We start from the raw sequence: 57,357 nt of genomic DNA on the forward strand, positions 1-57,357 counted from the left end.
GAGCAGCCCGACCTGACCGGCATCTACGACCTGGGGCCGCTGAACAAGGTCCTGGCGGCGGCCGGGAAGCCCCCGGTCCCCGACGCCGGTCTCGGCGCCGAGTAACCCCCCGCACGTTCCGTACGTCCCCAGGAGGTGACGATCATGGCCACGACGCTTGCCAAGGCTGCCGAGGGCACCACCGCGGTGGCGGCGGAGCCCGCCGCCCGTATCGAGCACGTCTCGAAGTCCTTCACCGGCCCGGCCGGTACGCAGCTCGTCCTGGACGACATCAGCCTCGATGTCGCGCCCGGCGAGTTCGTCACCCTCCTGGGCGCGTCGGGGTGCGGCAAGTCCACCCTGCTCAACCTGGTCGCGGGCCTCGACGCGCCGTCCGCGGGCTCGATCCGGACCCCGGGCGGCCGCCCGGCCCTGATGTTCCAGGAGCACGCGCTCTTCCCGTGGCTGACCGCGGGCAAGAACATCGAGCTCGCGCTGCGGCTGCGCGGCGTGCCCAAGGCCGAGCGCCGGCCGGAGGCGGAGCGTCTGCTGGAGCTGGTCCGGCTCGGCGGCGCCTACGGCAAGCGGGTGCACGAGCTGTCGGGCGGCATGCGCCAGCGCGTGGCGCTGGCCCGGGCCCTGGCCCAGGCCAGTGACCTGCTGCTGATGGACGAGCCGTTCGCGGCCCTGGACGCCATCACGCGTGACGTCCTGCACGGCGAGCTGACCCGCATCTGGGAGGAGACGAACCTCTCGGTCCTCTTCGTCACCCACAACGTGCGCGAGGCCGTGCGCCTGGCCCAGCGCGTGGTCCTGCTCTCCTCCCGGCCCGGCCGGGTGGCCGAGGAATGGACCGTCGACATCCCGCAGCCGCGCCGGATCGAGGACGCGGCGGTCGCGGAGTTGTCGTTGGAGATCACTGAACATCTGCGTGGGGAGATCCGCCGCCATGGCCAGCACTGACACCGCCCCCCAGGCCAAGGCGGACGACCTCGCCGGTCTGGAGGCCGGCCTCGACGCCCTGGACGCCGTCGAGATCCGCCGTACGCCGGTCCGCGAGGTCCTCGTCAAGAAGGTCCTGCCCCCGGCGCTGGCGGTCACACTGGTCCTCGCCGTGTGGCAGGTCCTGGTCTCGGCAAACATCACCGACCCGACCAAGCTGCCCGCGCCCTCCGCGGTGTGGGACGGCCTGGCCGACCTGTGGCTCAAGGGCACGCTGTTCGACATCATCTGGACCTCGGTCTCGCGCGGCCTGTTCGGCTTCCTGCTGGCGCTGGCCATCGGCACGCCGCTGGGCCTGCTGGTGGCCCGGGTGAAGTTCGTGCGGGCCGCGATCGGCCCGGTCCTGTCGGGGCTCCAGTCGCTGCCGTCGGTGGCGTGGGTGCCGCCGGCCGTGCTCTGGTTCGGCCTGAACGACGCCATGATGTACACGGTGATCCTGCTGGGCGCCGTGCCGTCCATCGCCAACGGCCTGGTGTCGGGCGTGGACCAGGTGCCGCCGCTGTTCCTGCGGGCCGGCCGCACCCTGGGCGCCACCGGTCTGAAGGGCACCTGGTACGTGGTCATGCCGGCCGCGCTGCCCGGCTACCTGGCGGGGCTCAAGCAGGGCTGGGCCTTCTCGTGGCGTTCCCTGATGGCCGCGGAGATCATCGCCTCCTCGCCCGACCTGGGCCTGGGCCTGGGGCAGCTGCTGGAGAACGGCCGCAACAACATCGACCTGCCCGGGGTGTTCCTGGCGATCATCCTGATCCTGGTCGTGGGCATCGCGATCGACCTGCTGGTCTTCAGCCCGGTCGAGCGGTGGGTGCTGCGCAACCGCGGCCTGCTGGCGCAGAGCTGACGGCCGCCGTGCGTGCCCCGTACGTCCACCAGCCCCGGCCCCCGCGGCACACCGGCGCGATCGGGCCGGCCGGCGCGGCCCGGTCCGGCGACGCCGGCGGGCCGGCCCTGCTCGTCATCGCCCACGGCAGCCGCGACCCGCGGCACGCGGCGACCGTGCACGCCCTGACCGGGCGGGTGCGGGCGCTGCGGCCGGGACTCCGGGTGGAGACCGCGTTCCTGGACTTCGACACCCCGTCGGTGTCCCAGGCGCTCGCCTCGCTGTACCTGTCCGGGGTCCGCGAGGTCGTGGCCCTGCCCCTGCTGCTCACCCGCGCCTTCCACGCGAAGGCCGACATACCGGCGGCGCTGGCGGAGGCCACCGCCCGCCTGCCGGAACTCACCGTCCGGATCGCGGACGTACTCGGCCCGTCCCCCCTGCTGACGGCGGCGCTGGAGCGCCGCCTCGCGGAAGCGGGCCTCACCCCGGCGGACCGCGCCACCACCGGTGTGGTGCTCGCGTCCGCCGGGTCCACCGACCCGGAGGCGATCGCAGTGATCGCTGAAATCGCGCGGGAGTGGCGGCACACCGGTTGGTGCGCCGTGCGGCCTGCGTTCGCCTCCGCGGCCCTGCCCCGTACGGAGGACGCCGTACGGGCGCTGCGCGCCGAAGGGGTCCGCCGCGTGGCCGTGGCCCCGTACGTCATCGCACCCGGCCGCCTCCCCGACCGCATCGCCGCGGGCGCGACGGCGGCCGGCGCGGACGTGGTCGCCCCGGTCCTGGGTCCGGCCCCGGAACTGGCGACGCTGCTGCTGGAGCGCTACAGCTGCGCCCTGGCGGCGCCGCGCCCGACGCACCTGCGCCCCCCGGTCCTCTCGGCCTGAAGCCCTCGACGGGCGCGCCGCGGATGCCGTCCGGCTAGTGCGACGCGCTGCGGGCCTCGGCCTCGTCCGCCAGGGCCGTGAGGTCCGCGACGGACATCGAGCCCGGGGGCAGGCCCTCGCGGGCGAAGATGTTCGCGGCGTGCCGCAGGACCTCGTTCACCGGGGTCGGCACCCCGTGCAGCCGGCCCAGCAGGGAGATCTCGCCGTTGAGGTAGTCGGCCTCGATCGAGCCGGTCCCGCGCTGCAGGCTCTGCCACGACGAGCCGCCCCGCACACCCGGCGGCGGCACGGCCTTGCCGTCGCGGGCCTGCGCCTCCTCCTCGGTCGAGGCGTACGCGATGCCGGCCGCCGCGTACGCCGCCTTGGCCTCGCGGATCGCCCGCAGCAGCAGCGCCGCCTTGGCCGGGGCGGGCTCCGGTCCGGTGGTGGCCTGGATGGCGTTGCCGAGGTTGCCCAGCAGCTTGGCGTACTTCCAGCGCATCACGTCCTCGACGACCGGCGCCTCGAACCCGGCCTTCTCCAGGTCCTCGGCGAAGCGCCGCGCGGTCGCGTCGGCGCCGCCCGCGGCCCGGCCGACGTGCAGGATCCCGGTGCGCGGAGCGCACAGCGCCGAGACGCGTCCCGGCTCCAGGAAGTCCGACGGCAGCCACACGCACATCCCGTACACGCGGGCGAAGCGGCGCAGCGCCATGCGCTCGCCCTCGACCCCGTTCTGCGCGCAGAACACCGGCAGCCGCTGCGCGGCCGTGCCGCCGCCGGCGACCTCCGCCCCGCCCCACGCGTCGAGCGCGGCGACGGCGTCCTGGGTCTTGACGCCCAGGAGGAGGACGTCGTCGGGGCGCAGTGCGCCGAGCTCCGACGGGCCGGTGACGACAGGGAGCCGGTGCACCCGGGTGCCCTCGGCCGTGGTGAGGGTCAGGCCCCGTTCGCGGAGGGCCTGCGCGTGGGCGCCCCGCGCGACGAGGACGACGTCCGAACCGGCCTCGGCGAGCCGGCCTCCGATGGTGGCGCCGACCGCGCCCGCGCCGATGATCAGATAACGCATGCCCGCAGCCTACGGCGCCCGGCCCGGCACGGGACGTGACGGGGCCCGGGACGTGACGGCGCCCAGGAGGTGACGGGGCCCAGGACGTGACAGGGCCCAGGACGTGACGGGGCCCGGGAGCAGACCCAGCTCCCGGGCTCCTGAGTGCCACCCAATTGCGCACACCGGCGGCGTTGAAGAGTCGCGGATCACTTTGAGATCGACGTGTTCTACCTTTGAACTACCGCGCCACGGCAGAGGCGCAGAGGGGACTTGAACCCCCATCCGTCGATGACTGTCCACGCTCGGTCGATCCGGTGTTCGGCGGCGAATGCTGAGACTGGAGCGAGAATCTGAGTGTGAGGGCGGGCGGCGGCTCGCCGCCTGCCGGTCAGCTTCAACATCAGTGTCAGCTTGCGCTCTTCGCGCACCCTCCGCTCGCACGGAGGGCGATCATGAGGCTACCGGAACAGGTAGCCGAACACCGCGTCCCCGATCCGCTGGTCGGTGACCTCGACGCCGTTGGCCTCCTCGCGGGCGAACTTGACGGCCTGCTGGAGCTTCTCGACCCGGTCGAGCAGCTCGTTCACGCGGCGGGCGGGCAGCGCGCCGGAGAACTTCACGGTCGTCCAGTACCCGACGGGGACGTCCTCGTAGTACACCTCGACCTGGGCCGGGTGCTTCTCCGTGGCCTCGGCCTTCACATGGTTGCGGGGGACCTTCTTGGTGCGGACGGTGCGCACCGGGTCCGTCTTCCAGCAGTCGGTCGACGGGTCCTGGCTCCAGGACTCCGACGCGTCGAGGACGGGCAGCTTGCGGACGAACGTGTGCAGGTCCGTGAGCTGCTTCTCCAGGAACAGCAGGTACGGCACCGGCACCTGCGGCAGCAGCACGGTGCCGTCCACGACGACGTCGGCGGCGGCGGTCCGGTTGGCCCAGTCCTTGGTCGCGGTCACGTCGAACAGCCGGGTCAGCGTCCCCGCCATGGAGCGCAACACGTCCTCGGCCTTGACCTGGACCCGCGTGGACTCGGGCGGCAGCTGCTCGCCCTCCTCGTCCTTGGGCTGGTACGTCCGGGAGATACCGGCGAGCAGCGCGGTCTTCTGGACGTCGTGGTGGGCCTGGGACAGTTCCTGGAGCGACTTGGACTTGACGCCCTTCTCCACGGCGATGATCTGATTCAACTTCGGCACGCGCCGAACCTAACAACATCGGACAGGTCCGCACATCCGAATTTCGCGGGCGGTGACCGCCGGTCAGGAGGCGGTGAGCTCCACCAGTTTGACCACCGTGTTCCAGTTGCGGGTGGTGGCGTCGAGGCCCTTGAGGAGGGCCGGGCGGGACAGGACCTCGCCGAGCTTGGACCGGCCCAGGCCCTCGGGGGCGTAGAGGTAGATCACCTTGTCGCCGAGGCGGAACTCCTCCGGGAGGAAGGCCGCGCCGTCGATGCCCGCGAAGCGCTCCGGGTCCGGCTGCTGCGACAGGAACGTGGCGTGCAGCTGCTTGCCCTCCAGCTCGGCGGCGGGGAACGGGCAGGCGTCGGCGACGGCGCGCAGGTAGCCGCCGTCGACGACCAGGCACGGCACCCGGAAGCCGAAGTGGGCCTCGACGGCCGCCTCCAGCCGCCGGGCGAGCACCTCGGGGTCCGGGTCGGCGCTGCGGAACACCGCGTTACCGCTCTGCAGGTACGTGCGGACGTCGCCGAGGCCGAGCCCCTCCATGACGGTCCGCAGCTCGGCCATGGGGACCTTCTTGCTGCCGCCGACGTTGATCCCGCGCAGCAGTGCCGCGTACGTCGTCGCGCCGGCCGACCGGGGCCCCGGGGTCGGTCCGGGCGTCGGGGCGGAGGTCGGCTTCGGTGCCCGGTTCGGCTTCGTGTGCGTCATGGGGGCACCGTAGGGCACGGCTACGACAGTTCCGCCTCCACGAGATCGGCGGCCCGCGCCGTGCCCCCCTCGGCCGCCATCTCCTTGCGGATCGCCTCGGCCCGGGCGGCGACCTCCGGGTCGGCGGTCAGCTCCAGGACCGCCGTGCGCAAGGTGGCGGCGTCGGCCTCGGCCATCGGGACGTGGCGGGCCACGCCGAGGGCGGCCAGCACGTCGGCGTTGCCGAACTGGTCGACGGCCTGCGGGACCGCCACCATCGGGGTGGCGGTGGCCAGGCCCTCCTGGCAGCCGCCGGCGCCGGCGTGGGTGATGAAGGCGTCGGCCTGGCGCAGGATGTCCAGCTGCGGCACCCAGCGGTGGACCTCGACGTTGGCGGGCAGGTCCCCGAGCTCGGCCTCGTCGGTGAACCGGCCGATCTGCAGGACCACGTGCCAGTCGGGCAGGTCCCGGAAGGCGTCGGCGCAGGCGCGGTAGAAGGCCGGCTGCTTGGTGAAGGTCGAGCCCAGGGACACCAGCACGACCTTCTTGCCGTGCGCGGCGGCCGGCCGCTCCCAGTGCCCCTGGGCGCTGCGGTCGCCCTGGCAGGCGCCGACGAAGGTGTGCACGGCCGGATCGACCCGGTCGGCGTGGGGCTGGAGGGCGCGCGGGATGAGGACCAGGCTGCGGCGCGGGCGGCCCACGAACCGGTCGGGGTCCTCGTCGATGCCGTTCTCGGCGAGCCAGCCGCGGAAGCGGGCGTAGTACGCCCGGCCGCGCTCGGACGCCCGGAGCGGGGCAAACAGGGGCTCCGCCACCTCCTCCTCGTATCCCTCCCAGGCGACGAGGTTCGGCGAGAGGGAGATCGCCGGCACGCCCCAGCGGCGGGCCAGGACGATCGCCGGGTACGAGGTGATGTCGTGCAGGACGAGGTCCGGCTCGTCCCCGGCGAAGGCGTCGGCGAGCTGCGGCAGCGCCTGGATCGCGTCGTCGAGGAACGGGGAGATCTGGTCGATGAGTTCGGTCCCCCACGCGTCGGGGTCGTCGTCGGTGGGGAGGGTCGAGGTGTACGGGACCGGCGTGGCGCCGGTCTGCGCGACCTTGTCGGCGAAGGCGGGCGGAATGGCGTAGCTGACCCGGTGGCCGCGGGCCACGAGTTCACGGATCACTTCAAGGCTCGGGTTCACGTGGCCGTGGGCGGCGATGGAGAACATGGCGATGTGGGCGGGGCGGCGCGAGGTCGTCGTCATACCGAGAAACTTAGACGAGACGAGACGTCTCGTGCAACTGATATTCGGCGGGAACGGGTGGGAGCAGGGCGGTGCCGGGGGTGCCGGCGGCAAGGTGACACGATGTGAGACTTGGGACGGACGACGGACGACGGACGACGGACGACGGACGACGGACGACGGACGACCGACGACGGACGACCGACGACGGACGACCACGAGCGCGAGCGCGGAGTACGACATGGACGAGGCACGGGCCAGGGAGGTGCTGGCCGCCGCCGGCCTCGCGGACGCGGGCGCGGGCGGCCGCGAGGGGGGCGGGGGCGCGTCGCTGCTGGCGCTCGGCGAGAACGCGGTGTTCGCCACCGGGGACCTGGTGGTGAAGGTGGGCCGGGCCGACCCGGCACTCCTGGAGCGCGCCGAACGCGAACTGGCCGTCTCCGCCTGGCTGGCGGAAGCCGGCGTGCCGGCGGTCCGCGCGGCCGAGGCGGCGCCGCGCCGGGCCCTGGGGCATGCGCTGACCCTGTGGCACCGGCTGCCGGACGCCGTCCGGCCGGCCGGGCCGGAGGACCTGGCGCTGCTGCTGCGCCAGGTGCACGCCCTGCCCGCACCCCCGTTCGCCCTGCCGCGCCGGGACCTGCTGGGCGGCGTCGAGCGGTGGCTACGGCTGGCCGGGGACGCCATCGACCCCGCCGACGCGGCGTACCTGCGGGCGCGGCGGGACGCCTACGCCGCGGAGGTGGCCGAGCTGGTGCCGCAGCTGCCCCCGGGGGCCATCCACGGCGACGCCCTGCCGCGCAACGTCCACGTCGGCCCCGACGGGCCGGTCCTGGTGGACCTGGAGACCTTCTCCTCGGACCTGCGCGAGCACGACCTGGTGGTGATGGCACTGTCCCGCGACCGGTACGGACTGGCGCACGAGGCCTACGCCGACTTCGTCCGGGCGTACGGCTGGGACGTACGCGACTGGCCGGGCTGCGCGCTGCTGCGCGGCGCACGCGAGACGGCCAGCTGCGCCTGGATCGCCCAGCACGCCCCGACCAACCCCGGCGCCCTGGCCGAATTCCACCGCCGCGTCACCTCCCTGCGCGAACACGCCCCAGAGGTCCGCTGGCACCCCTTCTGATCAGGGGTGCTCGGTCGCTCCCCTGCCCGCCCGGCGAAGGGCCACAGAGATCAGGAGGACGAACGCGGCTGCGGCCGTGCAGGTACGGGCAACGTTGAACAGTTCCCAGCGGCTCAGGAACTCCTCATGGCCGGCCGGCGGCGCGGTGGCGGCCCACTGCTTGATGCGGCCGTTGATCGGGACGTTCCCGAACCGGGTGATCAGGAAGGACGCGACGGTCAGGAGCCCCGCGGTGGCTGCGAGGACTCGGGCTCGTCCGCGGGTCAGGGCGGCCAGGGCGAGGGCACCGAGGGCCGAGACCGCCATCGCCCCCTGCACGGTGATCCCGTTCATCTTCATCAGCTCGGTGTGGAAGTCGAGCCTCATGTCGATCGGCACGGAACGGAAGGTGGGGACCAGGTTGGCGGCGCCGTAGGCGAAGGCTCCGGCGAGCAGACCGGTGGAGAACAGGGACAGACCGAGCAGGAGGCGGGTGCGCATCGGGTTCACGCCTCCTCGGCGGATCGCGTGAAACGGTTGCTCGCTTCTCCCCGCAGCCGGCCGTGCGGAAGCCGGCGCCCGTAGGCCAACAGCAGGAGGTCCTGGGCGGCGCCGAACACGGGTGAGCCGGAGCCGTACGACCAGTCGAGGTCCTCGGCACACAACTGCACTCCGCCGAGGTCGGCCCCGAAGAACTTCAGGCTGCTGGGCCGGATGTCGTCGAGCAGGATGCGCAGCCGGTTCTCGGGTACGCGCCGGTCCAGGCCGAGGGCGACGGTGATGTCCAGTCCGTGCACGACGTCGTGGCCGAGCGCCGCCGTGAGCCCGCCGACCGGTGGCGTCCAGGGATGGTGGGCGTTGTCCCGCAGGAAGGCGGCGAGCGCGGCGGTGGAGTGGGCGGCCGAATCCCTGCGCGCGACCCGATCGGTCATGCGGTGGAGGTTCCCGCGCGCGCCGATCAGTTCACCGAGCATCGCGGGCAGGGAGAGCCGGAACCCCATCGACATGTGCGCCGCCACTTCGCGAACGCGCCATCCCGCGCAGAGGCTCGGCTCGTTCCACTGGCCGGTTCGCAAGGTGTCGAGCAGGTCGGCCAGTTCCCGGCGTTCGGCCGCGATCGCTGCCCTGACTTCGGCACTCTTCCCCGTGCGGGCCGTCACGTTCTTCATGTGATCAAGCCTGCGGCCGACAGGTCGATAACACCAGTAGATAGTTCTTCTGCGAACTAGAATCGCTGCTTATGGAACTCCGCCAGCTGCGCTACTTCGTCTGCGTCGTCGAGGAGGGCGGTTTCACCAGAGCCGCCGCCCGGCTGCACCTGACCCAGCCCGGCCTCAGCGCCCAGATCCGCCAGCTGGAGAAGGAGCTGGGACAGCCCCTGCTCGACCGCACCGGCCGGTCGGTGACGCCCACCGAGGTCGGCCGGGTGGTCCTGCCGTACGCCCGCGCCGCACTCGCCGCGGCGGAGTCGGTGCGGCAGACGGTCGATGCGTACACGGGGCTGCTGCGCGGCCGGGTCACGCTCGGGCTGGTCTCCGGCGCCACCGGCCACGCCTTCGACATCGCCGCTTTACTCGCGGACTTCCACGACGCCCACCCCGCGGTGGAGGTGGCTCTCACCGAGGACGCCACGGAACGGATGCTGGCCGCGCTCCTGGCCGGCGAGCTCGACATCGCCATCCTCGGAACGGCGGAGGAGGTGCCCCCGCCCGGAGCGGCTTTCCAGACAGTGATCGATGTCCCGCTGGTCGCCGCTGTCGCGCCCGGTGATCCGGTGCTCGACCGCGTCGACGGTACGAGCGTCCCGCTCGCCGAACTGCGGGACCGGCCGCTGATCTGCCTGCCGCGCGGCACCGGGGTGCGCACGGCGCTCGAACGGGGCTGTGCGCAGGCGGGATTCCGGCCCCGCGTGGCCTTCGAGGCGGCAGCCCCGCACGTGCTCTCGCGACTCGCCGCGCGGGGACTGGGCATCGCCGTGGTACCTGCCGGTGAGGACGGGTCGCCCCTCGACGGGCACCTTCGCACCCTGCGGATCGTTCGGCCCGAGATGCGGGCCCGCATCGTGCTGGCGTGGCAGTCCGGCGGCCCTGCGAGCCCCGCGGCCAGGGTCCTCCTCGACCGCCTGCGCGACGTCGTCCCCAAGCCGCCCGCTTCCTAGGCCGCCGGGTGGCTGCCGCCGTCGCCGATCATCGACGTCGGGCCGCGCCACTGCTCAAGTCGGTCGGGGCGGCGTTCGACGGTGTTCCACTGCTGGTAGGCCTCTGGCTCGGAGCCTGGTGGGCGGCCGCCTCGCCTGCGGGCCTCGCCGCAGGCCGAGGCCGACCTGGTCGGACGGCTGTGGAACGACCGCACGGATCCCGCGGCGGTGCGGGTGGGACCGGATGGCGCGGGCGGAGCAGGCCCCCGGTCCGCGAGCACGGCCAAGGGCCGTGTTCTCGGCCTGCCCGGGCCGCCTCGCGGCACGCGCGTGCGGGCCATGACCGCTTCGAGGACAGGTGCGTCACCGGCCTCGCCGACCTGGCCCGCCGTGGCGGTCAGGGCAGCGGCCGTCCATGGCCCCTCTGCGGCGAGGTGGACCTTGGCGCTCAGGCCGCCGCGTGGGCCTCCGGGTACGTGATCGGCGGGCTCGTCGCGGCCTTCGGCCCCCTTTTGCGTGCTCCGGCGGAATGCCGGTGGCCTCGAACGACGGGAGCCGACCGAGACGACCCGGCCGATGCCGCCCTCAGCCTCCGCGACCGAACCCGCACCCGCACCCGCACCCGCACCCGCACCCGCACCCGCACCCGCACCCGCCAGACCGTTATCCCTCAGCCCGCCCCCAGCCAGCCGGCGCCCGCCGAACACACATCAGCCGAGCCGGGCATCGCGGCCTCCGCGCCCGCATTCGCGCGCCCGCCCACGCCCGCCTCACCCCACGCCTCGCCCGACGCACCACCCTCGCCAAGCCGTGGCACCCTCAGGCCGTCACCCCCCAGCCCGCCCGCCAGCCAGGCGGCGCCCGCCCGACACGGCATCAGCCGACCCGGGCATCGCGACCCGCCCGCCCGCATTCGCGCGCCCGCGTCGCCCTCCCACGCCCGCCTCACCCCACGCCGCATCTCACCCCACGCCGAGCTCACGCCCCCGCCGGGCTCCCCCAACCCCGTCCCCCTCAAGCCGCCGCCGGCGCCAAGGAGCGCAGTGGCCAGGAGGTGTCGATGACTGCGTCCGGGGTGCCCTGGCGGCGGAGGTACGACTGGAAGTTCTCGGCCCAGTGGGCGTACCAGGTGGTCTGGCGGGCGTGGAGGTCCGCCGGGGTGAGCTCCGCCACCCGCGGGTGGCGGGCGGCTATCGCGCGCGCCACCCGGACCGCGGCCAGCGCGTCCGCCCCCGCGTCGTGGGCGTGGTCCAGCGCGACCCCGTAGACCTCGCAGACGGCCTCCAGGGTCCGCTTGCCGCGCCGGTAGCGGTCGACCGCGCGGTCGATGGTCAGCGGGTCCACGACCGGACCGGTCGCGGCGCCGCCCAACCGGTCCGCGAGCGAGGGCAGGCCGTGCCGGGCGAGCTCCGCCGTCAGCAGGGTGAGGTCGAAGGCGGCGTTGTACGCGACGACCACGGCGCCCCCGCGCCACCGCTCCACCAGGGTCCGGGCGACCTCGTCGGCCACCTCCCGGGCCGGCCGGCCCTGCGCGGCCGCCCGCTCGGTGCTGATGCCGTGGATCGCCGACGCCTGCTCGGGGATCGGTATGCCCGGATCGGCGAGCCAGCCCCGGCGTCCGCGCACCTCCCCGTCCCGCACCTCCACCACCGCGGCGGTGACGATCCGCGACTCCCCCGGCTCCGTGCCGGTCGTCTCCAGGTCGAATCCGACCAGCTCTCCCCTGTGCCACTCCCCCATGGCGCGCGCCTCCCCCGTACCGCCGGACCACTCGCCCGGACAACGACTTTCAGCCTGCCATGCGCCACTGACAGTCACGACACCGGGCGGGAGTCCTCCCACACGGACTCGAATTCCTCCCGGTACGTGGGGAACAGGCCGTGATCCACGTCACGTGTGACACTGCGTCCGCCGCCGCGCAGCACGAGCACCGGCGCCTCCATGCCGCGCGCCCGCCGCAGGTACGACTGCACCACGGCGATCCCCGAGGACTCGCCCTCCACCAGGTACGCGGTGAACCGCGGGGTCTCGTCGAAGACGTGGATGGCGAACCCGGAGGGGTCGCGCAGCCCGGCCCGCACCCGGCGCACGTGCAGGATGTTCATCTCCACCGAGCGGCTCAGCTCGCCCTTGCGCAGCCCCAGTTCCCGCTCGCGCCGTTTGACCGCGCTGCTGGCCGGGTTGAGGAACAGCAGCCGCACCCGGCAGCCGGCCTCCACCAGCCGGACGAGTCTTCGCCCCGAGTAGTTCTGGACCAGCAGGTTCAGGCCTATCCCGATCGCGTCGAGCCGGCGCGCCCCGCCGAAGAGGTCCTCCGCCGGCAGCTGCCGCTGGAGCCGGACCCGGTCGGGATGGACGGAGACGACGTCGGCGTACCGGTCGCCGACCAGGTCCTCGACGGCGTCGATCGGCAGCCGCTCCGCCGAGGGGCTCCCGGCGCCCCCGCCGAGCACCTCCAGCAGCCGCGCCGAGGCCCGTTCCGCCTGGGACAGCACCGCCCGGGACAGGGCGCGGTTGCGGGAGACGACGTTGCGGGTGACCTCCAGCTCGTCCAGCGCCAGCTCGATCTCGCGCCGGTCGTCGAAGTAGGGCTCGAAGCAGGGCCAGTGCTGGACCATCAGCTCGCGCAGCTGCGGCAGCGTCAGGAAGCTGAGCACGTTGTCGTCGGCCGGGTCGAGCAGATAGCCCTTGCGGCGGCTGACCTCGCGGACGGCGACGGCCCGCTGCACCCACTCCTGCCCGGCGGGCCCGGCGGCGGCGACCACCCAGTCGTCCTCGCCGTGCACGGGTTCGTAGATCGGCCGCAGCACCGCCCCGACGACGGCCCGTAGCCGCTGTTCGATGAGATTCAGCCAGATGTACGCACGGCCGGCGCGCTGGGCGCGGGTGCGGACCTCGGTCCAGGCGTCCGCGCCCCAGTCCAGCTCGACGCCGGTGCCCGCCGTCCCGGCCGTCGCCGGGCCCGCCAGGGACACCGCCCCGGTCGCGACCCCGCCGGGGCCGCCACCGGGGGCGTCCGCCGCAGGGCCGCCCTCGTGACCGCCGTCACCAGGGGGCAGCTCCAGACCTCCCGAGCTCACCCGTGCACCGCCTTCCGCTACCCCTCCAGTGATCAAGGAAGGGTACTCCGCGGAAACGGCCCGGTGCAGCCCGATGCCTCGTACACGGACCGCCGGTTGACCCATTATCGGATCCGCACACAGTCCGCCTACCCGCATATCGGCTCTACGGGGTCACCCGGCAGGACCAACCCAAGTTGCCACGCGACGCCCCTCTTTCGGGGAAGATCGGTGCTCGGACGAGACGATGCCGGACAGGCAGGAGTGGAAGAGTCGCAGCTATGCAGGTCTGGCCCGGACAGTCGTACCCGCTGGGCGCCACGTACGACGGCGCTGGCACCAATTTCGCGGTCTACTCGGAGGCCGCCCGACGGATCGAGTTGTGCCTCCTGCACGACGACGGCTCGGAGACCGCCGTCGAACTGCGCGAGACCGACGCCTTCGTACGCCACGCCTACCTGCCCGGGGTGATGCCGGGCCAGCGCTACGGCTTCCGCGTGCACGGCCCGTACGAACCCGAGCGCGGGCGGCGCTGCAACGCCGCCAAACTCCTGCTGGACCCCTACGCCCGGGCGATCAGCGGAGCCGTTTCCTGGGGCGAGGAGGTCTACGGCTACCACTTCGGGCGGCCCGATTCGCGCAACGACCTGGACTCCGCCCCGCACACGATGAGTTCGGTGGTGGTGAACCCGTACTTCGACTGGGCCAACGACCGGCCGCCGCGCACCGAGTACCACCACACGGTGCTCTACGAGGCCCACGTCAAGGGCCTCACGATGCGTCACCCGGACCTCCCGGAGGAACTGCGCGGGACCTACGCCGCCCTCGCCCACCCCGCGGTGATCGGGCACCTGGTCAAGCTGGGGGTGACGGCCCTGGAGCTGATGCCCGTGCACCAGTTCGTGCACGACCACCGGCTGGTCGACGACGGGCTGAGCAACTACTGGGGCTACAACACCATCGGCTTCTTCGCGCCGCACAACGGCTACGCCTCCGGCGATCGCGGGCAGCAGGTGCTGGAGTTCAAGTCGGCGGTGCGGGCGCTGCACGAGGCCGGCATCGAGGTGATCCTCGACGTGGTCTACAACCACACCGCCGAGGGCAACCACCTGGGTCCGACGCTGTCCTTCCGGGGCCTGGACAACGCCTCGTACTACCGGCTGGCCGACGACCCGCGCTACTACACCGACACCACCGGCACGGGGAACTCGCTGCTCATGCGGTCCCCGCACGTCCTCCAGCTGATCATGGACTCGCTGCGCTACTGGGTCACCGAGATGCACGTGGACGGCTTCCGCTTCGACCTGGCGGCCACCTTGGCACGGCAGTTCCACGAGGTGGACCGGCTGTCGTCGTTCTTCGACCTGGTGCAGCAGGACCCGGTGGTCAGCCAGGTGAAGCTGATCGCCGAGCCCTGGGACCTGGGCGAGGGCGGCTACCAGGTGGGCAACTTCCCGCCGCTGTGGACCGAGTGGAACGGCAAGTACCGCGACACCGTGCGCGACCTGTGGCGCGGCCAGCCGCGGACACTGGCGGAGTTCGCCGGTCGGCTCACCGGATCCTCGGACCTCTACCAGGACGACGGCCGGCGACCGCTGGCGTCGATCAACTTCACCACCTGCCACGACGGTTTCACCCTGCACGACCTGGTCTCGTACAACGAGAAGCACAACGAGGCCAACCGGGAGGGCAACCGGGACGGCGAGACGTACAACCGCTCCTGGAACTGCGGGGTCGAGGGGCCGACCGACGACCCGGCCGTCCTGGAACTGCGGGCCCGCCAGATGCGCAACTTCGTCGCGACGCTGATGCTGTCGCAGGGCGTGCCGATGATCAGTCACGGCGACGAGTTCGCCCGCACCCAGGGCGGCAACAACAACGCCTACTGCCAGGACAACGAACTGTCGTGGGTGCAGTGGCCCGAGCCGGGCAAACCACCGCCGGCGCTGCTGGAGTTCACCCGGCAGATGGTGTGGCTGCGCCGCAACCACCCGGTGTTCCGGCGGCGGCGGTTCTTCCACGGGCGGCCGGTGGAGGGCACGCACGACGAGCTGTCGGACATCGCGTGGTTCACCCCGCACGGCGAGGAGATGCGGGCCCGGGACTGGCAGTCGCAGAACGCGCGGGCGCTGACGGTGTTCCTCAACGGCGAGGCGATCTCCGAACCGGGCTCCCGCGGGGAGCGGATCACCGACGACTCGTTCCTGCTGATGTTCAACGCCAGCCCCGACCCGCAGGACTTCACGCTCCCGGCCGGGCACGGCGACCGGTGGCGGCTGGTGGTCGACACCGCCCGGGCGGAGGTCCTGCCACCCGGTACCGGGCCGCAGTACGCGGCCGGGGACCGGGTGACGCTGAAGGACCGCAGTCTGGTCGTGCTTCAGCGGCCGGCGTAGGCGACCGGCCCCGGCGCCTCCGGCGCGGCGGGGCCGGTTCCCGCGGCCTGCGGGGTGTGCGTGCGGGCCGGGGGCACCCGGGTGGCCAGCGCCAGGACCAGGCAGGCGGCGGCCGCGCCCACCGCGACCGCGAAGGCCCCGACCGGCCCGTACCCCTCGGCGAGCCGCCCGGCCACGGCCAGGCCCACGGCCTGCCCGGCGACCAGGGCGCTGGCGGCGAAGGCCATCGCCTCGGCGAGCCGCTGGGGTGCGACCGCCCGTTCGGTCAGCGCGAACGCGGTGATCAGGTGGGGTGCGTAGGCGGCGCCGAGGACGGTCACCACGGCGTACAGGGCCCACAGGCCGCCGGTGAACAGCAGCGGCACGGACAGCACCAGCGCGGCGCCGGTGGCCACCCGCCAGCGCAGCCGCAGTCCGATCCGGGCGGGCAGCGCCCCCAGCGCCAGGCCGACGACCGCACTCATCACGCCCATGGCGGCGTACACGAGGCCGGCCTGCCCGGGCACGCCCAGCCTGTCGGTGAGCGCGGCGATGCCGGCCTGGCAGCCGCCGAACATGGCGCCCTGGAGGGCGAGCGAGCCGCGCACGGCGTGCACCACGCCCGGCTGCCGCTCGCGCGGCCCGCGCCGGCCGCTCCGGTCTCCCCGGTCCGTCCGGCCGCCCAGGACCGTCCGGTCCCCGGGGTCCGTCCGGTCCCCCGGGTCCGTCCGGTCGGGGACGGGGTGGCGGCCGACCCGGTCCCGTAGGCCGCGCGGGACACCGCGCGGTACGCCACGCCGTACGCCGCTGCGGCCGGCCGTGACGGCGGCGGTCGGGTGCAGCGCGAAGGCGGTGGCGAAGACGGCGACGAGGGCGGCCGCGCCGGCGAGGGCGAGCGCCGGGTGGGCGAGCAGCGCGGCGAGCCCGACGACGGCGGGTCCGATGACGAAGGAGACCTCGTCGAGGGTGCCTTCGAGGGAGTGCACGGCGCCCACGACGCCCTCGTCGGCCCCGGCACGGCGGGCCAGCGCCACCGAACGGGTCCGGGCCAGCGGCCCGATCAGCGGTACGGACGCCCCGGTGACCGCGCCGATCACGGCGAGCGGGAGCGTGCCGAGGCCGGCGAGGGCGGCGGTGACCAGACCGCCGGTGGCCAGGGCGTTGACGGCGGCGGCGGACAGCACCACGGGCCGCTGCCCGTGGCGGTCGGCGAGTCGGCCCAGGAGCGGCCCGCAGATCACCTGTCCGGCGGAGAGCGCGCCCCCGACGACGCCGGCGGTGGCGAGGGACCCGCTGGTCCCGGCGATCAGCAGCACGCTCCCGAACTGGCACATGGCGACGGGGAGTCGGGCGAGGAAGGAGACGAGGGGGAGAAGGGGCCCGGTCAGGGCGATGACTCTGCGATAGGTGTCGACGGTGGAGACCACTCGCTGAACGCTAACGCCCCGCAGTCACCCGGATGCACTGGGCGATGGCACGGAAATGGCCAGGCTGGGTACGTACGTTCTCATGACCCCGCAGCACTCGAGCACCCACGCGCGCACCGACACCGGCCCGTCCACGGACCCCGAGGCAGGCGTCCGAGCAGGTCCCGCCGCGGGTTCGCGGCCGGACGGCGGGCGGCGGCCCGGCGCCACCTACCGGCTCCAGCTGCGCCCGGAATTCCCCTTCGCGGCGGCCGGGGCGGTCGTACCGTACCTCGCCTCGCTGGGCGTCACGCACCTGCACCTGTCGCCGGTGCTGGAGGCGGTGCCCGGCTCGGCGCACGGGTACGACGTGGTGGACCACACCCGGGTGCGGGAGGAACTCGGCGGTGAGGCGGGGCTGCGGGCGCTGTCCGCCACGGCCCGGCGGCACGGGCTCGGCCTGGTCCTGGACATCGTGCCCAACCACATGGCGGTGCCTTCGCCGCTGCGGCTCAACGGGCCGCTGTGGGAGGTGCTCCGGGCGGGGCCCGGCTCACCGTACGCGCGCTGGTTCGACATCGACTGGCCGGCGGGCGGCGGTCAGGTGCTGCTGCCGGTGCTGCCCGGACCGCTGGCGGACTGCGCGCCGCACGTGCGGGACGGCGTACTGGTCTGCGGGGGCCGGGAGTTCCCGCTGCGGGAGGGGACGGCCGGCTTGCCGATGCCGGAACTGCTGGCCCGGCAGTGGTACCGCCCGGCGTGGTGGCGGGAGGCCCGCACCGCCCTCAACTACCGGCGGTTCTTCACCATCGCCGAGCTGATCGGCGTGCGGATGGAGGACCCGGAGGTGTTCGCCGCGACGCACGGGAAGGTGCTGGAGCTGGTCCGGGACGGGGTGGCCGAGGGGCTGCGCATCGACCACGTGGACGGGCTGGCCGACCCCGGCGGATATCTGCGGCGACTGCGGCGGGAGGTGGGGGGCGAGTGCTGGGTGGTGGTGGAGAAGATCCTGGCCGAGCAGGAGCGACTGCCGTCCTCCTGGGCGGGATCGGTGGCGGGCACGACCGGCTACGACGCGCTGCGCCGCCTGGACGGGTTGTTCACGGACCCGCAGGGGGCGCGTGAACTGGCGCGGTCCTACGCCGAGTCCACCGGGCTGCCGGACTGGGAGGAGACGGCGGACGCGTGCGCCCGGGCGGTGCTCACGGTCGACCTGGCCGCCGAGCTGGCGACGCTCGGCCGGATGGCCGGAGCCGAACTGCTCCCGGCAGTCACTGAGTTGCTGATCGACTACCCGGTGTACCGGTCCTATCCGGACGATCCGGGCCCCTCGCCGGAGGCCGTACGCCGGGCCGAGTCCAGGGTGGCGGCGCGGGACCTGGACGCCGTGGCCCGACTGCTGGGTTCCGACGGCGCGTTCGCGGCCCGCTTCGCGCAGACCTCGGCGGCGCTGCGCGCCAAGTCGCTGGAGGACCGGGCGTTCTACCGGTACGCCCCGCTGCTGTCGGCGAACGAGGTGGGCGGCGAACCGGGGCGGCCGGCGGTGCCGGTCGAGGAGTTCCACGCGTACTGCGCCCGGATCGAGCGGGACTGGCCGGCCACGGGCACGGTGCTCTCCACCCACGACACCAAGCGCAGCGCGGACGTCCGCGCCCGCATCGCGGCCCTGTCGCAGGACCCGGCGGCGATGGGCCGGCCGGCGGGCGCGGACCCGCAGCTCGCCTGGGTGGCCCGGCAGACCTCCCTCGGCCTCGGCCCGGCGCCGGACCGCGAGCCGCGGCTGACGGAGGCGCTGCTGAAGTCGGTGCGCGAGGCCGCGCTGCGCACCAGCTGGACCGAACCCGACGAGGCGTACGAGGAGCAGGTCGGCGCCCACGTCCCGGCCGAGGCCGAGCTCCCGGAGCACCTGGCGGAGGCGGCCCGGGTCACCATGCTGGGCCTGACACTGCTGCACCTGACCATGCCGGGGGTTCCGGAGGTCTACCAGGGCTGCGAGACCGACTGCCGGACCCTGGTCGACCCCGACAACCGCCGCCCGGTCCGGTTCCCCGAGGAGGCGCTCGCCCGGCTGTCCGCCGGGGCGGCACCGGCCGGGCCGGCCGAGGAGAAGCTGGCGCTGACGACGGCCCTGCTGCGGCTGCGCCGCGACCGGCCTGAGCTGTTCACCGACTACGTCCCGCTGGCGGCCCGGGGCCCGGCGGCGGACCACCTGGTGGCCTACGGCCGGGGTGTGTCGGGCGGGCATGGCGGGCATGGCGGGCCGGGCGAGGCAGGCGAGGCTGGCGAGGCGGGCGGGCCGGGTCTGGTGGCGGTGGCGACCCGGCTGTCGTACCGGCTGGACCGCGCGGGCGGCTGGGGCCCCACGGTGCTCCCGCTGCCCCCGGGCGACTGGTCCCCCCTCCTCGGGCCGCCCGGTGCCCGGCACCGGGGCGAGGTCGCGGTCGCCGAGCTGCTGCGCACCGCGCCGGTGACGCTGCTGCTGCGGCGGGGGACGGGCGGGTGAGGGGCAGCGGTGAGCGTCGCGAGTGAGGCGGCGGGTGGACCTGACGGGTGGCGGTGAGGCGGCGGGCGGCAGGAGAGGCAGCGGGCCTGGTGGGGGGACCTGGCGGGGGGACGGGGCCTGGGGCGAGCCGGCACGGCGGCAAGGCGACCGACCACCCGTCAGGAAGTGAGCAGGTCGGCGAACGCCCGCGCCGCGCCGGTCAGTTCGACGCGGGAGAACAGGGCCAGTTCACGGCTCCAGGGCGGGTCCACGGAGAGCAGCACGCAGTCCTCGCCCAGCGCCCCGCGCACCATGTGGGAGGGGACCGCGACGATGCCGACGCCCGCCGCGGCCATCCGTACCGCCGACGTGGTGTGCTCGGTCCGGACCGCCGTGCGCGGCACGAACCCGGCCGCGCCACAGGCCCAGTCGAGGAACGGCCGGCCGTCGACCTCCGGCTCCATGGCGCAGCGGATCCAGGGCCGGTCCGCGAGTTCCTCCAGCCGTACCACCGACCGGCCCGCGAGGGGGTCGTCGAAGGGGACCGCCAGGACGATCTCCTCCGTTCCGAGCGGGACCAGCGGACCGGCCCAGCAGGCGGGCCGCGGCCCGACCGCGAGGTCGGCGACGCCGCGTTCGAGTTGCTCCTCCAACGCCTGCGTGGAGGGATACTCCCGCAGCACCAGCGCGACCCCCGGGTGGAGCCGGCGCCAGCGGGCGAACACCGGCGGCAGCAGGCCCACGGCGAGGGCGTGCACGGTGGCGACGTGCAGCTCGCCGCCCTCCGCGCCGGCCGCGGCGCGGGCCGCCCGCTCGGCCTGACGGGCGCTGCGGACGGCGCGTTCGGCGTGCGGCAGGAACGCCCGGCCCATGGCGGTCAGCCGGACCCCGCGCGTCATCCGTTCCAGCAGTTCGCCCCCCACGCTGCGCTCCAGGGCTTTGATCTGGTGCGAGAGGGCGGGCTGGGTGACGTGCAGGGCCTCGGCGGCGCGGGTGAAGGAGGACTCCTCGACGACGGTCAGGAAGTACTCCATCTGGCGCAGGCTCATGGCCGCCACCATAAACAGCGTGCATGGGAGCGACAAGATCATTGCCTTGGACCTGTGCCCGGCCCACGCCGCACGGTAGAGCCATGGACACCGCGACCCCGACGAACACCACGAGCACCCGGACCTCCACCTCCACCCGGACCTCCACCTCCACCCGGGACTCCATCCCCACCCGGAACTCCACCCCCACGCCCGCCCACCCCGACGTCGTGGTCATCGGCGGCGGCACCGGCGGATACAGCACCGCCCTGCGGGCCGCCGCGCTCGGCCTGGAGGTGGTGCTGGTCGAGCGGGACAAGGTCGGCGGGACCTGCCTGCACCGGGGCTGCATCCCGAGCAAGGCGATGCTGCACGCCGCCGAACTCGTCGACGGCATCGCCGAAGCCCGCGAACGCTGGGGCGTCGAGGCGCACGTGGGCTCGGTGGACTGGGCGGCGCTGACGGCCACCCGGGACGACATCGTGGCCCGCAACCACAAGGGTGTCGAGGCCCATCTGCGGCACGCCGGAGTCCATGTGGTCGCCGCGAGCGCGCGGCTGACCGGGCCGCGGTCCGTACGGACGGACGACGGCCGCGAGTTCACCGCCCGGCGCGGGATCGTCCTGGCCACCGGGTCCCGCCCGCGGGTGCTGCCCGGGCTGGAACCCGACGGCCACACCGTCGTAACCAGCGACGACGCCCTGTTCGCGACGGGGCTGCCGGCGTCGGTGCTGGTGCTGGGCGGTGGGGCGATCGGTGTGGAGTACGCCTCCTTCCACCGCTCCATGGGCGCCGAGGTGACCCTCGTCGAGGCCGCGGACCGGCTGCTTCCGCTGGAGGACGCCGACGTGTCGCGGCACGTGGCGCGCGGCTTGAAGAAGCGGGGCATCGACGTCCTGACGGGCGCGCGCCTGGAGTCGGCCACGGTCGGCCGGTCGAGGGTGCCCGGGGTGTCCGGTGCGCCTGGGGCATCCGGTGTGCCCGGGGCATCCGGGATGTCCGGGGTGTCGGGGGTGTCCGGGGTGTCGGGGGTGTCGGGCCCGGGCGGCGGGTCCGGCGCAGGGGTCCTTGCGGCCGTCCGTACCCCGCGCGGCGAGGTGCGGCAGATCGCCGCCGAACGGCTGCTGGTGGCGGTGGGCCGGGTGCCGGTGACCGACGGGCTGGACCTGGCCGCGGCGGGGCTGACCACCGACGAACGGGGCTTCGTGGCACCGGCCGACTGGTCGCGGCTGGAGACCCCGGTCCCGGGCGTCCACGTCGTGGGCGACCTGCTGCCGCCGCCCTCGCTGGGACTGGCGCACGCGTCGTTCGCGGAGGGGCTGCTGGTGGCCGAGGTCTTGGCGGGGGTCCCGACCGTGCCGGTGGACTACGCGGCGGTGCCCCGGGTGACGTACTCCTCGCCGCAGACCGCCTCCGTGGGCCTCAGCGAGGCGGAGGCGCGGGGCCGGGCGTACGACGTGGTCGTCAACTCCCTGCCACTGACGGCCGTCGCCAAGGGGATGGTGCACGGGCAGGGCGGCACGGTGAAGGTCGTCGCGGAGCGGAACGGGCGCGTCCTCGGGGTGCACCTGGTCGGCCCGCACGTGTCGGAGATGATCGCCGAGAGCCAGCTCGTGGTGGGCTGGGACGCCGAACCGTCCGACGTGGCCCACCACATCCACGCCCACCCGACCTTGTCGGAGGCCGTGGGCGAGGCCTTCTTGACCCTGGCCGGCCGCGGCCTGCACCAGCAGTAGGCCGACACGAGCAGAAGCCGGTCGTCACCGAGGCCGACGCCCGGCACCCGTTCCGGGGCGCGGACGGCAGCCCTGCGGGTCGGGGGCGGGGGACGAGGTCGGGGGTGGTAGCAGTACGAGGCCCGTGCGGCGGGCAAAGCATCACCGTGACCCTCTTCCGTGACACCCGCTACCCCACCCCGCACGAACTCGCCCTGGCCGGTCGCGCGCTGGCCGACGAGCACCCGGGGCTGGTCCGGCTCCGCCGGGCCGGGACCTCCCGGGGCGGGCGGCCGCTGTGGCTGCTGTCGGTCGGGGCGGACTCCTCCGGCGGCCGCAACGTCCTGGTCGTCGCCGGGGCCCACGCCAACGAACCGGTCGCCGGTGCCACCGCCCTCTCCCTGGCCCGCCGGGTCATCCACGAGCCGGCGCGCCGGGACGGCTGCGGCTGGCACCTGCTGCTGTGCGCCGATCCGGACGGCGCGGCCCTGCACCGCACGCCCCGGCCGTACTCGCTGCTCGACTACCACCGGCACTTCTTCCGCCCGCGCGGTCCCGAACAGCCCGAGTGGGCGCCGTCGCTCCTGCCCCCGGACCGGCTGCCGCCGGAGACGCTGGTCCTCACCGCGCTGATCGACGAGCTGCGCCCGCTGCTCCAGGTCTCGCTGCACGGCACCGACCTCGGCGGCAGCTGGGTCCAGCTGACCCGGGACATCCCGGGGCTGGCCGAGCCGTTCGCGAAGTCTGCGGCGGAGCTGCGGATCCCGGTGGAGACCGGAGCCTCGGACGCCGCCGGCTGGCCCTCGCCCGGACCCGGCATCTTCGTGATGCCGCAACGGGGCTCGGAAGCGGCCGGGGCGTTCCACGCGGAGGACACCCGGCTGAGCACCTGGTACCACGCCCACCGCTACGACGGGACGACCGCCGTCGTCGAAGCCCCGATGTGGGCGAGCGACCTGGTGGACGACCCGGCGCCGCACCCCGACCCCCGGCGCGCGCTGGCGGACCTGGCCCGCCGGCTCGCCGAGGAGTCCGGGCAGGTGGCCCGGGTGCTGGCCGCGAGCCGCTCCGGGCTGCCGGAGGGCGACGAGGCACTCGCCGGGCCGCTGCTCCGGGCGGTGGACTGGACGCTGGAGCTGATCCCCCGCATCACGGAGGCGTGGACGGGGGACGAGGTGCCGGCGGAGGCGACCGCCGCGTACGTGGGCAGCATCGACGCCTTCGGGCGCCGGCTGCCGCTGCGCGCCGCGGCGATGCTGCTACGGGTGCTGCGCGCGGCCGGGCATGCGGCCGCGCCGGAGCTGGAGCGGCTGGTGACGGTGTGGTGCGCGGCGTTCGAGGACCGCTTCCGGGCCCGCTGGGTCCCGGTGGCCACCCAGGTGGAACACCAGTCCCGCACGGTCCTGGCCACCTACAGCCGCCTCACGGCCCTCACCGGATGACGCCACCACCCCCACCAGCCCGACCACCCGCACCACCACGACCCTCAAGGCCCGAAAACCGGTCCCACGATCCCAGGCGCGCCGAGTCGCCAGCACATGAGCCGTCGGCACGCGGGTCCGGCCGCCCCGTCGCCGCGTCACCCGGTCGGCGTCGTGCGGTCCTCAGTGGGTGGAGAGGCGGAAGACGACGCGGCCGAAGCCGACCTGGTCGCCCTCCCGGACGACGGCGGTGCCGGTGACGCGGCGGCCGTTGACCGTGGTGCCGTTGGTGGAACCGAGGTCCTTGAGCACCCACAGCCCGTCGCGCAGGCTCAGTTCGGCGTGGGCGCGGGAGACGGTCTCGTGGGTGAGCCGCAGTCCGTTGCCCGGGTCCCGGCCGATCCGCAGGGGCTCGGCGCTGGGCTGGGGCAGCAGCAGCTTGGGCAGCCGCTCGGCGTTCCAGGCCCGGCGGATGCCGACGGTCACGGCGGAGACCCTGCCCACCCAGCCGAACAGCCGCCGCGACCAGGCCCCTTCGGCGGGGACGAGGTCGGCGGTGAGGACCGCCAGGTCCTCGGAACGCCGGGCGACCAGGGCCAGTTCCATGCGGCGCAAGAAGGTGTCCTGCGACAGGCGGCCCTGGGCCGCGCCCTCCCGGAGCAGGCCGAGCGCCCGGTCGCGCTCGGCGTCGGTGAGCCGCGGCGCGGGATGCACGGGAAACTCGAAACTGGACGTCACAGGGTGATTGTCGGGCCGACCTGCCCGAACTGTCCAGAACTCCCCCGCCGGGCCAGGGATGATGGGCCACGCCAGGTCCGCTGGGCACCGCTTGCCACGAGGGGAACGTCCGTGCAGTTCGAGGTGTGGGCACCACAGGCACAACAGGTCGCGCTGCGGCTGAGGGACGACACGCACCGCATGGTGCCCGACGGGGAACGCGACGGCTGGTGGGTCGTCTCGGCCCCCGCCGCCGACGGGGACCGCTACGGCTTCCTGCTCGACGACGACCCGGTCCCCCGGCCCGACCCGCGCGGACGAAGGCTGCCGGACGGCCCCGAGGGGCTCTCGGCGGTCGTGGACGTGGCGGCGCTCGTGCCACCGGAGCGGCAGTGGCCGGTCCCGCGCACGCCGTTGCAGGACGCCGTCCTGTACGAGCTCCACATCGGCACCTTCACCCCCGAGGGCACGTTCGACGCGGCCGCCGCGCAGCTGCCGCACCTGGTCTCCCTCGGCGTCACGCACGTCGAGCTGATGCCGGTCTGCCCGTTCCCCGGCCGACACGGCTGGGGGTACGACGGCGTAGCACCGTGGGCGGTCCACGAGCCGTACGGCGGCCCGGCCGGCCTCGCCCGCTTCGTGGAGGCCGCCCACGGGCACGGCCTGGGCGTGGTCCTGGACGTGGTCCACAACCACCTCGGTCCCTCCGGCAACCACCTGCCCGCCTTCGGCCCGTACTTCACCGACACCCACCGCACCCCGTGGGGCGCCGCCGTGAACCTGGACGCCCCCGGCTCCGACGAGGTCCGCTCCTACTTCCTGGGCAGCGCCCTGGCCTGGCTGCGCGACTACCGCGTCGACGGACTACGGCTGGACGCCGTGCACGCGCTGGCCGACGGGCGGGCCCTGACCTTCTTGGAGGAACTCGCGGCGGCCGTGGACGAGCTGTCGGCCGAGGCCGGCCGGCCGATGTTCCTGATCGCCGAGTCCGACCAGTGCGACCCGCGCACCGTCACCCCGCGCGCCGCCGGCGGGCTGGGCCTGCACGCACAGTGGAACGACGACTTCCACCACGCCCTGCACTGCGCCCTGACCGGCGAATCCCAGGGCTACTACGCCGACTTCGCCCGCGCTCCGCTGGCGGCCCTCGCCAAGACCATGACCCGGGCCTTCTACCACGACGGCACCTGGTCCTCCTTCCGCGGCCGTACCCACGGCCGCCCTGTCGACCGGCGGCGGACCCCCGCCCACCGCTTCCTCGGCTACAGCCAGACCCACGACCAGATCGGCAACCGGGCCCGAGGCGACCGGCTGTCCTCCTCCCTCTCCCCCGGTCTGCTGGCCTGCGCCGCCGCGCTGGTGCTGACCGGGCCGTTCGTGCCCATGCTGTTCATGGGCGAGGAATGGGGTGCCTCCACCCCCTGGCAGTACTTCACCGACCATCCGGACCCCGAGCTCGCCGAGGCGGTCCGCACCGGCCGCCGCCGGGAGTTCGCCGCCCACGGCTGGCGCGCGGAGGACGTCCCCGACCCGCAGGACCCGGCCACCCGGGAACGCTCCTGCCTGGACTGGTCGGAACGGGAGAAGACGCCCCACGCCCGGCTGCTGGAGTGGTACCGCACCCTGATCCGGCTCCGCCGCACCCAGCCGGACCTGCGCGACCCGGACCTGGCGGCCGTACGGATCGCCTACGACGAGGAACGCCGCTGGGTGACCTTCCGCCGCGGTGACCTCCGCGTCGTGGCCAACTTCTCGGCCGAGCCCCACACCGTCGCGCTGGGCCGCAACGGGGTACGCGTCCTCGCCGCCTGGGAGCCCGTCGCCCACCCGGACCCCACCGGCCGGCTCCACGTACCGGCGGAGTCGGTGGTGGTCCTGGGCCCGTAGCGGCCGCGGACGGGAGCCGCGCCGCGGCCTCGCCGGCCTCGCCGCCACGGCCTCGCCGCCACGGCTGCTGCGGCTGCGGCTCCTGCAGGCTGCGGCTCCTGCGACCGCCCCGGGCCGGGTCTGACCGCCCCTGGCCGCGTCTCGGCCAGCTGCTGGCCGCTCCCGCTGGCCGGCCCTTGTCGGCTCCGGGCCGGACCTCGGCCGACCCTTACCGACTCCGGGCCGGAGCTCGGCTGCTCCTGCCCGCCCCTCACCGGCTCCGAGCCAGAGCTCGCCCGCCCCCCACCGGCTCCCGCCCGGCTCCTGGCCGACCCCCGCCCAGCTCCTGCCGACTCCCCCCCCACTCCTGGGAGGAGCCGGCCCCCTTCGAGGAAGGCGAGCGCGGAGCGGCCGGGAGTGGGCGCGGCGGCCCGGGGTACCCCTGTGCCCCCGGGTCGCCGCGCGTCAGGAGGAGTCCTGCTGCGGACCGCCGTCAGGTGCGGAGTCGTAGATCAGTACGCCCTTGGCGTCGTACCCCCGGAGCCGGGGCGGCGCGGGGTCGGAGCGCTCGGATATGCCCGTCACCGCGTACCGGCCGCCTTGCACGCCGGCCTGGACCATCGTCCCGCCGTAGCTGACCGTCACCTGGCTGACCTCCGGGGCGACCGTCCCGAAGTCGCCCCACCGGTACGCGGGCCTGCTGGACCCGGCCGTCGCCGATGCCGGCTGCTGCCACAGCTTCGAGGCATGGGGGTCGCGCGCCACCAGGGGGCTGTTCTCGTCGCGCTGCCCGCCCTGGCCGCCTATGAAGGCGGTCACCCGGCCGTCGCTGACCCGGCACAGCACGGCCGTCTGCGGATAGTCGTCCTTGGCCGCCACGACCCAGTGACCGCCGCCCGGCGCCTCTTCGTCGGCCGCGGCCCGCTGCGACAGCACGATGCGCATGTCCGAGAGCCGCACGGGGTGCCACTCCTCACCGGGTGTTCTGTGCTCTTCCTTGAAGCGCAGGCAGCTGTCGACCCAGGAGGCCGCCTGGTCGTACGTCACGCCGTCGGCCAGCAGCTCCGGCGACGCCGGAGGGCTGGGGACGTGCACCGGCGCGCTGCTCGTGGTCGCGGGCGAACCCGAGGCCATCGCCACATAACGCGCGGGGCTGTCCTCGTCCTGGCCGCCCGACGCGAGCGTCAGGGCGACCGCCGGTATGCCGGCGAGCCCACCGAGCACCACCAAGGCCGCTGCCGTCGCCGCCAACTGTCGGCAGCGCTCCTGCCGTCCCCGGCGGACGATGTCGGTCACCGGTGCCTGCCCCGGCCGGACCGCCTCGGCGTCCTCGGCCAGCATCCTGCGCAGGCGGGCCTCCAGGACGGAATCCTGCTCCTGCTCGATCATGACGTCGCTCCTTGCATGCCACGCGCACCGCGCCAGGCGGGCGCTGCGCCCGCGCGCACGGGTCCTTCGACGATCTGGGCCAGCCCCGGGCAGGCCCTCAGCTTGGCCAGGGCCTTGGCGGCCTGGCTCTTCACGGTCCCCGGGGAGCAGCCCAGGGCGTCCGCCACCTCCGCCTCCGAGAGGTCCTCCCAGTACCGGAGGACCACCACGGCCCGCTGGCGGGCGGGCAGGGTGGCCAGCGCCGCCATGAGCGCGTTGCGCTCGTCCGCCCAGGCGGCCGCCGGGTCGGGCGCCGATCTCTCGGGCGGGGCAGCGGTGAGCCGTTCGGTGACGCGGCGTTTGCGGAACCGGTCGTTGTTGCAACTCACTAACATCCGGCGGACGTACGCCTCCGGGTGGTCGGTGCGGCAGACTCGCCGCCACGACCGGTACGCCTTGGCCAATGCTGTCTGGGCGAGGTCCTCCGCGTCGTGCGGATTGCCCGTCAGCAGGTATGCGGTGCGCACCAGGTGCTGCCACCGTGCCCTGACGAACGCCTGGAACTCCGCCTCGTCCTCCTGCTTCTGCGTCTGCATCTCACACCCCCTCGACCCCTCCAGACCACCGGTCTTGAGAATTCGGTTGCCTGGAGTTCGCCGGGAATCCGGAGGATGGCGAGGGAGGTACGCCGTACGCCCTGTGGTCGGCGGTCCTCGTCCGCCACCTGCCCTGCGCCGGGCTCAGGCACTACCGCGCCGGGCCTGACGGTCCAGGTAGGCGACCAGGCGGGTTTCCGAGCGGAGGAGCCGAGCTCGCTGCTCGGAAGGAAGCACAGCGAGTGCGTCGACGAGGACCTGCTCACGCGGAATGTGAACCAGGTGGCTCACGTAGACGCGGCAGACCGGGCACCAAGCGAAGGCGATGCATCGCTCGAACATGGACGATTCGGGCGGGTGGAAGCGGTACTGGTACGAGCGGACGAGAGCTCCGCAGGCGGCGCAGACCCGTCGATCGTCGCGCGCCACCGTGTGCCAGGTGGCATCTTTTCGCCAGCTGTCGTGCGGCCGGCGCTGCTCTTCAGGCCCCCGAAACGCCTTCTGCGGTCCGACGGACCGGCTCGGATGCTCGGCCGGGCGACGGGGTCGCATTCCGCTGCTCACGCTCCCGTCGTCAGGCGGTGGGCCAAGGCTGTGGCCGGGGGTGTCGGGGTGTGGGGGGTGAGGAGTTCCGTGCGGTGGACCAGGCGCGGGGTGGAGAGGGGGACGGCTACCGCCGGCGGGGGCACCGAGGCCGCTGCGCGGTGGGGAAGCAGGGTCAGGCCGTGGCCCGCCGCGCTCAGGGCGTACAGGGTCTGGAGGTCGGTGCCGTCGTAGCGCAGGGACGGCCTGCAACCGGGCATGCCCAGGGCCGCGCGGACGGCCGGCAGCGGGATGCCGGCCTCGGGGGCGTCCAGCCAGCGAGCGTCGCCGAGGTCGGCCAGGCGCAGCGCGGACCGGCCGGCCAGGGGGTGGCCGGCGGGCAGGAGCACCGCGAGCTCGTCCTCGCCGACCCCGGTGACCGTCAGCGGGGCGACGTCCGGCAGCCGGAGCGGGTCGCTGGGCGCGGCGAGCCCGTCGACGAGCCCGAGGTCGACCGCGCCGGTCGCGACCGCGGCCGGGATCTCCGCCCGGGGCATGACGCGCAGCGTCACGCCGGTCGCGGGCAGGGCGGTGAGCGTCCGGGGGCCGAGGGCGAGCGGCGACGCGGCCAGGGTGATCCGCTCCGGCGGCGCGACGGCCAGCCGGGCCACGTCGGCCCGCGCCGCGTCGAGCCGCAGCAGCAGCGGACCGGCGTGTTCCAGCAGCCGTGCCCCCGCCGCCGTCGGCCGTACCGGGCGCCGGGTGAGCAACTCGGTGCGCAGGTCGCCCTCCAGGGCGGCGATGTGCTGCGAGACGGCGGACTGGGTGTACCCGAGGTCGCGGGCGGCGCCGGAGAACGACCCCAGCCGCGCCACGGCGACGAACGTACGGAGCAGGTGCGGGTCCATCCCTTCAGGATGCCTTCCCGCGTCCGTCATCCCTTCCTTCCCCTCCCCCGCCCCTGCCCCCTCCCACGCCCCTCCCCCGCCCCTGCCCCCTCCCACGCCCCTCCTCCCCCTCCCCCTCCCACGCCCCTCCTCCCCCGCCTCTCCTCCTCAGCCGCCCCACTCCCTCTCCCCCTCTCCTTCCCTCCCCTCCCTCCCCCGGCCCTCCCCGCCGGCATCAGCGATGCTTATCGACCCACCGGAAACAATCGTTGGCGCTGAACCACCCCCGCCCGCCACCATGATCCGCATGACCACCGCACACGTAGCCAAGGTCGCCCTCGTCGGTGACCGTTCGCCCCATGTCGCCTCGCACACCCGGATCCCCGGCCTCCTCGACGCCCTCGCCGAGCGGGACGGGCTCGTGCTCGACGCCTACTGGATTCCGACCCCCGACGCCGCGACCGAGCCGCTCGACGGGTTCGACGCCGTCTGGGTGCTGCCCGGCAGTCCGTACGTCAGTGAGGCCGGAGCCGTTGCCGCCGTGCGGGTCGCGCGGGAGCGGGGGATCCCCTTCCTCGGGACCTGCGGCGGGTTCCAGCACACGCTGCTCGAGTACGCCCGCCACGTCTGCGGGATCACCGACGCCCGGCACGCCGAGAACGAGCCCGGGGCCCCCGACCCGCTGATCGCCCCGCTCGCCTGTTCGCTCGTCGGGCACGAGGGCCTCGTCCACGCCGCGGCCGGTTCGCTCGCCGAGGCCGTGCTCGGGGCCGAGCGGTCCACCGAGCGGTACCACTGCAATTACGGGCCCGTCGAACGGCACCTTCCGGTGCTCGTCGAGCACGGGCTGCGGCTGTCCGGCCACGACGAGGACGGGCAGGTGCGGATCGTGGAGCTGCCGGGGCACCCGTTCTTCCTCGCCACGCTCTTCCAGCCCGAGCTGTACGGGGACGGGTCCCGGCCGCACCCGATCGTCCGGGCGCTGGCCACCGCGGCTGTGGAGCACGCGGCGGGCCGGCAGCCCAGCGCCGCTGCGAGCGCCGGCCACTCGCCCCGCTGAACGCCGGGCGTGCCGGGCGGCCCTCCCGCCGCCCGGTATCCCGTCGCAGGGCAGTCCCGCTGATCCGCTATGCTGTGCGTGCACATCGAACGGGTGGTCCGCCGCCCGTCGCGGTGGGTGTAGCTCAGCTGGTAGAGCACCTGGTTGTGGTCCAGGTGGTCGCGGGTTCGAGTCCCGTCACTCACCCTGTGGTCCCGTGGGGGGTACGAGGTTTCCTCGTGCCCCCCACGGGCTTTTCACGCCAGCGGACCCGTCCGCTCCGGACCCGTCCCCGCCAGACCCGTCCGCTCCGGACCCGTCCCCGCCAGGCCCGTCCCCGCCAGACCCGTCCGCTCCAGCGTGCGCAGCATCGCCGGGAGGTCCCGGGCCGCGGCCGGGGAGTCGCCGACGACGGCACGCAGCGCGGCCGGGGTGAGCCGGTAGGACTCGGCCGCCGTCACCAGTTCCTCGGCGCGGTCGGCCACCTTGCCCCAGTCCTGATCGTCGTACGCCACGTCCCGCAGCAGGTCCGAACGGTCCACGAAACGGCTCATGCCGCAGTCCAGGCCGTCGTCGCTCAGGTCCGCGGGGTACGGGGCCCGGCCCCAGGCGCCGTCCTCGTACCAGTAGATGCAGCCCAGCTCCCAACCTTCGAGGAGGTCGCGCAGGCGGTCGTGCGGCAGCCAGTCCGGCGCGGTGGCCAGCATGTCGATGGGCGGCTCGTGCCACTTGACGGCGCTCGACTCGTCCTCGCCGTAGAGGACGAAGCGGCCCTCGCCCACCCGGGAGAGGGTCCACCAGGTGCAGCCGCAGTCGTCGAGCCGCAGGCCGGTGTCGTCGATCCAGTGGCCGGTGCGGCGGCCGCCGCGCTCCTCGTCGGCGGCGGTGGCCCGCAGCACGGCGACCAGCCCCCAGCGGGCCCACAGCAGCTCCGGAGCGGGCAGGTCCTGCGGACGTCCCGGTCGGGCGATGGTCATGCGCTCTCTCCCCCAGCGTGCGGCCCCGTCCGCGCCGGCGCGGACGGGGCGTGCCTCGTCACCGGCGGTGCGGTCCTCCGGACCGCCGGCGTGTTCCTGTGCAAGAGCGAGCCTACGGTCCGTCACCGACAGCGGCGTCCCTCCCACCCGGCTCAGGCTGCGGAGAGGAAGGCCTCCACGGCGGTCACGAAGGCCACCGGCGTCTCGTGCGGCGGGTAGTGGCCGCTGCCCGGGAGGGTGTGGACGCGGCAGTCCGGGTACCAGACCTTCCACGTGGCCTGCATCACCTCGGCCGTGAGCGCCAGGTCGTACTCGCCGACGAGCACCAGCACCGGCACCGTGCTGCCCTTGACCGCGTCGGACAGGTCGAGGGTCTGCCAGCTGGCGAGGTACCCGGCGAAGGCCTCGGGGGACGAGACGGCCACGGAGTGCGCGACCATGCCGGCCAGCCAGTGCCGGCTGGCCCGCCGGCCCGTGACCAGGTCCAGGATGGCCAGGCGCTTGGCCGGGTCCTCTGCGGCGCCGTAGAAGAGGGAGTGCGTCGCCTCGTCCATCGGGTACGGCGCGGCCGGCACGGGGGCGACGCCGACGATCCGCTCCACCCGCTCGGGCGCGCGCACCAGCACCTGCTGCGCCGCCTTGCCGCCCATGGAGTGGCCGACGAGGCAGAAGGTGTCCCAGCCGAGCTCGTCGGCCAGGGCGAGGACGTCGTCGGCGATCTCGGCGAGGTCGTGGCGGCCGGGGACCTCGCGGCGGTCGCCGTACCCGCGGTAGTCGAGGAAGGCGTAGCTGAACCGCTCGGGGTCGAAGTGGTCGAGCACCGAGCCCCAGTTCGCGGAGGTGCCGAACCAGTCGTGCAGGACGATGACGCGGACTGCTCCGGTGCCGATCCTGCGGTGGGCGATGGCCATGCGGTCTCCCTCGGTGACGGCTGTGACGGGCGGGTCGCCGTACGTTCTGCCCAGCTGACCCGCCGTCACACCGCACGCCGTCGCACCGACCCGCGCGCGTCACACCGCACGCCGTCGCACTGACCGGCGCGCGTCACACCGTCCCGCCCGTCACACGGTCCGGTGCGGCACACGGTCCGGTGCGTCACACCGTCACACCGGCACGCCCGTCACACCGTCCGCAGTGCCGGGTCCGACACTCCGGCCGCTCCCGTCTCCACGTGGCCGGCGAAGCGGCGCAGGAACGTCGTGTCCAGGTCGGAGACGACGCGGACGTCGTACCAGCGGCCCGTGGTGCGCAGGTCCACGACGTGGGTGACCGTGGCGCCGGAGGCGACGCGCAGGGTCTGGGTGGTGCCGCCGTAGGCGTTGGTCACGGTCAGGTTGACCGCGGCCGAGCCGGAGTTGGTGAGGGTGAGCCTGAGGTTGCCGGTGGTGCCGTCGTGGCGGGCGGTGACCTCGGGGCCGGCCTTCTTGGTGGGGCCCTTGAAGGTGCGCAGGAAGCCGTTGGGCCCCCAGACCGTCAGGTCGATCTGGTTGCCGGTGGAGCTGCTGGTGCTCCAGGTGTCCGAGAGGGTCTTGCCCGCCTCGACGGTGTAGGGCCAGGGGCCGTCGGTCCGGTTGCCCGAGGTGCTGTGGAAGTGGGCGCCGAGAGTGGGACCGGAGGCGAAGGTGAGGGTGAACTTCCCGGTGGACAGGGTCCGGCTGCCGTCCACGTACGGGGCGTAGCCGAGCGCGCGGGTCGGCTTGGCACCGGCCTCCTGCCGGGGCAGGACGGCGGTGGCCGGCGGGGTCGGGTGGTAGCTGGGGTGCCGGTCGTGGTCCGGCGGGAGGTAACCGCTGGTGGGGGGGAGCGCCGCCGGGGCCGGGTCGGCGGTGGTGAAGTCGAAGGCCGAGGTCAGGTCGCCGCAGACGGCGCGGCGCCAGGGGGAGATGTTGGGCTCGGTCACGCCGAAGCGCTTCTCCATGAAGCGGATGACGGAGGTGTGGTCGAAGGTCTCCGAGCAGACGTAGCCGCCCTTGCTCCAGGGCGACACGACGATCATCGGGACGCGCGGTCCGAGGCCGTAGGGCCCGGCGTTGTAGCCGCCGCCCCCGGTGTAGAGGTCCTTGCTGACGTCGGCGGTGGACAGGCCCCAGGCGGAGGAGGCCGGCGGGTACGGCGGCACGACGTGGTCGAAGAAGCCGTCGTTCTCGTCGTACGTGATGAAGAACGCCGTCCTCGCCCAGACCGACGGGTTCGACGTCAGGGCGTCGAGGACCTGGGAGATGTACAAGGCGCCGAAGTTGACCGGCCAGTTCGGGTGCTCGCTGAAGGCCTCGGGCGCGGCGATCCAGGAGACCTGGGGCAGGGTGCCGGCGGCGACGTCGGCGCGCAGCCGGTCGAACAGGCCCTCGCCGGCCTTGGCGTTCGTGCCGGTGCGGGCCTTGTCGTACAGGGGGCTGCCCGGCCGGGCGTTGCGGTAGGCGTTGAAGTAGAGGAGGGAGTTGTCGCCGTAGTTGCCGCGGAAGGCGTCGTTGATCCAGCCCCACGAGCCGGCGGCGTCCAGTCCGTCGCCGATGTCCTGGTAGACCTTCCAGGAGATCCCGGCCGCCTCCAGGCGCTCGGGGTACGTCTTCCAGCCGTAGCCGGCCTCCTGGTTGCCGAGGACCGGGCCGCCGCCGGTGCCGTCGTTGCCGGTGTGGCCGGACCACAGGTAGTAGCGGTTGGGGTCGGTGGCGCCGATGAACGAGCAGTGGTAGGCGTCGCAGACGGTGAAGGCGTCGGCGAGGGCGTAGTGGAAGGGGATGTCCCCGCGGGTCATGTACGCCATGGTGGTCGCGGTCTTGGCCGGGACCCACTTGTTGTACTTGCCGTTGTTGTAGGCGGCGTGGCCGCCGTTCCAGTCGTGGTCGAGGCCCTCCAGGAACTGCATGCCCAGGTCGTTCACCTGGGGGTGGAAGGGCAGGACGTCCTTGACGCCGTCGGACTGGTGGAAGACGGACTTGCCGTTGTCCTGGAGCACCGGGCGGGGGTCGCCGAAGCCGCGGACGCCCTTCATGGTGCCGAAGTACTGGTCGAAGGAACGGTTCTCCTGCATCAGGACGACGATGTGCTGGACGTCCTGGATGGTTCCGGTGGCGCCCTGCGCGGGGATCGCGGCGGCGCGCGCGATGCTCTCGCCCAGCATGGTGAGGGCGGCGCTGCCGCCCGCGATCTGGAGGAACCTGCGGCGGTTGACTTCTGCCATGGGTGTGTCGACCTCTGGGGTGAGGGGGGACGGGGGCGTCGGACGAGGGGCTGAGGAGCGCCCCAAGGACAGCGCCTCCCGGTGTACTGCCCGGGGTCTCCTCCGTGACGGTTCGTCGTACAACCGGCGAACGCCGGTCTCCAGGGGCGGGCGGCACGGATCCCGGCGGCCCTCGCCCCGGCGGCACGCGCCCCGGCGGCACGGATACCGACGCCCCACGCCCGGGCGGCACGGATCCCCGCGACCCACGCCCCGGCGGCACGGACCCCCGCGACCCACGCCCCGGCGCCCCGGCCCCCGACAGCACGCCCGCCCCGGCCTCAGTCGAGGACCGGGTGCAGTTCGGGCCGGGCGTCCCACCAGGTGCGGTGGAACGGGTTGTTGTCGAGGCCGGACAGGTAGGCGCGGGCGGCGGCCCGGTAGAGCAGGTCGGCCTGGGCCGCCGAGACCGCCGAGCGGTTCCAGGCGAGCCGGATGCGGCCGGTGACCGGGTCCCCGGCCAGCGGCCGCAGGACCGTGCCCGGGGTGGGCGGGGCGGTGGGCTGGGTCAGGGAGACGGCGCGGCCGGCCGCGATCAGGTCGTAGTGCATCTTGCGGTCGGTGATGCGGTGGCGCAGCAGCGGGGTGAAGCCGGCCTTCTCGCAGGCGGCGACCAGCGCCTCGGGCCCGCCGTCGTCGTCCTCCACCAGCGTCATCCAGGGCTCGCCGGCCAGGTCGGCGAGGTCGATCCGGTCCCGGCCGGCCAGCGGGTGGCGGTCGGAGAGGCGGACGCAGAAGGGCTCGCGGGCGACCAGGGTCCGGGCCACCGCGCCCTCGGGCAGCGGCACCTCGTGGTCGTTGACCTCGCCGTACAGGACGACGTCGTACTGGCCGGCGCCGAGCATCCGGGTCAGCGCGGTCACCGAGTGCTCCAGCTCCACGGCGACTTCCTGGCCGGACAGGATCAGGTCGAGCTGGGCCAGCAGGCCGTCGACGAGCACCAGCAGGATGCAGCCGAGCCGCAGCGGGCGGTCCCCGGACGTGGCGGCCCGGGCGCCGGCGGCCAGGGCGTCCATCTCGCCGAGCACGCGACGGGCCTTGGCCAGGACGAACTGCCCCAGCGGGGTGGGTTCCACGCCGCGCCGGCCGCGGTGGAAGAGCTCGCCTCCGGCGACCCGCTCGATCCGGCGCAACTGCGCGGACAGGGCCGGCTGGGAGACGCCGAGCCGGGCCGCCGCCCGGCCCAGGCTGCCCGCTTCCGCGATCCGGCAGACAGCCTCCAGATGCCTCAACTCCAGCTGCATTGCCGCAGGGTAAGCGGGCGGCGGCCGACGCACCATAACGCGGGCCTTATGCCTGCAAGGATGTCCCATTCCGGTCATGCACACGCCCATACTCGGCGCGATCCCCCTGACTCCACCCCCACGTTGATCGGAGCAGACGTTGCATCGCACCCGATGGACCGCGGCCGCGGCCGCCCTCGCGCTGACCGCGAGCCTCGCCGGCGCGGTCGCCGGCACCGCGTCGGCGGCCTCCCCCACTCCCCGGCCCGCACCGCCCGAGCAGGGCCGCTCCCTCGCCCTCGCCGCCGCCGACCAGGCCGCGAGCAGCGGGCTCGACGGGCTCCGGCACGGCCCCGACGAGAAGCTCGTGCGGACCTCGGTGACCCCGTGGGCCGGCGGCCTCTACTACACCGCGTACCAGCGGACGTACCGCGGCGTGCCGGTGCACGGCGGTGGCGACGCGGTGGTCCTCGCCGACAGCGCCGGCACGGTCCGCGACCTGGCCGCGGCCCCCTCCCCCGCGCTCAGCCTCTCCACCCGGGCCGAGGTCACGGCAGCCGCCGCCGAGGCCACCGCCCGCGGCCAGCTGGCCACCGTCGAGGAGGCCACCGCGCCCGAACTGACCGTGCTGGTCAAGGACGGCAAGGGCGTGCTGGCCTGGCACACGCTGGTCACCGGCCGCACCGCGCAGCGGGCGCCCAGCGGCCTGGACACGTACGTGGACGCCACCACCGGCAAGGTCGTGCAGGCCACCGAGAAGGTCCGGCACGCCGACGGCCGCGGCTACCACAACGGCAACGTCACCATCGACACCGCCGCCTCCTCCATGACGGACACCAGCCGCGGTTCGTTCCGGTGCGGCGGCCAGAACGGCAGCGCGTACACCGGCTCCTCGCCCTGGGGCAACGGCACCGCGAACGACCTGGTCACCGCCTGCGTGGACATCATGTACGCCGCCCAGCGCGAGTCGGACATGCTCAAGCAGTGGTTCGGCTACAACGGCATCAACGGCCAGGGCGGCATGGTCCCGGCCCGGGCCGGGCTCGGCGAGGTCAACGCGTACTACGACGGCACGAAGACCACCTACGGGCGCAACCGGAACGGCACGATGCAACTGACCGGCATCGACGTCGTGGCGCACGAGTACGGCCACGAGATCTTCGACAGGACCCCCGGCTCGGCCGGCTCCTCCAACGAGAACGGCGGACTCAACGAGTCCACCGGTGACATCTTCGGCGCGCTGACCGAGCACTTCGCGAACAACCCGAACGACACCCCGGACTACACGGTCGGCGAGAAGCTGAACTTCCTCGGCGACAACAAGCCCATCCGCTACATGTACAACCCGTCGCTGGCCAACAACGACCCCAACTGCTACAACCAGCTGACCTCCGGCACCGAGGTGCACGCGGCGGCCGGCCCGCAGAACCACTGGTTCTACCTGCTGGCCGAGGGTTCCAACCCGGGCGGCGGCAAGCCCGCGAGCCCCATATGCGCCGGTGGCCCCTCGTCCGTGACCGGCATCGGTATCCAGAAGGCCGGCAAGGTCTTCATGGGCGCCCTGCTGATGAAGACCTCCTCCTGGAACCACCTGGCCGCCCGCAAGGCCACCCTGTCCACCGCCAAGAACACCTACGGCAGCGCCGAGTGCCTCGCCGTGAAGGCGGCCTGGGACGCGATCCGGGTGCCGGCCCAGTCCGGCGAGACCGACTGCGGCGGCACGAGCACCCCGGACTTCTCGCTCGCGCTCGACCCGGCCTCCGGCTCGGCCCAGCCGGGCGCCTCGGTGACCGCGACCGTGAAGACCTCCACGGTCGGCGGCAACCCGCAGACGGTCCAGCTCTCGGCCTCCGGCCAGCCCGGCGGGGTCACCGTCTCCTTCAGCCCGTCCTCGGTGACCTCGGGCAACGCCGCCACCATGACGGTCTCGGTCGCGGCGGGCACCCCGAACGGCACCTACCCGATCACGGTCACCGGCACCGGCTCGGCCACGCACAGCGTCACGTACACCCTGGCGGTCGGCGGCACGACCCCGCCCACCGGCTGCGAGAACGCCGAGTACACCTACCGCGGCACGCTGGCCGCCGGCCAGCGGGCGGCCCAGCCGGACGGCTCGTACTACTGGTCGGCGACCTCCGGCACCCACACCGGCTGCCTGCGCGGCCCGGCCGGCACCGACTTCGACCTCTACCTCCAGAAGTGGACCGGCTCGGCCTGGGCGGACGTGGCCGTCTCCGGCTCGGAGGGCGAGAACGAGGACATCACCTACAACGGCTCCGCGGGCTACTACCGCTACGTGATCCACGCGTACAGCGGCTCGGGCTCCTACACCCTGGGGCTCTCGGCGCCGTGATCCGCACCCGCGCCACCGCATGACCTGCTGACCCCGTCAGGCGCAGACCTGCCGGTCCGGTATCCGGACCGGCAGGCTCCGTCGTTCCTCGTCGGTGAACTCGCGGCCGCCGATGATCCGGCACAGTTCCCGCCGCCACAGGGCCGGATCGAGGCGGAGGGGGCCGCCGGAGCCGCTGGGGGCGATGTGGACCACCGTCCTGCCGTCGGCCGACATGTCCATGAACTGGTACCGGGCGCTGCCCCCGAACCTGTCCTCCGCCCGCCCGAAGTCGTAGGCATCGACGTAGTTCCGGGCGCCGACGCGGTACGTCCGGACGGTGCTGGCGGCGGCGACGACGAAGCGGCCGCCGTCACCGAGGAAGGAGGCGACGTACTGCGCCCTGGCACTGTCCCCGATGCTGGGCAGCGGACCCAGCTCCTTGCGCAGCGGCTGCCTGTTCCACACCTCGATGATCCCACCGCTGCGCATCACGGCGAAGGAGCGGCCGGAGGATTCGAACTGGACGCCGTAGGTGTCCTCGGGGACCGGCACCTTCTCCACCGTCCGGCCGGTGGTCAGGTCCACCACCTTCACCTCGGGGTCGCCCGGGACCAGCACGGCGACCTGGTGGTCGGCCGGGTACGGGAAGGCGGTCGCGCCTTCCGCCGCGGCGTCGAAGCGGGCGAGCTCCTGGCCCGAGCGCGGGTCCCACTGCTGCACCACCGTGTCGGCGCTGGTCACCAGCGTGCCGTCCCCGTGGAACCAGCACAGGAATCTGTCTTCACCGGAGACGGCCGCGGTGGTGACGCGGGTCACCGGGCGGAGCGTGTCCACCTCGTACACGGTGACGGAGTTCGTCGCGTCGCGGTCGGCCAGCAGCTTCCCGTCCCGGCTCAGCGGCATCCGCTGGCTGTGCTCGGGCTTCCAGTACGGCTGCGGCCGCCGCACCTCGGCCAGCAGACGGTCGTCGTCGGGGAGGACGGGCCGCAGCTGCAGGGCGGAGCCGTCCGCCAGCCTGCTGATCGTGCGGTCGCCGTCCTTGGTGAGTTGCTGCAGGCCGACGCTCAGCGTCGCCGGGGCGGGCCAGATCGCCGTGTAGGCGATCCACGAGCTGTCGCGCGCCATCGTCACGACGCGCAGCCCCTCCCCCGCCGCGACGAGCCGGGCGGAGTTCGAAGAGCTCTGGCGGGGGGCGTCGGTCCGGGCCACCACCTCCCGCCGCTCCAGGTCCAGCAGTTGCAGTTCCCTGGTGTCCCCGAGGACGGCCCGTCGCCCGCTCGCGTCGACCGCCCGCGCCGCGCACACGCCCCGGGTGCGGAACGCTTCCCCCTCGGCGCCGGCGTCCGCGACCCGCACCCGGAAGTAGACGGCGTCGTCGCCCTCCTTCCGGCAGACCACGGCGACGGAGCCGTCCCCGCTCGGCAGGAACGCCGAGGCCTGGCCCACGACCTCGCGCGGCGGGCCTGCGGACGGGTCGAACGCCATGAGCCGGAAGCCGTCCTCGACACCGGCGCCGCGCCAGAGCCCGGCCAGGAGCGTCCGGTGGTCCGGTGCGAACCAGACGCTGCCGTCCGTCTCGGCCGGCAGTGCTACCGAGCCGCCCATGGCGTCCTTGTCCAGGTCCCACCAGACCAACCCGGACTTGGTCGTGCGCACCAGCCGCCGCCCGTCCCCCGACAGCGCCACCCCGCGCCCGGGGTCGCCGAAGACCAGTCCCTCCGAGATCCGGGGCAGCGGGTGGACCGGCCCGGCGATCCGGTCGGCGTCGGGACGCACCTCGAACCATCCCCCGCCCCCGTCCTCGGAGACGAACGCCGCCCGTGTGCCGTCGGGCGCCACGACGGCCGTGACGACCTGCTTGGCCGCCAGCAGCTCGCTGCGCACCGTGCCCGAGGCGGCGTGCGTGAAGAGCACCGCCCGGCCCGAGGTGGACCGCGCAAGGACCACCTGACCGTCGCGGCTGCTGTCGAACTGCCCGATCGGGCCGGGCAGGGCGGACAGCAGGCGGTCGGCGTGGCTGTGGGCCAGGTACGCGCGCAGCAGCTGGTTGCGGGCCTCCTCCGTCGGTGCGGTGCGGAACGCCGCCATAGCCAGCATGGCGGCGCGGGCCGGGTCGGCGGCAGCCTGGTCCTGGGCGGCCTGCGCCAGGGCCCGCGAGTCGGCGTACGCCTGGCGCTGGCGGGCCTGGTCGCTCGCGTACGCGTAGAGACCGCCGAGGACCAGGGCGAGGACCGCGACGGCCGCGGCCGCGGAGCGCAGTCCCCGGCGCAGGCGCAGGTGGGTCCGGCCGCGCGCCAGGTAGGCGCGTTCGGCCTCGGTCAGTTCGCCGCCGTGCTCCTCCAGCCACGGGCGGGCGGCCGCCAGGGTGGGGGCGGACGGCAGCAGCGCGGCGGCCCGGCCGCCGTCCTGCCAGCGGCGCACCTCGTGCCGCAGCGTCTCCCGCCACGCCAGGAAGGCGACGTTGGCGTGCGTGAGGTCCGCCAGCCGGTCCCAGGCGGTGATCAGGGCCTCGTGGGCCAGCTCGACCGTCTCGGTGCCCTCGGCGTCGGTGTCGGTGACCAGCAGCCGGGTGCCGGCGAGGGCCTGGGCGAAGGCCCACTCGTCGGCGCCGAGCTCGGCGCGGGAGACGGTACGGCGGGTCGCGGCGGCCGAGCCGATCGGTATCCGGACGAGCCGGGTGAGCAGCCTCCGGGCGGCCTTGTCGTCCCGGTCCGGCACGTACGCGTCCCAGGCCTGGTCGGCGTAGGCAGACAGCGCCCCGGACACGCCGCCGAGGGCGTCGTACGCCCGGTGCGTGAGCAGGCCGCCGTTCTGCTGCTGCCAGAGCCGGTCGAGGGTGAAGCCGAGGAGGGGCAGCGCGCCCGGGCCGCTGCCGGCGTCGTCGAGGATGCGTTCGACCAGGCCGTGCTCGTAGGCGACACCGGGGACCGGTTCGACCGGAGCGGTCACGACCTCGCGCAGTCGGTCGCGGCCCAGCGGGGTCAGGTAGTGCAGGCCGCCACCGAGGGTGCGGCCGAGCCGCGGACGGTCGAGCGCGGCCTCCAGGAAGTCCGCCCGCAGCGTGGTCAGGACGCGGACGGTCGGCGGCAGGTCCTCGTCGTACAGGACGGCGGTCAACTGGTCCGCGGCCGTCGCGTCGAGCGCGAGGAGTTCCTCGAACTGGTCGACGACGATCAGCAGCCGGGCGCGCCCCGACCGCACCTCCGGCAGGCCGGCCGCGACGTCCGCGAGGCCTCCGGCGGCCAGGTGCGCGGCCGTGCCGGGAAGCCGCAGCAGCCGGTCGCTCTCGGACAGTCCGGGCTCCAGCAGCGGCAGCAGCGCGGCGGCGAGGGCGGTCAGCGGGTTCTTGTTCAAGGAGGGGCGCAGCACGGCCACCGCGTCGCCGGCGGCCCGTCTGCGCGGCACGATCCCGGCCAGGGCCAGGGAGGACTTGCCGGAGCCCGACGGCCCGACGACGGTGAGCCAGCGCTGGGCGCCGAGCGCGTCCGCCAGGGACGCGCTCTCGGCCGCGCGGCCGTGGAAGACCGCCGCGTCGGCCTCCTGGAAGGCGGTGAGGCTGCGGAACGGCGAGGGGGCCAGCGTCAGTTCGGCGAGGCCCGGCCAGGCCTGCAGCAGGCCCTCGGTCGGGATCAGGTAGCTCACGGCGGGCTCGCCGGCCTCGGCCTGGACGAGCATGCCGACCACGCCCGCGAGCGTGTCGTCCCAGACCGGGCTGCCGCTGAAGCCGCGCGAGACGGCGTAGCCCTTCCCGGTCATGTTCGCCTGGATCCATCCGGCGCCCTGCCGGTGCAGCAAGGCGGCCTCGTGCCACACGCCGTCCGGGCGTCCGGCCGGGAACCCGAAGGCGCGGACCGGGTGCCCCCACACCTCCTGCTCCTGCACCATCCGCAGCGGGCGCGCCCCGGGCACCGGCGCGGTCAGCCGCAGCACCGCCACGTCACCGGCCGTGGCGCCGCCCGCGCCGCCGGGCGGCACCCAGCTCTCGACGCTCGCGTACACCTGCGACTGCGACCCGGCCCCCGGCAGCAGCGGCGCGTCGAGCGGGATCCGGGCGCCGGCGGGGGGCGGGACGTCGTACGGCGTGCCGAGCGCGGCGGACACCACATGGGCGCAGGTCAGCGCGATACCGGGAGAGACCAGGAAGCCGACGCCCACGGCGGTGCCCCGGCCGTCGCGCACGCGCAGCAGTGCCGCGTCGAGCGACTTGGGTCCGGCGCCCCCGCCGGGCGGCTCCGCTGAGCCGCTCACGCCCCGGGGTCCGCGCCACCGGCCGCCGGTGCGGCCGCGGCCGATCCCCCGGTGCCTTCCGGGGCCGGTCCGGGCGCGGGCTCCGCCGCCGAGGGCCGGTTCCAGGTGAGGGAGACGGTGAAGTGCGCCTGCGCGGCCGTGCTGCTGACGACCACGTCGGCCTCCGCCGACAGCGAGAGCCCGAACTCGACGCTGATCTCGTCGGGCGCGTGGGCCATGCCGCGGAAGTTCTCGACGAAGTTCTGCGCGATGGGCCGGACCCCGGCCAGCATCTCGCCCAGCGACCGGGTGGCCCGCGCCACCACCTGGCCCGGGCGGGCGACCGCGACGATCCCCTCCGCGACCTGCTGGACCTCGACCTTCACCGTGTCCGTGCCGGCAGGGTTCCCGGCTCCGTCGGTGACGGACACGGGTATCTCGACGAGATAGGCCATGACTCCCCCTCCGCATCGCGCGCACGGGCGGTCCGGCCACCCGTCCGACTGGCGATCAGAAAGTACCCCACGCCACCGACATCCACCCGGGTGTACGGGGATTCACCCGGTGACGGCCCCCTCGGTCTGCGGGGCGGCGGTGATCAGCACGTCCAGGAGGGCCAGCAGGGCGTCGCGCACGTCGGAGCGGTCGCGGGCGTCCAGCATGAGGACCGGGGTGTCCGGGTCGCGCAGGTGCAGGGCGGCCGCGATCTCCTCGGCGGTGTAGGGCTGCACGCCGTGGAAGCAGTTCGCGCCGATCACGAAGGGCAGGCCGCGGCTCTCGAAGAAGTCGACGGCCGGGAAACTGCGGTCCAGGCGGCGGGTGTCGACCAGGACGATCGCGCCGAGGGCCCCGCTCAGCAGGTCGTCCCACATGAACCAGAAGCGCTCCTGGCCCGGCGTGCCGAACAGGTACAGGACCACGCCCGCGTCGGTGAGGGTGAGCCGGCCGAAGTCCATGGCGACGGTGGTGACCGCCTTGGACTCGATGCCGTCGAGGTCGTCCACGCCCACTCCGGCGGCCGTCAGCCGCTCCTCCGTGCGCAGCGGCTCGATCTCGGAGATCGTCTCGACCAGGGTGGTCTTGCCGACCCCGAAGCCCCCGGCGACGAGGATCTTGACGGGGGCCGCCTGGGGCGCAGAGGTGTCATATCCGGGCAAGGTTGTCCCTGATTCTCCTGAGCAGGTGGACATTGCTGGTCTCGGCGCCCACCAGGGGCGCCCGGTGGTGGATGAGCCCGCGGTCGGCGAGTTCACCGAGGAGCAGCGTCATCGGGGTGAGCCGGATGTGCATCCGCGCCGCGAGTTCCGCGACCGCCCGTCCGTCGGGCGCCGGGCACAGCGCGAGGACGGCCCGCCACTCGGTGGGCAGGCTGCTGTCGGCCTCGGGGTCGACCGCCGCGGTGATCGTGGTGTCCATGGTGAGGACGGTGCACGGCGCGGCGGTGCGGCCGTCGGTGAGAGCGTACAGCCGCGTCCGGCGGGGGGACCGGGCCCGGCCCGCCGGCCGCGGGTCCTGCGGGGCCCCGTCCCCTTCCGGCTGCTCCTCGTCCGGCCGCTCCTCGTCCGGGAGCTCTTCCTCCAGGAGCTCTTCCTCCGGAAGCTCCGGGAGCTCTTCCTCCGGCATTACGAGGCGGGCCCCTGGACGCGCTCCGGGGTGCCCAGCCACTCGCCGAGCGCCTGGGCCGTGCGGACGGCCTCGCCGCCGAGCTCGCCGAGGCGGGCCTTGCGGGAGGTCACCACGATGAGGGTGCTGCCCTCGCCGCACCCGACGATGCACAGGTAGCGGTCGTCCATCTCGACGAGTTGGCGGATGACCCGGCCGCCGTCGATCTCGCGGGATATCGCCTTCATCGTGGCCGCGACGCCGGAGGAGGCCGCGGCGATGCGCTCCGCCTGGTCGCGGTCGAGGCGGTAGTCGCTGAGTCTGATCCCGTCGTTGGACAGCAGGACCGCGCCCTCGATGCCGGCGATGCGGCTCAGGTTGTTGTCCAGGACGCTGTAGATCATGTCGTGGGCTGTCGTCGTCATGGCCGTTCCTGTCGCAGTTCGATTTCCACGGTCTGGGTCCCCTGTTCGTAGTCCGCCCAGGCGTCGGCCACCTCTTCGGGGGTGTCGGTGTCCGGGCGGACCGCCGGTTCCGGCGTCCGCGGCGCGCGGAGCTGTTCCGTCATGTGGCTCTGCGGGACGCGCTGGGGCAGCTGCGGGCGCCGCCCGTCCTCGGCGTCCTTCGCGCCCTTCGCGTCCCTCGCGTCCTTCGCCGCGCTCGTGTCGGCGTCCTTCGCGCCCCTGGCGTCCTTCGCGTCGGCCGCGTCCTTGCGCCGGGTCGGCAGTCCGGCGGCCGTGTGCAGCAGGACCGGGGCCGCGGGCCGTACCGGGGCCGGGGCGCGTACGGCGGCGGGGGCGCGGACGGGCGCCGGGCCGGCCACCGGCCCCGGCTCCGGCTCCGGCGCGGGGGCCGGGACCGGCGCGGGGCGCGGCACGGGCACCGGAGCCTGCTCGCGGAGCCCGGCGTCCTTGGTCCGCCGCGACGCCAGCAGCGAGCCGGGCAGGATCACCACGGCCGAGGTGCCGCCGAACACCGAGCGGCGCAGGGTGACGGTGGCGCCGAGCTGGTCGGCGAGGTGGCCGACCACGAACAGGCCGAGCCGGTGGGCCTCCTCGGCGAGGACGGCGTACGGCGGGGCCGTGTGCAGGCGCCGGTTCATCTCCTCGTAGCTGGCCGCGGAGACCCGCGGTCCGCGGTCCTCGATCTCCACCGACAGGCCGTCCGCGACCAGTTCGGCGCGGATTACCACCTTCGAGCGCGGCGGGGAGAACCGGGTGGCGTTGTCCAGCAGTTCGGCCAGCAGGTGGCTGATCTGGCTGATCACCTGGGGTTCGACGGTGGCCTCGTCCAGGGCCTGGCGCTCGATGCGCCGGAAGTCCTCGACCTCCGCGGCCGCCTCGCGCAGCAGGTCGGCGACGCGCATGGGCTCGGTGTGCGGGTCGGGGATCTCGCCGCCCGAGAGGATCAGCAGGTTCTCGATCTGCCGCCGCATGCCCACGGTCAGCTGGTCGGCCCGCATCAGCTGGGCCAGCAGCGCCTCGTCGTGGCCGAAGGTGTCCTGGAGCTCCTCGGTCAGGCTCAGCTGACGGCTGACCAGGTTCCCGGTGCGCGAGGCGATGCCGGAGGCGAACAGGCCGAAGCCGTGCCGCTCGGCGGCGAGCTGGCGGTGGCCGTCGACGGAGACCGCCACGGCCCGCGCGAAGGCGTCGCTGATCCGCCCGACCTCGTCCCCCTCGCCGCGGACGGTGGGCAGGGCGGTGGTGTCGACGGGCTGGCCGCGGTGGAGCCGGTCCACGACGTCCGGCAGGGTCTGTTCGGCGACGGTCACCGTGCGCCGGTGCAGGTTGTCGAGGCGGCGCAGCACCGAGCGGGTGGTGAGCACGACGACCACCACGACCACCAGCAGGATCGCGGCGCTGCCGCCGATCAGCCGGTAGACCTCGTTCTCCAGTTCGGCCGCCCGCTCGTCGGCGTGGGCGAGCTGGGCCAGGCCGCGGTCGGCGGTGAGCTCGGCGAGCTGCGGGGCGAACTCCCGGTAGGCGGCGGGCCAGCCGGCCACCTGGGCGGGCAGCCGCACCCCGGTCTCGACGTCCTTGTGCTCGGAGACGACCGCGCTCTCGATGCTCAGCTTGGTCAGCCAGGCGTGGGAGCTGGTGATCCGCCCGTAGAACGCGCGCTGCTCGGCGGGCAGGTACGGCACCACGGAGGCCTCGTACAGGTTCCGGTGCGCGCCGACCGCGTCGAGGAAGCCGGTGAAGCCCGCGGCGCTCAGCTCCCGGTTCGGGCCGGCCAGGGCGAGGTAGGCGTCCTCGCGGGAGATCATCTCGGCGGCCGAGAGCGTGGCGACGACGATGCGGCTCTCCTGGGTGAGGCGCGCGTCCTCGGCGTGGCTGAAGCCGTCCTGGTAGAGGCGGATGATCCGGTCGACGATGTCGGTGTAGTAGCCGATCGCCCGGTCGGAACCGCCGGCGCGCGCGTCGGCGCGGTCGCGGTGCGCGGGCAGGCCGTCGAGGGCCCCCGACACCTCGGTGAGCAGCCGTTGCACGACCTCGTCGTGGGCGGGGGCGCCGGACGCCGCCTTGCGGAAGTCCGCCGCCGCGCGGTCGGTGGCGGCGCGTCCGTCGCGCTGCTCGCTGGCGGGGACCTGCGTGCCCGCCCAGCGGGCGGCGGTCACCCGGCGCTCGGCCTGGAGCGTGCCGAGCAGCCGGAACATCGGCTCGCCGACGCGCCGGCCGGCCGCCACGTCGGAGCGCAGGTGCTCGGCCTGCGCGAGCCGGCTCTCGGCGGTGACGACGGTCAGGGCCGCCATGGCGGCGGTCGGGACGACGGCCAGCCAGATCAGCAGCGTCCGCAGGCGGACGGTCCGCCGCCGCCGGCTCACGGGGGGCGCCGGCGCGCCTTCGGGTTCAGTGGCAGACATCGGCAGACATCGGTCCTCGGGAGCGGCAGGCAACGGGCGGCAGGCGGGGGAACGTCCTTGCGAAGGCGCTGATCATATCCAGCCATGGCGGGAACCGGATATGGCGATCGCGAAATCGTTCGACACCCCGGCCCGACCGCCGGGGAGCACGAAAGCGCCGGCCCGGCTCCCCGCGGAGCCGGGCCGGCGCCCGGCCGGTGTGGTGTCACTCCCCGTCGGGCGTCAGCCGCAGGGAGATGCTGTTGATGCAGTAGCGCTGGTCGGTGGGGGTGCCGTAGCCCTCGCCCTCGAAGACGTGGCCCAGGTGGGAGCCGCAGCGGGCGCAGCGGACCTCCGTGCGGACCATGCCGTGCGAGGTGTCGGCGAGGAGTTCGACCGCGTCGGAGTCCTTCGGGTCGTAGAAGGACGGCCAGCCGCAGTGGGAGTCGAACTTGGTCTCGGAGCGGAACAGCTCCGCGCCGCACGCCCGGCACGCGTAGGTGCCGACCGTCTTGGTGTCGGTGTACTCACCGCGGAAGGCCGGCTCCGTGCCCGCCAGGCGCAGGACCTGGTACTCGGAGGGGGTCAGCTCGGCCTGCCACTGCTCGTCGGGCTTCTCGACTTCGTACGCCATGGCGTTCTCTCCCGCTCCTCGGTTCAGTGCGTCAGGTGCGCGAGGATCTGCGGACCGATGTCCGTGACGTCCCCGGCGCCCATGGTGAGAACGAGATCACCGGGCTTGGCCATTCCCGCGATCACCCCGGCCGCGGCCGCCTTGTCGTGCTCGGCGGTGACGTCGGCGCCGGCCGCGCGGGCGGCGGCGATGATGATCTCGCTGGTGACGCCGGGGACCGGGTCCTCGCGGGCCGGGTAGATGTCCAGGACCACCGAGGCGTCGGCGAGGGCCAGGGCCTGGCCCATCTCCGTACCGAGCTCCTGGGTGCGGGAGAACAGGTGGGGCTGGAAGAGGACCAGGATCCGGGACCCGTCGGCGGCGCCGCGGATGGCCTCCAGGTCGGCGGTCATCTCGGTGGGGTGGTGCGCGTAGGAGTCGATGACCTGGACGCCGGCGGCCTCGCCCTTGAGCTGCAGGCGGCGCTTGACGCCGGTGTACTTGCCGAGCGCGGCGGCCAGGTCGTCGGCGGGGACGCCCAGGGCGACGCCGGCGGCCAGGGCGGCGACGGCGTTGTGCGCGTAGTGGCGGCCCGGGACGGAGACGGTGAAGACGATCTCGCGGCCGGCGAGCTCGACCCGGACCTCGCTGGTCAGACCGCGCGGGGTGACGGCGAGAATGCGGACGTCGGACTTCTCGGACTCGCCGTAGGTGACGACGTTCAGGTCTTCCTTGCCGGCGACCCGGGCGGCGATCTCGGCGGCGCCTTCCTGGTCGGCGGCGACGACCAGGGTGCCACCGGGGACGATCTTGCCGACGAAGGTCTCGAAGGACTCGTAGATCTCGTCCATCGAGGCGTAGTTCGCGTGGTGGTCCAGCTCGGCGTTGAGGACGATCGCGACCTGCGGGTCGTACTTGTGGAAGCTGCGGTCGCTCTCGTCCGCCTCCGCCACGAAGATGTCGCCGGTGCCGTGGTGGGCGTTGGAGCCCGGGGCGTCCAGGTCGCCGCCGATGGCGTACGAGGGGTCCAGGCCCAGCGCCGAGAGGGAGACCGCCAGCATCGAGGTGGTGGTGGTCTTGCCGTGGGTGCCGGCCACGGCGATGGGCCGCAGGCCCCCCATCAGCCCGGCGAGCGCGTCGGAGCGGTGCACGACCGGCACTCCGAGCTCGGCGGCGCGGGCCAGCTCCGGGTTGTCGGCGCGGATGGCGCTGGAGACGACGACGCAGGTGGCGTCGTCGGCGAGGTGCTCCGCGGCGTGCCCGACGTGGACGGTGGCGCCGTGGGCGCGCAGCGCCTGGGCGGTCTCGGAGTCGCGGGCGTCGCTGCCGGCGACCCGGGCCCCGCGCTGGGCGAGGATCTTGGCGATCCCGGACATCCCGGCCCCGCCGATGCCGATGAAGTGCGGGCGGTCCATGGCGGTCGGCAGGCCGGGCGTCATACGGGTTGCTCCAGGATCGAGGCGAAAGGTGTGCGGGCCCAGCCTATTCGTTGTGGGCGAAGAGCTTCAGCACCGGAACGCCGACCTTGTGGCGGGCGCGGGAGGCCCAGTCCCGGTGGAAGAACTCCTCCACGAAGTGGGGGGCGGTCAGGACGATCACCTCGTCGGCGCCGGACTCCTCCACGACGGACTTCAGCTTGTCGAGCGGATGGTCCTCGATGATCTGCCCGACCGCCTCGCAGCCCCTCTTGCGCAGGGCCTGCAGGGAGTGCTCGAGCGCCTGCTCGGCGGGGCCGCGGGCGTCGGCGCCCTCGGGTTCGTCGCCCTCGCGGATCGCCTCCGGCAGCTCGCCGAGCGCGACGTCGTCGATGGCGCGCAGCAGCCGGTCCTGGTCGCCCCGGGGCTGCATGAGGACGAAGAAGGAGACCGGGTCGTCTCCGTGCAGGGTGGTGACGAAGTCCACGTCTACGGATGTCAGAGGCTTCTCGATCATCAATACGCTCGTGAACACGGACGCCCTCTCCTTCATGGGCCCTGGCTGGCCCCTGCGGAAACCATCCTGCCCCGCGGAAGGACGGGGCTTGCGCAGATATATGTGCCCAGCGGAGGCAAAGCGGAACGAGAAATTCCGCTCCTTGTCAGATCCGACGGTAGCTCGTGTACAGGAACCCGGCCTCCTCCAGCAGGGACGCCAGCCGGAACCGCGCCGGCACGGCCAGACCGGGCCCGCCCGCGATGCGCTGGGCGTCACCCGACGTGAGCATCGGGGACAGCGTCAGGCACAGCTCGTCCAGGACCCCGGCGGCCACGAACTGGCCCAGCAGCCGCGGCCCGCCCTCGGTCAGCTGACGGCGCAGCCCCCGCTCGGCCAGCGCCCGGACCGCCCGCTCGGGGTCCACGGCCGCGCCCTCCCCGGCGAACACCACCTCGACCCCGGCCGCGGTCGCCGCGGCGAGCCGGTCGGCGGGGGCGGCGGCGCCGGTGACCAGCAGGGTGGGCACCAGCGGGGCGCTGAACAGCGGCAGTCCGAAGTCCAGGTCCAGCCCGGCCGAGACCACCGCGATCGCCGGGGCGGGCCCCTGCCCGGCGGCCGCGCGGCGGGCGGCGAAGGCCTCGCGGGCGCGGGCCGGGCGGTAGCCCTCCTGGCGAACCGTTTCCGCCCCGACCACGACCACGTCCGCCAGCGCCCGCAGGGTGCCGAAGACCCGCATGTCGGTCTCGCTGGAGATGGGCTGGGAGCGGCCGTCGTGCTGGGCGGCCCCGTCGAGCGTGGAGACCATGTTCCCGCGCAGCCAGTGGGCACCCTCGGCGAGCTCGGGGTAGGCGTAAGCCTCGGCCAGCTCGTCCAGCGACCACTCGCGGTCGCCGTCCCGCTCCGGGTCGTGACCGGCTCCGGGCTCCGGGTCGCGGCCGTGCGGGCGGTCGGGCTCGCGGTGCGGCGTGGCGGGCGGTGTCTGATCGGTCACAGGGAACAGGCGTCGCATCGGTGCAGTGTGCCACGCGCCGTAGAGTGGAATGCTGTGCCGACCTCACTCTCCCCGTCCGGTTCCACCACCGGGCGGATAGCCGACGCGGGCCCGCAGTCCCTGTGCGCCCGCGAGCCCCATGTGCCCGCCGAGCGGCTGGTCGCCGAGATGGTGCCGCCGCCGCGCTTCGACGGGGTGCGCTTCGAGACGTACGTCCCGGACCCGAACCAGCCCAGCCAGGCCGAGGCCGTCGGCACGCTCAGCGCCTTCGCCGCCGGGCTCGGCGGGGCCCACGCCTCCGGCGCGGGCAGGCGCCGCTGGTTCTCGCGGGCCCCCAAACCCCAGGCCGGCCCCCGCGGGGTCTACCTCGACGGCGGGTACGGCGTCGGCAAGACCCACCTGCTGGCCTCCCTGTGGCACGCCACCCCGGCCGAGCCCGCGCTCAAGGCCTTCGGCACCTTCGTCGAGCTGACCAACCTGGTCGGCGCGCTCGGGTTCCAGCAGACCGTGCGGACCCTCGGCGGCCACCGGCTGCTGTGCATCGACGAGTTCGAGCTCGACGACCCGGGCGACACCGTGCTCGTCTCCAGCCTGCTCAGCAAGCTCGTCGAGCAGGGCGTGGCGCTCGCCGCCACCTCCAACACGCTGCCCGGCAAGCTCGGGGAGGGCCGGTTCGCCGCCGTCGACTTCCTGCGGGAGATCCAGGGCCTGTCCGCCCACTTCCGCACCCTGCGCATCGACGGCGAGGACTACCGGCACCGCGGGCTGCCCGAGGCCCCGGCGCCGTACACCGACGAGCAGGTGGCCAAGGCCGCGTACGCCACCCCCGGCGCGACCTTCGACGACTTCCCCGGCCTGCTGGAGCACCTGGCCCGGGTGCACCCGAGCCGCTACGGCGCGCTGACCGACGACATATCCGCGGTCTGCCTCACCGACGTCACGCCGGTGCCCGACCAGTCGACGGCGCTGCGGCTGGTGGTCCTCGCCGACCGCCTCTACGACCGGGAGATACCCGTGCTCGCCTCGGGTGTCGCCTTCGACCGGCTGTTCAGCGAAGAGATGCTGAACGGCGGTTACCGCAAGAAGTACTTCCGGGCCATCTCGCGGCTCACCGCCCTCGCCCGCGACGCAAAGGGGCTGGTGGCGCAGTAGGTTGGGGGACGCCGGGTCGGCCGCAGGCCGGCGCCGGCCGTTTCCGCTTCTTCTGCGAAGGGATCCACCATGGCCACCGTCCGCCACGCGCACACCGTCTGGGAAGGCAACCTGCTGCAGGGCAAGGGTGTCGTCAGCCTCGACTCGTCGGGCCTCGGCTCGTACGACGTCTCCTGGCCGGCCCGGGCCGAGCAGCCGAACGGGAAGACCAGCCCGGAGGAGCTGATCGCCGCGGCCCACTCCAGCTGCTTCTCGATGGCGCTGTCGCACGCCCTTGACGGCGCGGGCACCCCGCCCACCCGCCTGGAGACCAAGGCCGACGTCACCTTCCAGCCGGGCGAGGGCATCACGGGCATCCACCTGACCGTGCGCGGCGAGGTCCCCGGCCTGGACGCGGAGGGGTTCACCGCCGCCGCCGAGGAGGCCAAGAAGAACTGCCCGGTCAGCCAGGCCCTGACCGGTACGACGATCACCCTGAGCGCCGAGCTCGCCTGAGCGCGACCGGACACGCGGCGTCCGCCGCGCGGAGCGCCCTGCCGCGGTGCTCCGCGCGTCGGGGCCGCGGGCCCCGGCGCGCGTGGTACCACGGCTGGCACCACCTCTCCTGTCCCTCCTGGGGGTTGCCATGTCCGTGGACCGTCGCACGGTGCTCAGCGGTGCCGCCCTGGTGTTCAGCGGGGCGCTGGGCGCCCTGTTCGCCGGCGGTGCGGACGCCGTGCCCGCGCCGCGGGGCGCCGCCGGCGGGTACGGCCCGCTGGTGCCCGATCCGCACGGGCTGCTGGACCTGCCGCACGGCTTCTCCTACCGGGTGCTGTCCCGGGCGGGTGGACGCCTGCGCTCCGGTGAGGGCCGGGTGCCGGGCCACTGCGACGGCATGGCCGCGTTCCGGGCCGGGGGCGGCCGGGTCCGCCTGGTGCGCAACCACGAGAACCGCGCCGACGCCCCGCTGCCCGTGCCGAAGGTGCCCGGGCTCGTCTACGACCCGTACGCGCGCGGCGGGGCCACCGTCCTCACGCTCGACGCGGCCGGGGAGGTCACCGGCGAGCGGGTGGGCCTCGCCGGTACGGCCGTCAACTGCGCGGGCGGGCGCACCCCGTGGCACACCTGGCTGTCCTGCGAGGAGACCGAGGACCGCGCGGGCACGGCCGGTTACGCCGAGGACCACGGGTACGTCTTCGAGGTCGACCCGGCCGATCCGCGCCGCACCGGCGCGGTTCCGCTGACCGCGCTCGGCCGGTTCCCGCACGAGGCCGTGGCCGTGGATCCGTACCGGGGGACCGTCTACGAGACCGAGGACGCCTTCGTGGCGCCGTTCGGGCTGTTCTACCGCTTCCTGCCGCACCGGCCGCTGGGCGGGGTCGGCTCGCTGCGGGCGGGGGGCACGCTGGAGGCCATGCGGGTGCCGGGGGTCGCGGACCTCTCGGTGGTGCAGGAGCCGGGCGCGGAGTTCCCTGTCGAGTGGGTGCCGGTGCCCGACCCGTCGGCGGCCCGGACCCCGGTCCGGCTCCAGGACTTCGGGCCGCGCGGGATCACCCACGCGCAGAAGCTGGAGGGCTGCTACTGGGGCGGCGACGGCGTCCACTTCGTCTCCAGCTACGCCCGCGGCCGCGAGGGCGCGGCGGCCGACCACTTCGGCCAGGTGTGGTTCCACGACCCGCGCACCGGCCGGATCCGCCTGGAGGTGGTCTTCGGCCCGGCCACCGACGTGGCGCTGCCCGGGGAGTCCCCCGACAACATCTGCCTGTCGCCCGACGGCGGGCTGATGGTGTGCGAGGACGGCGGCGGGGCGCAGTACGTCTTCGGTGTGACCCGGCGCGGCGCGGTGTACCCGCTGGCCCGCAACGCCGACAACACCGGCACGGCGCAGGCGCCGCAGTGGAGCGAGTTCGCGGGGGTGACCTTCGCCCCGGACGGCCGCACGCTGTACGTCAACGCCTACGACCCCGGCACGACCTTCGCGGTGACGGGCCCCTGGCACTGACCGCCGCTCGCCCTCTCCTTCTCCCCTTCTCCCCTTCCCTCCTCTCCCTCTCCCTCTCCTCCCCCGCCACCCCGCCCGTCCCTGTCCTCCCGCGTCGCGGCCCCGGACGATCGGCCGGATGATCGGAGGGGAGCAGTCCGGGGGACCGACCGGAGGGAGCGGGTCGCCGTGGCGCACACGCAGGAGCCGTCCGGGCCGTCGCTGAGCAGCCTGCTCCGGGTCGCTCCCGGTGAGCGGCCCTCGCTCGCCTGGCGCGACCCGGGCGGGCTGCCCGCCGGGCCGCGCGACAAGGCGGCGGGAACCGCCGCGACCGCGGCGCTGGCCGACCGGTTGGCCTCCCTGCAGGAGCGGCTGTACGCCCAGGCCACCGCGGGCGACCGCCGGCGGCTGCTGCTGGTCCTGCAGGGCATGGACACGTCCGGCAAGGGCGGCACGGTCAAGCACGTCAGCGGGATGTTCGACCCCTCCGGCTGCCGGGTGAAGGCCTTCAAGGCACCGACCCCCGAGGAGCTCGCGCACCCCTTCCTCTGGCGGGTCGCCCGGGCGCTGCCGCTGCCGGGCGAGATCGGGTTGTTCGACCGCTCGCACTACGAGGACGTGCTGATCGCCCGGGTCCGCGGGCTGGTCCCGCGCAAGGTGGTCGCACGGCGGTACGACCGGATCAACCGGTTCGAGCAGGCTCTCGTCGACGACGGGGTGACCGTGGTGAAGGTGTTCCTCCACATCAGCTGGGAGGAGCAGCGGGCCCGGCTCCTGCGCCGACTGGACGACCCGACCAAACGGTGGAAGTTCGACCCGCGCGACCTCGACGAACGCGCCCTGTGGCCCGCCTATCAGGAGGCGTACGAGCGGGCGCTGCACCGCTGCTCCACCGAGGCGGCGCCGTGGTTCGTCGTGCCCGCGGACCGCAAGTGGTACCGCGACTGGGCGGTGAGCACGTTGCTGGCGGAACATCTGGAGGCAATCGGTCCGCGGTACCCGGCGGCCGACTTCGACGTGGACGAGTGCCGTGCGCGTCTGATTTCCAGATAGTCATATATTTTGCATGAGTGACCATTTCACTGCGCACAGTGGCAGCCGTTGCCGTGCTCGGCGCCGCCCTCGCCGGATGCGCCGGCGGCACCGGTGGACCCGCCGGGGGCCGGGCGGGCGACCGTACGCCCACCGCCGGCACCGCCTCCGGAGCCCCCGCCGCCGGATCGCCCTCCCCCGGCGCGTCGGCGCCCGCCGCGGGCGCCCAGGGCGCCTCCCCGCAGGCCGCCGCCGGCCCCGGCAGGGCACCCACCCTCGCCCCCGGCCCGAACGGCCTGACCCCCGTCTTCGCACGCGCCCAGCAGCGGACCGACAAGACGGTCGCGCTCACGTTCGACGCCGACATGACCGCCGACCAGGGCCCGCGGGCCGCCGCCGGTGAGCGCTTCGACAACCCCCAGCTCGTCGACACCCTGCGCGCGCTGAAGGTGCCCTCGACCATCTTCATGACGGGCCGCTGGGCCGAGGAGTACCCCGACCAGGCCAAGGCCATCGGCACCGACCCCACCTTCGAGATCGCGAACCACTCCTACAGCCACCACGCCTTCACCTCCCCCTGCTACGGCCTGCCCGCCCTCGACGGCGCCGCCGCCCGCTCCGACGTGGACCGGGCGTTCGAGGCGTTCCGCAAGGCCGGCGCCGTCAACACCGTCCCCTACTTCCGCTTCCCCGGCGGCTGCTACGACGACCAGGCCCTGCGGGCGCTGTCCACGGCCAAGGTCACGGCCGTCCAGTGGGACGTGGTCAGCGGCGACGCCTTCGCCACCGACCCGTCGGCGGTCGCCCAGCAGGTGCTGAACGGGGTCAGGCCCGGCTCGGTGGTGGTCATGCACTGCACCCGCAGCGCGGCCCCGGTCACCGAGGAGGCGATCCGGACGATCGTCCCGGAGCTGCGCAAGCGCGGCTACCGCTTCGTCAAGGTCTCCGAGCTCATGGGGACCTGAGGGCCGCCCGGCCGACGCGGGCCGGCGCTCAGTGGCCGGCCTGCGTCTCGACGACCTCGCTCGGGCGGACGATGACGAACCCCTCGCCGCGCAGCTGGAGCTGCACGGCCTCGCCGGAGCCGCCGCGGATCATGGAGCCGACCGACTGCGAGCGGTGCAGCCCCGTCTCCAGGTGGGCGCTCCAGCCGACCACCGCGTCGGTGTCCACGTACACCGGGGACTGCGCCGTCACGGGGATGACGATCGGGTTGCCGTCGCAGACCACGGCGAGCTTGCCGGTCCCGGTGAAGACGCTGTTGAAGAGGCCTCCGCCCGTCATGCCGGCGCCCTTCACCATCTTGATCTCGTAGGAGAGGGTGGGGTCGAAGCACAGGACGTTGCGCCCGTTGACGGTCAGGGCGTCGCCCGGTTCGAGGTCCACGATGAAGCAGTTGCCGCCCTGGTGGGCGAACCAGGCCTCGCCCTGGCCGCGCACCGCCATCAGCGCCAGGCCCTCACCGGTGACGGCCCGCTTGAGCATGCCGCCTATGCCCTGGCCCTTGCGCTCGAACTGCAGGTTGCCGCGGAAGGCGATCATCGAGCCCTGGCGGGCCAGCATCTCGCCGTTGACGGCGTACTTGACGGACTTGGCGTTCTGGAGGGACATCCCCGGGGCGGCGGCGGGCTGGGCGAGGTTCTCGGAGGCAAACAGGTCGCTCTTCATGCCGACGATCCTCCCGTGCCCCTGGAGCGGGGGCATCCTCCTGAAGTCGGAAACGTCCCTTCCTGGCAGACTGTGCCGGATGAGCAGCGTGAACGACACCCACGAAGGCCCCGGCGCGCAGCCCCGCGCGCAGCGGGACGGCCACCCGTTCGCGGCGCGGCGGATGGCGCGGGACGAGGCCCCGCAGTTCGTCCTGCCGCTGGTGGTCCGGATCGAGAAGGACGGCCCGCCGGCCCGGACCGACGCCCTGGAGACGGCGGCCCGCGCGGTGCTCGTGCTGCTCTCGGACGACCGGGCGCGGGGCGAGGGCGAATGGGCCGAGGTGGTGCGGAGCTGGCAGGACGCCCGGATCCGCAAGGTGGTGCGGCGGGCGCGCGGAGCGGAGTGGCGCAAGGCGGGCACCCTGCCCGGCATCACCGTGCACGGCGCGGCGGCCGAGGTCCGGGTGTTCCCGCCGGTGCCGCTGGACGGCTGGCCCAAGGAGCTGGCCAAGCTCCAGGTGTCGGGCACGGACCTGGACGACCCGGAACCGGCCGGTCCGGTCCCGCCCGGGGTGCCGGTGCTGTGGCTGAACCCGGCGCTGGAGATGTCCGCGGGCAAGGCCATGGCCCAGGTCGGGCACGGGGCGCAGCTGGCCTGGTGGGAACTGGGCGCGGCGGAGCGCGAGGCCTGGCGCGCGGCGGGCTTCCGGCTGGCCGTGCGGACGGCTCCCGCGGAGGCCTGGCCGGAGCTGGCCGGGGGCCGGCTGCCGCTGGTGCGGGACGCCGGGTTCACCGAGATCGCGCCCGGCAGCGCCACCGTGGTCGCGGACCATCCGGCGCTGCGGGCCTGAGCCCGCGCCGGGCCGGGCTCAGCCGGTGACGTCCGTACGGAGCTGGGCCCGGGCGGTGGCGAGCAACTGCGGCAGCTGCGAGGGCCGGGCGTCGTACTGCTGGTCGTTGACGAGCAGTTGGTAGACCTGGCCGTGCTCGCCCGCGACGAAGACCTCGCTCCGGTGGCAGGGGACGTCCCGGCCGGGCCAGTGGTAGTCCAGCTCCAGCCGCGCGGCGTCCCGGTCCCCCTGGCGGTCGGCGTGGGTGGT

At 74.2% G+C, this 57,357-nt stretch carries 48 protein-coding genes, 1 tRNA gene and 2 pseudogenes (1 of these 51 only partly in view); 19 read left to right on the forward strand and 32 right to left on the reverse strand.

From position 1 onward, the window contains the following. The first annotated feature begins 144 nt into the window (after positions 1-144). The 3 genes from LG632_RS09190 to LG632_RS09200 are packed head-to-tail and all read left to right on the forward strand — an operon-like array spanning position 145 to position 2,682. Positions 145-942 carry an ABC transporter ATP-binding protein gene (locus LG632_RS09190; protein WP_226726400.1) on the forward strand — a complete coding sequence of 266 codons (798 nt, stop codon included), beginning with the start codon at positions 145-147 and terminating at the stop codon, positions 940-942. Then, on the forward strand, positions 929-1,819 hold the full coding sequence (locus LG632_RS09195) for an ABC transporter permease (RefSeq protein ID WP_226726401.1): 891 nt from the start codon (positions 929-931) through the stop codon (positions 1,817-1,819). The genes LG632_RS09190 and LG632_RS09195 overlap by 14 nt, the downstream gene beginning before the upstream one ends. 59 nt (positions 1,820-1,878) lie before the next feature. After that, positions 1,879-2,682, forward strand: coding sequence for a sirohydrochlorin chelatase (locus LG632_RS09200; RefSeq protein WP_226726449.1), 804 nt, complete (start codon positions 1,879-1,881; stop codon positions 2,680-2,682). Between the two features lie 34 nt (positions 2,683-2,716). Here LG632_RS09200 and LG632_RS09205 read toward each other — a convergent pair whose 3' ends face one another. From LG632_RS09205 to mgt, 4 genes and pseudogenes are all read right to left on the reverse strand, one after another. After that, on the reverse strand, positions 2,717-3,727 hold the full coding sequence (locus LG632_RS09205; RefSeq protein ID WP_226726402.1) for a ketopantoate reductase family protein: 1,011 nt from the start codon (positions 3,725-3,727) through the stop codon (positions 2,717-2,719). A gap of 440 nt (positions 3,728-4,167) precedes the next feature. Continuing rightward, a complete protein-coding gene (locus LG632_RS09210; protein ID WP_226726403.1) occupies positions 4,168-4,899 on the reverse strand; it encodes a DUF7873 family protein in 732 nt (243 codons plus the stop codon). A 63-nt stretch (positions 4,900-4,962) separates the two neighbouring features. Further along, entirely contained in the window at positions 4,963-5,592 is a 630-nt protein-coding gene (locus LG632_RS09215) for a DUF1697 domain-containing protein (protein ID WP_226726404.1), read from the reverse strand. 20 nt (positions 5,593-5,612) lie between these two features. Then, a pseudogene (mgt, locus tag LG632_RS09220) lies at positions 5,613-6,885 on the reverse strand (macrolide-inactivating glycosyltransferase). 153 nt (positions 6,886-7,038) lie between these two features. On the opposite strand from mgt, the gene LG632_RS09225 reads away from it, so the two are divergent. Then, positions 7,039-7,923 (forward strand): phosphotransferase, encoded by an 885-nt coding sequence (locus tag LG632_RS09225; protein WP_226726406.1) that lies wholly within the window; start codon positions 7,039-7,041, stop codon positions 7,921-7,923. Here LG632_RS09225 and LG632_RS09230 read toward each other — a convergent pair whose 3' ends face one another. Both LG632_RS09230 and LG632_RS09235 read right to left on the reverse strand, forming a co-directional pair. Further along, positions 7,924-8,403 (reverse strand): anthrone oxygenase family protein, encoded by a 480-nt coding sequence (locus tag LG632_RS09230; RefSeq protein ID WP_226726407.1) that lies wholly within the window; start codon positions 8,401-8,403, stop codon positions 7,924-7,926. It abuts the gene before it with no gap. Between the two features lie 5 nt (positions 8,404-8,408). Continuing rightward, complete coding sequence (locus LG632_RS09235) at positions 8,409-9,071, reverse strand: maleylpyruvate isomerase family mycothiol-dependent enzyme (protein WP_226726408.1); 663 nt, start codon at positions 9,069-9,071, stop codon at positions 8,409-8,411. A gap of 71 nt (positions 9,072-9,142) precedes the next feature. Here LG632_RS09235 and LG632_RS09240 point away from each other — a divergent pair, with 71 nt between their 5' ends. Continuing rightward, complete coding sequence (locus LG632_RS09240) at positions 9,143-10,060, forward strand: LysR family transcriptional regulator (RefSeq protein ID WP_226726409.1); 918 nt, start codon at positions 9,143-9,145, stop codon at positions 10,058-10,060. A 41-nt stretch (positions 10,061-10,101) separates the two neighbouring features. Here LG632_RS09240 and LG632_RS09245 read toward each other — a convergent pair. The 3 genes and pseudogenes from LG632_RS09245 to LG632_RS09255 form a co-directional block, all read right to left on the reverse strand. Beyond that, positions 10,102-10,635: pseudogene (locus tag LG632_RS09245) on the reverse strand (transposase family protein); the annotation flags it as partial. Positions 10,636-11,053: 418 nt separating this feature from the next. After that, complete coding sequence (locus LG632_RS09250) at positions 11,054-11,779, reverse strand: 3'-5' exonuclease (RefSeq protein WP_226726410.1); 726 nt, start codon at positions 11,777-11,779, stop codon at positions 11,054-11,056. 74 nt (positions 11,780-11,853) lie between these two features. Beyond that, positions 11,854-13,119, reverse strand: coding sequence for a DUF5919 domain-containing protein (locus LG632_RS09255; RefSeq protein ID WP_226726411.1), 1,266 nt, complete (start codon positions 13,117-13,119; stop codon positions 11,854-11,856). Between the two features lie 260 nt (positions 13,120-13,379). Here LG632_RS09255 and glgX point away from each other — a divergent pair, with 260 nt between their 5' ends. Next, positions 13,380-15,494, forward strand: a complete 2,115-nt coding sequence (gene glgX, locus LG632_RS09260) for a glycogen debranching protein GlgX (RefSeq protein ID WP_226726412.1) — start codon at positions 13,380-13,382, stop codon at positions 15,492-15,494. Here glgX and LG632_RS09265 read toward each other — a convergent pair. Further along, the gene (locus tag LG632_RS09265) at positions 15,479-16,900 is read right to left on the reverse strand and encodes an MFS transporter (RefSeq protein ID WP_226726413.1); all 1,422 of its coding nucleotides are present in this window, start codon (positions 16,898-16,900) and stop codon (positions 15,479-15,481) included. The genes glgX and LG632_RS09265 overlap by 16 nt on opposite strands. An 82-nt stretch (positions 16,901-16,982) precedes the next feature. Here LG632_RS09265 and treY point away from each other — a divergent pair, with 82 nt between their 5' ends. Next, positions 16,983-19,382, forward strand: a complete 2,400-nt coding sequence (gene treY, locus LG632_RS09270; protein WP_226726414.1) for a malto-oligosyltrehalose synthase — start codon at positions 16,983-16,985, stop codon at positions 19,380-19,382. Between the two features lie 158 nt (positions 19,383-19,540). Here treY and LG632_RS09275 read toward each other — a convergent pair whose 3' ends face one another. Further along, entirely contained in the window at positions 19,541-20,410 is an 870-nt protein-coding gene (locus tag LG632_RS09275) for a LysR family transcriptional regulator (RefSeq protein ID WP_226726415.1), read from the reverse strand. 83 nt (positions 20,411-20,493) lie between these two features. Here LG632_RS09275 and LG632_RS09280 point away from each other — a divergent pair, with 83 nt between their 5' ends. Next, a complete protein-coding gene (locus LG632_RS09280) occupies positions 20,494-22,125 on the forward strand; it encodes an FAD-dependent oxidoreductase (protein ID WP_226726416.1) in 1,632 nt (543 codons plus the stop codon). A gap of 146 nt (positions 22,126-22,271) precedes the next feature. Next, positions 22,272-23,546, forward strand: a complete 1,275-nt coding sequence (locus LG632_RS09285; RefSeq protein ID WP_226726417.1) for a M14 family zinc carboxypeptidase — start codon at positions 22,272-22,274, stop codon at positions 23,544-23,546. 162 nt (positions 23,547-23,708) lie between these two features. On the opposite strand, the gene LG632_RS09290 is transcribed toward LG632_RS09285, so the two are convergent. Beyond that, entirely contained in the window at positions 23,709-24,263 is a 555-nt protein-coding gene (locus LG632_RS09290; protein WP_226726418.1) for an FHA domain-containing protein, read from the reverse strand. A 111-nt stretch (positions 24,264-24,374) separates the two neighbouring features. Here LG632_RS09290 and treZ point away from each other — a divergent pair, with 111 nt between their 5' ends. After that, complete coding sequence (gene treZ / locus LG632_RS09295) at positions 24,375-26,129, forward strand: malto-oligosyltrehalose trehalohydrolase (protein WP_226726419.1); 1,755 nt, start codon at positions 24,375-24,377, stop codon at positions 26,127-26,129. A gap of 444 nt (positions 26,130-26,573) precedes the next feature. Here the strand turns inward: treZ and LG632_RS09300 are convergent, their stop codons facing one another. From LG632_RS09300 to LG632_RS09315, 4 genes are all read right to left on the reverse strand, one after another. Next, complete coding sequence (locus LG632_RS09300) at positions 26,574-27,497, reverse strand: hypothetical protein (RefSeq protein ID WP_226726420.1); 924 nt, start codon at positions 27,495-27,497, stop codon at positions 26,574-26,576. Continuing rightward, positions 27,494-28,072, reverse strand: a complete 579-nt coding sequence (locus LG632_RS09305; protein ID WP_226726421.1) for a SigE family RNA polymerase sigma factor — start codon at positions 28,070-28,072, stop codon at positions 27,494-27,496. Before LG632_RS09305 ends, LG632_RS09300 begins: the two co-directional genes overlap by 4 nt. Positions 28,073-28,216: 144 nt before the next feature. Further along, entirely contained in the window at positions 28,217-28,636 is a 420-nt protein-coding gene (locus LG632_RS09310) for a hypothetical protein (RefSeq protein ID WP_226726422.1), read from the reverse strand. Beyond that, a complete protein-coding gene (locus tag LG632_RS09315; protein ID WP_226726423.1) occupies positions 28,633-29,502 on the reverse strand; it encodes a LysR family transcriptional regulator in 870 nt (289 codons plus the stop codon). Before LG632_RS09315 ends, LG632_RS09310 begins: the two co-directional genes overlap by 4 nt. Positions 29,503-29,788: 286 nt before the next feature. Here LG632_RS09315 and LG632_RS09320 point away from each other — a divergent pair, with 286 nt between their 5' ends. Together LG632_RS09320 and LG632_RS09325 are read left to right on the forward strand one after the other, a co-directional pair. Next, positions 29,789-30,541, forward strand: coding sequence for a CTP synthase C-terminal region-related (seleno)protein (locus LG632_RS09320; RefSeq protein WP_226726424.1), 753 nt, complete (start codon positions 29,789-29,791; stop codon positions 30,539-30,541). A 113-nt stretch (positions 30,542-30,654) separates the two neighbouring features. Then, a tRNA-His gene (locus tag LG632_RS09325) sits at positions 30,655-30,727 on the forward strand. A gap of 50 nt (positions 30,728-30,777) precedes the next feature. On the opposite strand, the gene LG632_RS09330 is transcribed toward LG632_RS09325, so the two are convergent. The 4 genes from LG632_RS09330 to LG632_RS09345 all read right to left on the reverse strand — a co-directional run bounded on the left by LG632_RS09330 (position 30,778) and on the right by LG632_RS09345 (position 35,961). Beyond that, complete coding sequence (locus tag LG632_RS09330; RefSeq protein ID WP_226726425.1) at positions 30,778-31,497, reverse strand: hypothetical protein; 720 nt, start codon at positions 31,495-31,497, stop codon at positions 30,778-30,780. 152 nt (positions 31,498-31,649) lie between these two features. Beyond that, positions 31,650-32,408 carry an alpha/beta fold hydrolase gene (locus tag LG632_RS09335; protein WP_226726426.1) on the reverse strand — a complete coding sequence of 253 codons (759 nt, stop codon included), beginning with the start codon at positions 32,406-32,408 and terminating at the stop codon, positions 31,650-31,652. Positions 32,409-32,617: 209 nt separating this feature from the next. Beyond that, positions 32,618-34,678 carry a phosphocholine-specific phospholipase C gene (locus LG632_RS09340; protein WP_226726427.1) on the reverse strand — a complete coding sequence of 687 codons (2,061 nt, stop codon included), beginning with the start codon at positions 34,676-34,678 and terminating at the stop codon, positions 32,618-32,620. A gap of 320 nt (positions 34,679-34,998) precedes the next feature. After that, positions 34,999-35,961, reverse strand: coding sequence for a LysR family transcriptional regulator (locus LG632_RS09345; protein ID WP_226726428.1), 963 nt, complete (start codon positions 35,959-35,961; stop codon positions 34,999-35,001). 139 nt (positions 35,962-36,100) lie between these two features. Here LG632_RS09345 and LG632_RS09350 point away from each other — a divergent pair, with 139 nt between their 5' ends. Next, positions 36,101-38,293: a M4 family metallopeptidase gene (locus LG632_RS09350; protein WP_226726429.1), complete on the forward strand. Its 2,193-nt coding sequence runs from the start codon at positions 36,101-36,103 to the stop codon at positions 38,291-38,293. Positions 38,294-38,329: 36 nt separating this feature from the next. Here LG632_RS09350 and LG632_RS09355 read toward each other — a convergent pair whose 3' ends face one another. The 10 genes from LG632_RS09355 to LG632_RS09400 form a co-directional block, all read right to left on the reverse strand. Beyond that, a complete protein-coding gene (locus LG632_RS09355) occupies positions 38,330-42,523 on the reverse strand; it encodes an nSTAND1 domain-containing NTPase (protein WP_226726430.1) in 4,194 nt (1,397 codons plus the stop codon). Next, positions 42,520-42,957: a CU044_2847 family protein gene (locus LG632_RS09360; RefSeq protein ID WP_226726431.1), complete on the reverse strand. Its 438-nt coding sequence runs from the start codon at positions 42,955-42,957 to the stop codon at positions 42,520-42,522. Before LG632_RS09360 ends, LG632_RS09355 begins: the two co-directional genes overlap by 4 nt. A 102-nt stretch (positions 42,958-43,059) precedes the next feature. Next, positions 43,060-43,659 carry a GTP-binding protein gene (locus tag LG632_RS09365; RefSeq protein WP_226726432.1) on the reverse strand — a complete coding sequence of 200 codons (600 nt, stop codon included), beginning with the start codon at positions 43,657-43,659 and terminating at the stop codon, positions 43,060-43,062. Next, positions 43,646-44,125, reverse strand: coding sequence for a DUF742 domain-containing protein (locus LG632_RS09370; RefSeq protein WP_226726433.1), 480 nt, complete (start codon positions 44,123-44,125; stop codon positions 43,646-43,648). Before LG632_RS09370 ends, LG632_RS09365 begins: the two co-directional genes overlap by 14 nt. Beyond that, positions 44,125-44,529, reverse strand: a complete 405-nt coding sequence (locus LG632_RS09375) for a roadblock/LC7 domain-containing protein (protein ID WP_226726434.1) — start codon at positions 44,527-44,529, stop codon at positions 44,125-44,127. The genes LG632_RS09370 and LG632_RS09375 overlap by 1 nt, the downstream gene beginning before the upstream one ends. Beyond that, positions 44,526-46,967 carry a sensor histidine kinase gene (locus LG632_RS09380; protein ID WP_226726435.1) on the reverse strand — a complete coding sequence of 814 codons (2,442 nt, stop codon included), beginning with the start codon at positions 46,965-46,967 and terminating at the stop codon, positions 44,526-44,528. Before LG632_RS09380 ends, LG632_RS09375 begins: the two co-directional genes overlap by 4 nt. Before the next feature lie 205 nt (positions 46,968-47,172). Next, positions 47,173-47,580, reverse strand: coding sequence for a peptide-methionine (R)-S-oxide reductase MsrB (gene msrB / locus LG632_RS09385; RefSeq protein ID WP_226726436.1), 408 nt, complete (start codon positions 47,578-47,580; stop codon positions 47,173-47,175). A 23-nt stretch (positions 47,581-47,603) separates the two neighbouring features. Next, entirely contained in the window at positions 47,604-48,998 is a 1,395-nt protein-coding gene (murC, locus tag LG632_RS09390; RefSeq protein ID WP_226726437.1) for a UDP-N-acetylmuramate--L-alanine ligase, read from the reverse strand. Positions 48,999-49,041: 43 nt separating this feature from the next. Further along, positions 49,042-49,509, reverse strand: a complete 468-nt coding sequence (locus LG632_RS09395) for an indole-3-glycerol phosphate synthase (protein ID WP_226726438.1) — start codon at positions 49,507-49,509, stop codon at positions 49,042-49,044. 127 nt (positions 49,510-49,636) lie between these two features. Then, a complete protein-coding gene (locus tag LG632_RS09400; protein ID WP_226726439.1) occupies positions 49,637-50,482 on the reverse strand; it encodes a pyrimidine reductase family protein in 846 nt (281 codons plus the stop codon). Between the two features lie 36 nt (positions 50,483-50,518). On the opposite strand from LG632_RS09400, the gene zapE reads away from it, so the two are divergent. The 5 genes from zapE to LG632_RS09425 all read left to right on the forward strand — a co-directional run bounded on the left by zapE (position 50,519) and on the right by LG632_RS09425 (position 55,573). Next, on the forward strand, positions 50,519-51,616 hold the full coding sequence (gene zapE, locus LG632_RS09405; RefSeq protein WP_226726440.1) for a cell division protein ZapE: 1,098 nt from the start codon (positions 50,519-50,521) through the stop codon (positions 51,614-51,616). 69 nt (positions 51,617-51,685) lie between these two features. After that, entirely contained in the window at positions 51,686-52,111 is a 426-nt protein-coding gene (locus LG632_RS09410) for an OsmC family protein (protein WP_226726441.1), read from the forward strand. Between the two features lie 130 nt (positions 52,112-52,241). Then, the gene (locus LG632_RS09415) at positions 52,242-53,597 is read left to right on the forward strand and encodes an alkaline phosphatase PhoX (protein ID WP_226726442.1); all 1,356 of its coding nucleotides are present in this window, start codon (positions 52,242-52,244) and stop codon (positions 53,595-53,597) included. Positions 53,598-53,765: 168 nt separating this feature from the next. Next, positions 53,766-54,629, forward strand: a complete 864-nt coding sequence (locus tag LG632_RS09420) for a PPK2 family polyphosphate kinase (protein ID WP_226726443.1) — start codon at positions 53,766-53,768, stop codon at positions 54,627-54,629. 38 nt (positions 54,630-54,667) lie between these two features. Beyond that, a complete protein-coding gene (locus LG632_RS09425; protein ID WP_226726444.1) occupies positions 54,668-55,573 on the forward strand; it encodes a polysaccharide deacetylase family protein in 906 nt (301 codons plus the stop codon). A 28-nt stretch (positions 55,574-55,601) separates the two neighbouring features. Here the strand turns inward: LG632_RS09425 and LG632_RS09430 are convergent, their stop codons facing one another. Next, entirely contained in the window at positions 55,602-56,276 is a 675-nt protein-coding gene (locus LG632_RS09430; protein ID WP_226726445.1) for an AIM24 family protein, read from the reverse strand. A 79-nt stretch (positions 56,277-56,355) separates the two neighbouring features. Here LG632_RS09430 and LG632_RS09435 point away from each other — a divergent pair, with 79 nt between their 5' ends. Next, the gene (locus LG632_RS09435; RefSeq protein WP_226726446.1) at positions 56,356-57,108 is read left to right on the forward strand and encodes a peptidyl-tRNA hydrolase; all 753 of its coding nucleotides are present in this window, start codon (positions 56,356-56,358) and stop codon (positions 57,106-57,108) included. Between the two features lie 18 nt (positions 57,109-57,126). Here the strand turns inward: LG632_RS09435 and LG632_RS09440 are convergent, their stop codons facing one another. Further along, positions 57,127-57,357: the 3' portion of a hypothetical protein gene (locus tag LG632_RS09440; protein WP_226726447.1), read on the reverse strand. The gene runs 600 nt beyond the window's last position; 231 of the gene's 831 nt are visible here — the last part of the coding sequence; the start codon falls outside the window, past its right edge; the stop codon is at positions 57,127-57,129.

This window comes from Streptomyces antimicrobicus, assembly GCF_020532625.1.
Taxonomy (GTDB): Bacteria; Actinomycetota; Actinomycetes; order Streptomycetales; family Streptomycetaceae; genus Streptomyces; species Streptomyces antimicrobicus.

Excerpts from the sequence above, each read along its gene's own strand:
- treY (WP_226726414.1), top strand. The coding sequence starts at position 16,983 with ATGACCCCGCAGCACTCGAGCACCCACGCGCGCACCGACACCGGCCCG.
- LG632_RS09205 (WP_226726402.1), bottom strand. The coding sequence starts at position 3,727 with ATGCGTTATCTGATCATCGGCGCGGGCGCGGTCGGCGCCACCATCGGA.
- LG632_RS09305 (WP_226726421.1), bottom strand. The coding sequence starts at position 28,072 with ATGCAGACGCAGAAGCAGGAGGACGAGGCGGAGTTCCAGGCGTTCGTC.
- msrB (WP_226726436.1), bottom strand. The coding sequence starts at position 47,580 with ATGGCGTACGAAGTCGAGAAGCCCGACGAGCAGTGGCAGGCCGAGCTG.
- LG632_RS09330 (WP_226726425.1), bottom strand. The coding sequence starts at position 31,497 with ATGACCATCGCCCGACCGGGACGTCCGCAGGACCTGCCCGCTCCGGAG.
- LG632_RS09370 (WP_226726433.1), bottom strand. The coding sequence starts at position 44,125 with ATGCCGGAGGAAGAGCTCCCGGAGCTTCCGGAGGAAGAGCTCCTGGAG.
- LG632_RS09340 (WP_226726427.1), bottom strand. The coding sequence starts at position 34,678 with ATGGCAGAAGTCAACCGCCGCAGGTTCCTCCAGATCGCGGGCGGCAGC.
- LG632_RS09250 (WP_226726410.1), bottom strand. The coding sequence starts at position 11,779 with ATGGGGGAGTGGCACAGGGGAGAGCTGGTCGGATTCGACCTGGAGACG.
- LG632_RS09400 (WP_226726439.1), bottom strand. The coding sequence starts at position 50,482 with ATGCGACGCCTGTTCCCTGTGACCGATCAGACACCGCCCGCCACGCCG.
- LG632_RS09345 (WP_226726428.1), bottom strand. The coding sequence starts at position 35,961 with ATGCAGCTGGAGTTGAGGCATCTGGAGGCTGTCTGCCGGATCGCGGAA.
- LG632_RS09375 (WP_226726434.1), bottom strand. The coding sequence starts at position 44,529 with ATGACGACGACAGCCCACGACATGATCTACAGCGTCCTGGACAACAAC.
- LG632_RS09280 (WP_226726416.1), top strand. The coding sequence starts at position 20,494 with ATGGACACCGCGACCCCGACGAACACCACGAGCACCCGGACCTCCACC.
- glgX (WP_226726412.1), top strand. The coding sequence starts at position 13,380 with ATGCAGGTCTGGCCCGGACAGTCGTACCCGCTGGGCGCCACGTACGAC.
- LG632_RS09335 (WP_226726426.1), bottom strand. The coding sequence starts at position 32,408 with ATGGCCATCGCCCACCGCAGGATCGGCACCGGAGCAGTCCGCGTCATC.
- LG632_RS09225 (WP_226726406.1), top strand. The coding sequence starts at position 7,039 with ATGGACGAGGCACGGGCCAGGGAGGTGCTGGCCGCCGCCGGCCTCGCG.
- LG632_RS09410 (WP_226726441.1), top strand. The coding sequence starts at position 51,686 with ATGGCCACCGTCCGCCACGCGCACACCGTCTGGGAAGGCAACCTGCTG.
- LG632_RS09300 (WP_226726420.1), bottom strand. The coding sequence starts at position 27,497 with ATGATCGAGCAGGAGCAGGATTCCGTCCTGGAGGCCCGCCTGCGCAGG.
- LG632_RS09215 (WP_226726404.1), bottom strand. The coding sequence starts at position 5,592 with ATGACGCACACGAAGCCGAACCGGGCACCGAAGCCGACCTCCGCCCCG.
- LG632_RS09430 (WP_226726445.1), bottom strand. The coding sequence starts at position 56,276 with ATGAAGAGCGACCTGTTTGCCTCCGAGAACCTCGCCCAGCCCGCCGCC.
- LG632_RS09435 (WP_226726446.1), top strand. The coding sequence starts at position 56,356 with ATGAGCAGCGTGAACGACACCCACGAAGGCCCCGGCGCGCAGCCCCGC.
- LG632_RS09240 (WP_226726409.1), top strand. The coding sequence starts at position 9,143 with ATGGAACTCCGCCAGCTGCGCTACTTCGTCTGCGTCGTCGAGGAGGGC.
- LG632_RS09235 (WP_226726408.1), bottom strand. The coding sequence starts at position 9,071 with ATGAAGAACGTGACGGCCCGCACGGGGAAGAGTGCCGAAGTCAGGGCA.
- LG632_RS09380 (WP_226726435.1), bottom strand. The coding sequence starts at position 46,967 with ATGTCTGCCACTGAACCCGAAGGCGCGCCGGCGCCCCCCGTGAGCCGG.
- LG632_RS09320 (WP_226726424.1), top strand. The coding sequence starts at position 29,789 with ATGACCACCGCACACGTAGCCAAGGTCGCCCTCGTCGGTGACCGTTCG.
- LG632_RS09190 (WP_226726400.1), top strand. The coding sequence starts at position 145 with ATGGCCACGACGCTTGCCAAGGCTGCCGAGGGCACCACCGCGGTGGCG.
- LG632_RS09360 (WP_226726431.1), bottom strand. The coding sequence starts at position 42,957 with ATGGCCTATCTCGTCGAGATACCCGTGTCCGTCACCGACGGAGCCGGG.
- murC (WP_226726437.1), bottom strand. The coding sequence starts at position 48,998 with ATGACGCCCGGCCTGCCGACCGCCATGGACCGCCCGCACTTCATCGGC.
- LG632_RS09275 (WP_226726415.1), bottom strand. The coding sequence starts at position 20,410 with ATGAGCCTGCGCCAGATGGAGTACTTCCTGACCGTCGTCGAGGAGTCC.
- LG632_RS09195 (WP_226726401.1), top strand. The coding sequence starts at position 929 with ATGGCCAGCACTGACACCGCCCCCCAGGCCAAGGCGGACGACCTCGCC.
- LG632_RS09315 (WP_226726423.1), bottom strand. The coding sequence starts at position 29,502 with ATGGACCCGCACCTGCTCCGTACGTTCGTCGCCGTGGCGCGGCTGGGG.
- LG632_RS09230 (WP_226726407.1), bottom strand. The coding sequence starts at position 8,403 with ATGCGCACCCGCCTCCTGCTCGGTCTGTCCCTGTTCTCCACCGGTCTG.
- LG632_RS09415 (WP_226726442.1), top strand. The coding sequence starts at position 52,242 with ATGTCCGTGGACCGTCGCACGGTGCTCAGCGGTGCCGCCCTGGTGTTC.